Raw genomic sequence first — 57,671 nt, 5'->3', positions numbered from 1 at the left:
AGGGGCCGAATGCGGCCATCTATTCGGGGTTTATTGACTTCACCGGCTGCGGCTCACGACAAAAGCGGCAGGACATCAGCTGGGTGGCATCGCTGCAGCAGCTGATTGAATACGGCCGCGGACAAGAAAACATAAAAATGCTTTATCTTACAAAAGGGCTTGAATCCTTCAAAAATAAGGCGGCCGCTATGCATGGTATTGAAAAAGCGGGGCTTTATCGCATGCTGCGGCATGAATACAGCCATATTCTCACCTGTCACGCCGATATTGATCCTGAAGAGCCGCTGGAGCAGACAGCCGCTTTTATTAAACAAGAAATTGAATCAGACTTAACAGAATCTGCTGTTTGCTGCAGGGACGGCATGCGCTTCAGCTATGTTCTTCGGCAGACTGATCAGATTGAACCAGAAGCCGTGCAAACAGACCGGACTGCGTTTCCAAAAGACGCCGTCCTGATGATAACCGGAGGAACGCGCGGACTCGGCGCTTTATGCGCCAAGCATTTCGTTTCCGCATACGGTGTGAAGAAACTGCTTTTGACAGGCAGAAAGGAGCTGCCGCCGAAAACCGAGTGGGATCTTGAGCAAACAGACCCTGTCGTTTCGAAAAAAATACAGCTTATCCGGCAGCTGGAATCACAAGGCGTAAAAGTGTGCGTCTCAGCAGTTGATCTGACGGATAAGCAGGCAGTCGGACGGCTTATAAAAGAGGTAACCTCAACGCTCGGACCTGTCGGAGGCATTCTGCATTGCGCGGGAATTGCGGACCGTGAAAACCCTGCTTTTCTCCGCAAATCCAAAGACAGTATTGCGCGGGTGCTCGCCCCGAAAGCAGACGGCCTTCACAGTCTGTATGAGAGTGTAAAGGATGATGCGCCGGCATTTTTCGTCCTGTTTTCATCTGTCTCGGCAGCCGTCCCGATTCTTGCGGCGGGACAGAGCGATTATGCGATGGCTAATTCTTATATGGACTATTTTGCAGAAAACAATGAGAGCGGCATCATCAGCATACAATGGCCGGCATGGGATGAGACGGGCATGAGCAGGGATATAAAAAGCGGGATTTATGAGCAAACGGGATTGCTGCGGCACTCTGACGCGGAAGGTCTCAAGATGCTTGATTACATTTTAAGAGAAAGACCCGGAGCTGTCGTGCTGCCGTCACAAGTGAAACATGATTGGGACATCAAAGCGCTGGAAAATGCCAAGCCAGCCGCCCATAAAGAAATGAGAACAGCTTCCAAACCTCCTGAAACAAAAAAACGGGACCATAACCGGATTGATATTCAATCTTGGCTGAGGTCGCTTTTGGCAAAAGAGCTGAGTATCGATGAAACACATATGGATATCGATGTGCCTTTTCAGGAATACGGAATGGATTCTATCTTTCTGGCGCAAGTGCTGACAAAGATCGATCAAAAACTGCCGTCCGTTTCAATTGATCCGACTGTCCTTCTGGAACACCCTACCATAGAACAGCTCGCGGATTATTTAGCCGCACATTGTCCGGAAGCTTTTTCGGCAGATGCAGCGGTTCCCGCAGAGAAGTTCCCTTTGCAGAAGATGCCGAAACGGAGCAAAAAAACGGCAGATAAGCCCGGGAAACGGGGAAAGGTTGCGATCATCGGCATGGCCTGTCATTTTCCGAAAGCAGGGGATATAAAAGAATTTTGGAAGAATCTCCGCAGCGGAACGGATGCCGTCACTGAAGTTCCGCCGGACAGATGGGACACCGGGGAACACTATCAGCCGGGTGAATATCAAGAAGGAAAAAGCATCAGTAAATGGGGCGGTTTTATTCACGATATTGATCAATTTGACCCGGAGTATTTTAATATTTCAGAAACGCTGGCACCGATGATAGACCCGCTGCAAAGGCAGTGGCTCGAAGTGAGCGCGGAAGCTTTGGCCGATGCCGGTTATCAAAAAGAGGATCTCTGGGGCCGCCGTATCGGCGTTTTTGCCGGTGCAAGGGCAGGTGCGTTTCATCAGAAATTTCAATATTTGCAAAAAGACGCGATTATTGGCGCGGGGCAAAATTTTATTACCGCACATATGGCGCACATTTATAACTTTACAGGGCCCAACCTGGTCGTAGATACGGCCTGCTCCAGTTCGCTAACGGCAATTCATTTGGCCGTGCAGGCTATTCAAAATGGAGAAGCGGAAGCGGCCTTTGCGGGCGGGGTTGACATTTTGCTTGATGAAAAACCTTTTCTCACAATGAGCGCGGCGAGAATCTTATCGCCAAATGGCCGTTCAAAATCTTTCGATGCCGATGCGGACGGAACAGGAATCGGAGAGGGCTGCGGAGTGCTGATGCTGAAGCCGCTCGAAAAAGCGATAGAAGACGAAGATAAAATATACGGCGTTATTGACGGTTCTGCGATAAATAATGACGGCAGCACAATGGGCGTGACGACGCCGAATCCCCGGGCGCAGCAGGACTTGATTGAGCAGGCGGTTCAATCAGCGGAAATCGAGCCGGACACCATGACATACGTAGAGACGCACGGAACCGGTACATTGATCGGCGACCCGATTGAATTAAAGGGATTAACCAATGTCTTGTCTGCTTATTCCGATGAAAAACAATTTTGCGGTGTAGGAAGCGTCAAAAGCAATATCGGCCACTTGCTGAGTGCGGCGGGCGCGGCGGGAATCATCAAAGTTTTGCTGGCGATTGCCAATGAAGAACTGCCGCCGACTTTGCATTGCCATAAACCGAACCCCCGCTTTCAATTTAATGATTCGCCGCTTTATCCTGTGCTTGAGCTGAAGCGGTGGAACGGAAAAAAAGAGATACTCAGGGCCGGGGTCAGCGCGTTCGGTTTGGGCGGGAATAACGCCCATATCATTGTCAGCAACGAAGGAATTCCGAAAGAGCGAAAAGCGGCCATGGATCCGAAAGGCGGCCAGACAGTATACCGAAAACAACGGTATTGGCCTGAAAAAGCACAGTTGTCCGAAGCGGAAGAAAATGAGGCGGGCACAGAAGCAATGTTTGAAATAAGCGAGGTGTGATAGATTGGCAGTTGCCACCGATCAAGTCAAAACGTTCCTGCAGAAAATCAGCCATACGAATTATATCGTCCGGGATCATCGCGTTCATCAAATCCGCGTCCTCCCGGGCGTGACTTTAATAGATATGCTGTATCGGCTCGCCGCCGGGTATCTCGGTGAAAGGCCTATAGAATTAAGACAGATTATTTTTAAGCAGCCTGTTGTAACATCTGAAGAGTTTGATAAACACCTGTATGTGACTTTTACGCCGGCGCGTGACAGCTGGAAAGTTGAGATTACTAGCGAAAAAGCAAAAAACGGCACACCGCTTGGCGGAAACCGGGATGAGAATATGGAATGCCAGCTTTATTTGCAAGAAGACACGCCGCGGGCAAAAGAACTGAATATTGAAGCATTCATGAAAAACGCAAGCCGAAAATGGGACATGCATGACATTTACGGAATTGCAAGAAGAAGCCATATTGAGCATGGCGAGTTTATGAAAAATGAAGGGGCCGTTTATCAGCTTCAGGATAAAGAAGAATTAATGGAGCTTACTCTGAGTGATTTGGCTGAAGGATTCCGGGAGAAATTTAAGGCGCATCCGGCTTTTTTAGATGCGTCCACCCTTGCCGGCTCTTCCTTTGCATTGTCGGCCCAAAAGCAAAATGACACACCTTATATTCCTTTTATGATCAATCGTTTTTGCATGTATCAGCCGTTTCCGAAAACGATTTACACTTATTCTGCGAAAAACAGCCGCACTGAAAGCGGCGCATCAGACAGCGAACCTGATGTTTATTCGGCCGACTTCACGATTTACGACAGGGCAGGGAACGTATTGGCCGAATGTGAGAAACTGACAGTAAAAAGGGTCAGACAAGCGAATATGATTACCCATCTGATAGACAAAGAGAAGCCGCCTCAGCAGAACAGAAGCGGCCGTGGAGAGCCCGAAAGTCCTGTGGCCGCAGAAGACGTGTCTGAACAGCAAACGCCGGAACAAAACATGGCGACTTACATAAAGACGGAAATCGCCAGGCTGATCAATCGTCCGGCACAGGATATTGATGTGCGGAAAGGCTTTTATGATATGGGGCTTGACTCGGCGCATTTGCTGAAGCTTGTAAAGATATTAGAGCAGACTTTTCAGCAGCAGTTTTATCCGACACTGCTTTTTGAATATTCATCTGTCCGCCGCCTTGCGGATTACCTTATCAATGAAGCGGGCTGTGTGCTGAAAGATTCGGCCGAAGAACGGCATACATCAGATGCTGACATCGCTGATGAGGTTCTGTTTTTTGAACCCGCCTGGAAAGATCATCCGCTGGAAACGGCGGTGCAGAACGGGCAAAAACACACCCGTCATCTCATTATCGCTGCCGATGCAGGACCCCGTCTCACCGGTGAACTCGGCGCACATTGCCCGGAAGCGGAAGTGATAGAACTGAAAAGGGAGCATGAGGTTGCAGATGAGCAGTTTGGAGCAGATGCCGAGCGCATATTTCGTATGCTCAAACGGGAACTGACAGACCATCCGAAAGAACATACATTGATTCAGCTTGTATGCGCCGTCGAGAATGGAGCGGCATTGTCTTCCGCTCTCGGGGCTATGCTGAAAACGGCACATCTGGAAAATCCGGCTCTTCGCACTCAGGTGATCACCTTCTGTGACAAGAATGAGAGATTGCCAAGTGAGACGGCCGCAATCATTAGAACAGAAGCATACTGCTCTTATGCAGGCTGCACAGACATTCGGTATAAAGACAATATGCGGCAGATCAGATTGTTCGAACGTATTGAGAAACTGGACGGGCAGACACAGTCTCCTTGGAAACAAAACGGCGTATATGTCATTACAGGAGGTCTCGGCGGTCTTGGATTTCTGCTTGCCCGTCACCTTGCAGAAAAAGAAAAGGTGAAGCTCGCACTCATCGGCCGTTCGGCGGAACAGTCTGAGAAGATCAGCAGACTGAAAGCATTGGGCGCAGAAGTTCTTTACGTTCAAGCGGACATCGGCAATAAAACCGAAACAGAGCGGGCATTTGCTCAGATTACAGAAACCTTCGGCCGGCTGACGGGTATTTTTCATTGCGCCGGTGTTTTAAAAGATCAATTTATCATCCAAAAAGACAGTTCTGACTTGAAGCAGGTGTTTCTGCCGAAAATCAGCGGCCTGATTCATACGGACGAAGCTTCACGGCATGAACCGCTTGAATTTTTCGCCGTATTTTCCTCATTCTCGGCGTTGGCCGGAAATGCGGGCCAGACAGATTATGCCGCAGCGAACGCTTTTATGGATGAATATATGAAATATCGCGATTGCAAAGCGGAAAAAGGCGAACGGACCGGGGCTTCTATGACGATCAACTGGCCGCTTTGGGAAGATGGCGGCATGCAGGTTGACAGCTTGATGAAAGAGATCATGAATGATGCAACTGGCACCAGCCCGCTTCCGGCCGGGGAAGGGATGGCTTCACTTGAATATATGCTGCGTCTCGGCAAGCTGCAATCCGTTATTTTATACGGGAAGGAGCCCGCTGTAACTGAAAGCATGGGCCGATTGGGTCCAAAGGGAGACAAGAACGGATCTTCATTATCCAACGCAGCTGTCAAGAGAAGGAGCCGAAAACAAGAGAGACATACAGAAGAGCACGATATTGCGGTAATCGGATTGGCGGGAAGATATCCCCAGGCGGGAAGCATCGATGAATTTTACCAAAATCTGCGCTCAGGTAAAGACTGCATCACAACAATGCCGAAAGACAGATGGAAAGGTTATTCTTTCTCATATGAAGCAGATCAGTTCTACCGTTACGGAGGATTTTTAGATCGCATAGACAGCTTTGACCCGCTGTTTTTCAATCTGACTCCGCGTCAGGCTGAAATGATGGACCCGCAGGCGCGGCTGTTTTTAGAGACGGCTTGGGAAGCTTGTGAAGATGCCGGTTTTTATCAGGACAGAACGGCGCGCGGGCCATCTTCACAAAAGAGAAAACGCGTCGGGGTATTCGCAGGTGTGTTTTGGAGCCATTATGAGCTGTTCGGCGCTGAAATCACACAGCGGGGCACACCGCTGTCTATGGGCGTGACGCCTGCCTCTGTTCCGAATATCGTGTCTCACTGCCTGAACTTTACAGGGCCGTCAATGGCTGTTGATACGATGTGCTCTTCTTCGCTCACATCCATACATTTGGCATGTGAAAGCATTAAAAGGGGGGAGTGCGAATTCGCCATTGCCGGCGGTGTGAATGCGGTCACACATCCGCATAAATATGCGTTTTTGGCGAATGCCGGATTTCTGTCTTCAGAAGGCGTCTGCAAAAGCTTCGCCGACGGCGGTGACGGCTATGTGCCGGGAGAAGGCGTCGGCGCGGTGTTACTGACAACCGTTCAAGAAGCGGAAAGAATGGGCTGTCCGATATATGGCGTCATAAAAGGCTCCGCTTTAAACCATGTCGGAAAAACATCCGGTTTGACCGTGCCTGATCCGGCATCACAGGCGGAAGTCATTACAGATTCCTTTCAGAGTGCCGGTATTGATCCGGAGACTTTGAGCTATATTGAAGCCCACGGAACAGGCACGTCTCTGGGTGATCCGATTGAAATTGAAGGGCTGAGCCGCGCATTCCGCAAATGGACAAACAAGAAGCGGTTTTGCGCCATCGGCTCTGCCAAATCAAATATCGGCCATTTAGAAGGAGCCGCCGGGATCGCCGGATTAACAAAGGTGCTTTTGCAGCTGAAGCATGGAGAAATCTTTCCGTCATTGCACACGGACACGCTGAATCCCCATATTCCGTTTCCGGACACGCCGTTCTATGTGGCGGACCGGCTGGTAGAATGGGAACGGCCGTCACATTCTGACCAGCCGAGAAGAGCGGGTTTAAGTTCTTTTGGCGCCAGCGGGAGCAATGCCCATTTTGTCATAGAAGAATATCTGCCGCTGCAGGCTGAAAAGAAATCGGTGAATATACGGGAAGACGAGCCGGTTCTGTTTCTGCTTTCGGCAAAAAATGAAGAACGCCTATTAGAATATGTCAAACGGTATGACCGCTTTTTACGGGAAAAAGAAGTCAACCTTAAAGACCTGGCCTACACGCTTCAAGCTGGCAGAGAAGCGATGCCTGAACGGCTGGCATTGATCGTTACATCCGTTTGCGGCCTGCAAGCGAAACTGAAGGATGTGCTTGAACGGAAAACAGAAATTGAAGGATGTTTCCGGGGACGTGCTCAAGATGATATATCATCAGCAGGAATGGCCGGGCTGCTGAAAAACAAGCAATATTCCAGATTGCTCACTGAGTGGGCAAAAGGAGCCGCCGTTGACTGGAGCCTGTTATACGAAGGAGAGAAGCCGAAACGGGTCAGCCTTCCTGTATATCCGTTCGCGAAGGAGCGGTATTGGGTGCCTGTGCCCGCGGATATCCGGAAACAGACAGACGAACCGGCGGAAAACCAAAAGATCATTCTTCAAAAAGACTGGAAGCAGCAAGATCCGGCGGAATCTGAAGCATTATCAGGAACAGTAATGATACTTGCAACTGATAAGACGCGCCGATTGGCCGATGCTCTTTTTAAAGGAAACAGCCATATTGAAACGATCTGCTTCATCCATCAGGCAAAAGACGGCGCCGATTATTACGCCGCCGCATCGGGGCGAAACCTTTACGGCAGAGTGCGGGAGTCTCTTCAAAACAAACACATACTCGGGGTCGTCGACATAACCGCATATGACGCGGAATATGAACGGCAGGAAGAGATAGAACACGGAAAGCTTGCCTTTTTACAGCAGGCTCTTGAATCATTCCGTCATAGCGGCGCTGTGTTCAGCCAAGTGACACACCGCCTCCAGCCTTTCAAGGAAAGTAAACCTCTGATGCAAGGGGCGAAAACGGCGGGGCTGTACCGGATGCTGGGCGCTGAGTATGCCAACATTCATTCTTTTACGATAGATAGCGATTGTGAGATTGAGCATACAGAAGAATTAAGCAGACAGATTGAGACTGAATTTTTACAGCCGCGGGCCAAAAGCGTCAGTGAATGCTGCTACAGGCTGAATCGCCGTTATGTGCCGTTTCTGAAGCAGGGTATGAATGTTTCGGCGGCGCCTGAGCTTTCCTATTCGTCTGATGATGTGCTGTTAATAACGGGCGGATCGCGCGGGATCGGCGCAATTGCGGCGGAGCATGCCGTTTCACGCGGGTGCAGGAAACTGGTCATCATGGGGCGGGAGCCGCTTCCCGATTCCTCAAAGTGGGCAGACATGAAAAAGGACGGCATTCTCCCGGAAAAAGCCGAGCGGATGCAGAGATTAGCCGAGCGGGGCGCGGAGATCCGCTATTACAGCGTTTCTCTTACGGATCAAAAGGGGCTCCGGAACATGACGGACAGTATCCGCGGTACGATGGGACCGATTACCGGCATTTTTCATTGCGCGGGTGCAATGGGAGAACACCCCGCTTTTTATAACAAAACCGAAACTGAAATCGAAAGCGTTTGCACGCCGAAAGTAACAGGGCTTCGCGGTCTCTATGAAGCCGTTCAGAATGAGCCGCTGTCGTTTTTTATTTTGTTCTCATCCGTTTCGGGCCTGATCCCTTCGCTTGCTGCGGGGCAAAGTGACTACGCGATGGCTAATTCATTTATGGACTCTTTTGCAAATCATCAAGCAGGTAAAGGAAACGTGTTTGTTAAAGCCGTTCAATGGCCCGTCTGGAAAGAAACCGGCATGGCTGAAGGCCTGCCGGAAACACCTGCTTATCAAAAATCAGGACTTTCCAGGCTGTCTGCCAAAGACGGACTGAAGTTTTTAGATTACATCATTTTAAACGGACAAAGCTGCGGAATTCCTTGTGTTCCAGAAGACAGTGAGACTGATTTTGGTGATCTTCTGAAGGTGAAGAAATCTGAAGCTCCCGTGAAAAAAAGCACTGCCGGTGACCAAAAGGTGAAGGATATGATTCGTCAATGGGTGCGCACAGTCTTCAGTGAAGAACTGAAAATGACGGATGAGCAGATAAAAGATGATATGCCGTTTGATGAATACGGGATTGACTCAATACTCTTTGCGGAATTGGTTCAATCATTGCAAAAACGGATCAGCATAAAGTTAACACCGTCCTTAATGCTTCAATATCAAACGATTACAGAAATGGTTGACTATTTCGCAGCGCATCATGAAGCCGATTTTGTGACAAAAGAAAATGGTTTCGTTCAAGACAGGGACGTCCAGCCTGATTTAACCGCCGCCGCTGAAGAGAGAACATCCATGAAGCCGAAAGCGGATACCGAAGACGATATTGCCGTCGTCGGTATGTCCTGCCGTTTTCCGGGGGCGGGCGGAACGGATGCTTTTTGGGAGCTGCTGATGAAAGGAAACACCGCCATTCGGCCTGTCCCCGCATCGCGCTGGCATGCAACAGCAAATGCAAAAGATTATGCGGGGTGGATTGATGATATCGACATGTTTGATGCGGGCTTTTTCGGCATCTCTGAAAAAGACGCGGCAATTATGGACCCTCAGGCGCGGATCATATTAGAAGAAGCGGTTCATTCCGTTTATGATGCCGGGTACGGCCAAAAGGATTTATCGGGCCGGAAAGTCGGCGTGTACATCGGCGGCAGGGCGCAGCCTTCAGCCGGTATGGAACATATCCTGCAGGCGCCTAACCCGATTTTGGGGGCGGGGCAAAACTATTTGGCGGCCAACATTTCACGATTTTTGAATGTCACAGGGCCGAGCCTTGTCGTGGATACAGCATGTTCCTCAGGGCTGATCGGGCTGTCCTTTGCAAAAGACGCCCTTTTGGCCGGAAGGATTGACGCGGCCTTAGTCGGTTCGGTGAGTCTGCTCTTATCTCCGTCCGCGCACCGGTTATTCGGAGCGCGCCATATTTTAAATGAGAACGGCGTGTTTCATATATTCGACCGTGAATCAGCGGGAGAAGTGCTCGGAGAAGGAGCGGGGGCGGTTTTTATCAAACGATTGAGCGATGCGGTGCGGGACGGAGACCGTATTTACGGCGTCATAAAAGCCGTCTCGGTAAACAATGACGGCCGGACGCTCGGTCCCGGTTCACCGAATATAAGAGCGCAGAGAGAGGCCATTCAAAATGCGCTTGACATGGCGGAAAAGTCGCCCGAAGACATTGGATATATAGAAGTGAACGGAGGCGGTTCCCCAATCGTTGATTCGGTGGAAATCAAGGCGCTCTCAGATGTCTATCAGCTGAACCGGAAAACGCTTCTGCCCTGCCGGATCGGATCGGTGAAACCGAATGTAGGGCATTTGCTTCTGTCTTCAGGTCTTGCGGGCTTCATCCGATGTGTGCTGAGCGTCTATCATAGGCGGATTCCGCCTTTCTTATCAGCGCGTGAGCCATTTGAACATTATGACTTTGAAGCGTCGCGTATTCATTTTAATCGTGAACCCGTTGATTGGCATTCAGAGAAGAAACCCCGCGTCGCAGCTCAGAGTTCATTTCCTGACGGCGGGACAAATGCTCATATCCTCGTTGAGGAATACAGAGGTGAAAGGCAGCGGGAACATCACCGGGCGCCTCAGCCGCCGGAATTCAGAAAAAAACACTACCCGCTTTTGGGCGGCTGGAACAGCACGGAGAATGAAGCGGAAAAAACAAGTAATGAAAAAACAGACATTGCGGATCTTTTAAAGAAATATGAGAAAAAAGCAGAGACAAGCACTGCACCTGCAGACTCGTTTTGGCAGGTGACAATGTGACGTTTTTAAAAGGGGACTAACCATGAAAAAAACAGTGAATCTGCGCCTGACGGCAGAACATCCCATTATGAAAAACCATCTTGTTCACGGAGAATCTGTCATGCCCGGTCTGGCCTATATTGATATGCTGTATCAGCTGGCAAAGCAAAGCCTTGATCTTTCATTCCGTTCCATCTGTCTGAAACGGGTGACCATTTATCATCCTTTATCAGTGAAGCGGTCAGAGCGGCTTGATGTGAGTGTCATATTCAGTAAAGAAAAGGAGTTCTGGACAGCCTCGATTTGCGGGGCGGATTCCGGGACGGTTTTCTTATCAGCGGAGGTGCATGAAGGGGTTTTCTCATCAGCTAGGCGCCTTGACGCAGGGGAGAAAAAACAACAAGCCGCACTTCCATCAGTCTCTTTGCATACGGTTTACGAAGACGCGAGAAGCCGCGGACTGACGCATGACGGGCTGATGAAGCCGGAGGGAGAGATCTATGCAAATGAAGAGGAATGTTTCCTTGATATTCGGCAGTCTGATTCATGCCAGGAAAATCTCCCCGGCGCTCTCTTTCACCCCGCGCTGATGGACGGTGCCGCCATGGCCTCCGGCGTATTGCAGACAGCTGCAGGCGCCGGTTTGTTTTTACCGATTTATTATGATTCGTTTATTGCCGCTGAGACGGTTACGGAGCGCTGTTACGCGGTGATTTCGAAAAAGTCCGGCACGCCGTCTGAAATGGTGAAAATGGATATTGACTTTTACAACCCCAGCGGTGCGCATATTGCTTCACTGCTCGGCCTGACAGCCAAAAAGGTGCGGACAGACCGGCAGCTGTCACCAGGCGTTCAGCAGATGGAGGAAACCTTATACCGCATTTTCTCAACATACGTAGGCCGTCCTGTCACAAGAAATGATGCGCACACCGTGTTTTTTGAATTAGGTCTTGAATCGTCACAGCTTCTGGCCATTATTAAAGACATCGAAGAGGCGTTTGATCTGCGGCTGAATCCGACTCTTTTATTTGAATGCAGCAGTATATCCGAGCTGCTTGAAGACATAAAAACAAAAGGAACAGCTGAATCTTCCGGTCTTGTTGCGGATGCAGCACCGGTTTCTGAAACGCAATCAGGCAGTCAGACATTTACTTTCTATGAACATGAAGCATTCCTTCGGGATCATCTGGTTTTCGGCAAACCGGCACTGATGGGTGTAGTGTATCCGTGTCTGGTGCTTGAAGCATCCGGAACGTCTCATTCCGACACGTATCCCGCCGAGCTGAAAGATATCCGTTTTACGGGCGGGCCCGTCACGCTGGAGCCGGGAGAGGCCGCACATGTTGACATTTCATTTGCAGCAGAAAAGAGTGCCGAACGCTTTACCGCAAGCTGCTCTGTTTCCGGTAAAGAAAGCCGGAAGACATGTGCCGAAGGAGAAATAATCAGATATACAGAGGCACCCGTAAAAAAATCATATGACGTTGAACAAATGAAGGCGCATGCACAAAAGGTAGCGCCGGATGTTATTTCCCGTCTGTACGATTCGGTTGCCGACTTCACGATAGGCCCGATGCTGAAAACGGTAACGGCGGGATACAAAATGAGTGAGAGCTCCTTTTTATTGCAGCTGGACTTATCAGGAAAAAAAGAGAAAGGCGATCTGCATCACTTTGCATTTGACCCGCTTATATTGAATTCTTGTTATATGTCGCTCGGTGAAGAAGAATTGCAGCTGAAAAAGCGGATTCACGTCCCGCTCATGATTGAGAGGCTGACGCTTAACGGACCTGTCATGTCTGATACCGTCTATGTGGTGAATACAATCAAACATAAAAAAGACGGATTTCTCTCATTTGACGCCGCAGTCCTCAGCCATACCGGAGAACAGCTGGCGGAATTGAAAAACGCGTCTGTGAAAGAAGTGCTTCAGCCAAATCGGCTTGAAAATGCGTCTTTTGCCCCATCCGGGAATCAAAGCCGTCAGAAAACGAAAGGAAACCCGCTGGATATTGCCATTGTCGGAATTTCCGGCAAGTATCCGCAGGCCGATGATATCAATGCGTTTTGGGAAAATCTCAAACAAGGAAAGGATTGCATTACCGAAATTCCGAAAGACCGCTGGAAATGGGAACATTACTTTTCCGAGGACCGTACGGCGCCGGGAGCGATCTACAGCAAATGGGGCGGATTCATTGACAGGATCGCCGATTTTGATCCTGAGTTCTTTAAGATTTCCCCCCGTGAAGCGGAACACCTTGATCCTCAGGAACGGCTGTTTTTAATGCATGCGTGGATGGCGATGGAGGATGCGGGATATACGAGGACATCACCTGAACTGGGCCGTCAGGTAGGTGTGTATGCCGGTGTCATGTATCAGGAATACCCGCTATTCGCGGCTGAAGCGGGAGTGAAAGGACGGCATATCGGGCTCCCCGGCGGGATTGCATCAATTGCTAACCGTGTCTCCTATTTTTGTGATTTTCAAGGGCCGAGCATTTCGGTCGATACGATGTGTTCGGGTTCTCTGACTTCATTGTACATGGCGTGCCGGGATCTGCGGGATCATCGGATTCGCGCGGCGCTTGCCGGCGGAGTGAATCTCACCGTTCATCCTAACAAGTACTTCATGCTGAGCCAGGGGCAGTTCATCTCATCTAAAGGACACTGCGGGAGTTTCGGCGCCGGGGGTGACGGCTATATTCCGGCAGAAGGAGTCGGGGTGCTGCTTCTTAAACGTTTAGAAGACGCCGTACAAGACGGAGATCGGATTTACGGCGTCATTAAAGGAGCTGCCATTAATCACGGCGGAAGAGCGAGCGGTTACACCGTACCGAACCCCAAGGCGCAGAGCGAAGTCATTTCTCAAGCTTTACAGGAAGCGGGGGTATCTCCGGGCCAGATCAGCTATGTGGAAGCGCACGGGACAGGGACGAAATTAGGCGATCCGATTGAAATCCGGGCTTTAACCGATGCATTCGGTGATGTTCCTGAAACATGTCTCATCGGGTCTGTCAAATCAAATATCGGACATGGGGAATCGGCAGCAGGCATCGCCGCTGTCACAAAAGTGCTGCTGCAGATGAAGCACAAACAAATCGCCCCATCTTTGCATGCGGATGTTTTAAATCCGAATATCCAATTTGGTGAAGGACCGTTTTCCGTCTGCCGGGAATTAACAGATTGGAAACGGATTGCCGCAGACGGAGAAGAACAGCCGCTCAGGGCAGGGATCAGCAGCTTTGGTGCGGGCGGTTCTAACGCGCATATCATTATTGAAGAATATGAGGCTCCTGTCAAACAAGCAATCAGCAGCCAAGAGCCGGCTGTCATTCTGCTGTCTGCGAAAAATGGGGAGCGTCTGACAGAATATGCGGAGCGCCTTCTTGCTTTTCTTCAAAAGAAGCATACGGATAAGCCGGACTTATTTGATGTCGCGTACACTTTACAAGCGGGGCGGGAAGCGATGGATGAGCGGCTGGCTCTCATTGCGGACTCCCTTAAGGAGCTGGAGGACAAGCTCAGATCGTACTTGGAAAATGAAAACGCACCGCATCTTTACAGGGGGCGGGCGAAGCGAAATCATGAGACAGTTGCTGTGTTTGAATCTGATGAAGATTTGCAGGAAGCCATGGTCAAATGGCTGAAAAAGAGAAAGTACGGTCATTTGCTGAACATGTGGGTGCAGGGAGTCGATGTGGACTGGAACTTGTTATATTCGGGACAAAAACCCCGGAGAATCAGCCTTCCCGCCTATCCGTTTGCAAAGGTCAGATGCTGGATTCAAGATGAAGCCGAGGCGGTTTCAAAAAGGGATGACGGCAAAACGGTGATCCATCCGCTGCTTCATGAAAACACATCCGATCTGTGGGAGCTGAAATTCACATCCGTTTTTACCGGACGGGAATTCTTTTTCACTGACCACACAGTTAATGGGGAGAAGGTGCTCCCGGGAGCCGCCGTGATCGAAATGGTCAGGGCGGCCGTTGAGCGGGCGGCATACGCTTTGCCGGACGGACGTAAAGGACTGTATTTGAGAGATCTCATATGGATGAGGCCTGTCGTTCATAAGGGGACGGATGTAGAAGTCCATATCAGACTTATCCTTAAGGAAAATGAAGACATTGAATTTACGATTTACAGCCTATCGGAAGAACCCGGGGGAGAACGGATTTTATACAGTAAAGGAACCGCGGTATCAGGAGAGATAGCAGCGGTTCCGTCTGTTCACTTAGAGGGCTGGCTGTCCGGCTGCAGCCAATCGGTTATGACGTCTGATGAGGTTTATCAGGCTTTCCGGCATGCGGGTATGATATACGGGCCGAGCCATCAAGGAATTGATCAGCTGATGATCGGAGAGAGGGGCGCTGCAGCCCGGCTGTCGCTGCCGGAATCGGCAGACATTACCGCCGATCAGTTTGTCATCCACCCGAGTCTTCTAGATGCCGCGTTTCAGGCGTCACTGGGTGCCGGTTCAGATACTGCCGGAGACACTCCGATGCTGCCGTTTTCCCTGAGGCAGGCAGAAATATTTCAGCCGACTCAGAAAACGATGTGGGCGCTTGTCCGCAAACAGAGCGATCGGTCAGATAACGGAGCGCTGACGCTGGATATTGATTTATGTGATGAAAACGGCGCTGTTTGTATGAGATTAACAGGATTTTCCTGCCGGGCTGTCCGGCAGACAAACCAAACCGAAAGCAAACGGCAGGAAGTTCAGACGGCGATGCTTGCCCCTGTTTGGGACAAAACTTTCTTTTCTCTGGAAGAAAATCGAGCGGTTGATCAGGAACAATTGCTGATCATCGGAAAGCCGGGAAAGACCATAAAGGCTGCGGCAAAAATGTGGCCCCGCGCCCATCTGGCGGAGACGCCGGATCATTCAAGCGAGCAAACATTACGTGAATTGACAGCCGGATATCAGGATATCCGCCATTTCTTATGGATTGCGCCGGATCGTTTCGCACCCGCATCCGTCAGTCAGGAAATGCTTGATGAGCAGGAGAATGGGGTGATCCAATGTTTCCGTTTCATCAAAGCGCTGCTGTCACTCGGGTATGGAAATCGAAACATCAGCTTTACGGCGGTCACCCGGCAGACACAGTCCGTGTATCCGGGTGATCTGCCGCAGCCTGAGCATGCAGGCGTGCACGGTTTGATCGGTTCATTGGCAAAAGAATATCCGAACTGGGACATCAGGCTGATTGATACAGAACAAGGCAGTGATTCGTCTGAAATGAAAGACATCTGGCGCCTCCCTCCAGATCCGGACGGAAATGCTGCCGCGTACCGTAACGGAGCTTGGCACAAGCAAAAAACAGTCCGGATGCTGACAAGTTCCGCTCCGCGTATGTCGTACAGAGAAGGCGGCGTTTATGCTGTCATCGGCGGAGCGGGCGGCATCGGAGAAGCATGGAGCAAATACATGACCACCCGTTACAAGGCACGGATAATATGGATCGGCAGGCGGCCGAAGGATCAGGAGATTCAGAGCAAAATAGACAGGCTGGCGCTATCAGGCCCCGCGCCGCATTATATACAGGCTGATGCTCAAGATGCCGCAGCGCTTAAAGCGGCCGTCCGTTCCGTAAGAGAGCAATACGGCAATATAACGGGAGTCATCCATTCCGCGATAACGCTTGCCGACAAAAGTATGGCGAATATGGATGAAGCTTCTTTCAGAAATGCTTATTCAGCTAAGGTGAATACGAGCGTCCGAATGATCGAAGCTTTTAAGGAAGAACCGCTTGATTTTGTGCTGTTTTTCTCATCCGTTAATTCTTTCACAAAAAATGCCGGGCAAAGCAACTATGCGGCAGGGTGTACATTTCAAGACGCCTTTGCCCGCCATATCGCTTCCTTGCTTGATTGTGAAGTGAAAGTCATGAATTGGGGATATTGGGGCAGTCTGGGCGTTGTATCAGACCCGTCTTACAGAAAACGGATGGAGGCGTCAGGGATCGGTTCTATTGAACCCGATGAAGCAATGGAGGCGCTGGAAGTCTTACTATCAGAACCGTTCAGCCAAGCGGCATTCATCAAAGCTGCTCCGCACGGCTTAGCCGCACTGACGGATCAAGATGCAATATCGGTTGTATCCGGCCCGAAGCCTTCATTTATGGAAAGCGTCAAGCGGCAAAATCCGGATCGGAATGAACGGCTTGAGACTTTAAAACAAGAAATGGAGTTGCGCATATGAACAGCCTTCTTTGCAAACTGCTCTTTTACCAATTACAGTCAATCGGGTTTTTCAGCGAGCCTGTCACTACACCTGCAGCATCCATGCGGAGCGCCGGCGTGATCGGCACATACGGCAGATGGCTGGAAGAAAGCCTGAATCTATTAAAAGAAAACGGATATATCGCGTATGACGGATACACGATCACCCTCCTCACGGATCAGCGCCCGGACGGCCGCACAGTCTGGAATGAGTGGAATGCCCATAAACGCCTGCTTCCCAATGGGGAGCTTGCGCAAGCTGAATTGGCTGAGGCGACGATAAAAGCGATGCCTTCCATTTTAAAAGGGGAACGTCCGGCTACGGATATCGTATTTCCCGATTCATCAATGCGGCTCGTTGAAGGTGTTTATAAGCATAATCCTGTCGCGGATTATTTTAATGAAGTGTTAGCAGATTCCGCGGCCGCTTACCTGAAAGCCTATCTTACAGAACACCCCGATGCCCGCATCAGGCTGATAGAAGTAGGGGCCGGGACGGGCGGAACGAGCGCCATGCTGTTTACAAAACTGCAACCATTTGCAAAACAGATTGCGGAATATTGTTATACGGACGTCTCTAAAGCTTTTTTAATGCATGCCGAACAGGAATACGGAGCTGATGTGCCGTATTTGACAACGGCCTTGTTTAATGCGGAGGAGCCTTGCGAATCACAAAATATCAAAACGGGTGTTTACGATATTGTCATCGCCGCCAATGTGCTTCACGCCACAAAAAATATCGGTTTGACACTTCGCCGTCTGAAAGCGCTCCTGAAATACAACGGGATGATTCTGATAAACGAAATCAGCGATCGTTCTGTTTTTACCCATTTAACCTTCGGGCTGCTTGACGGGTGGTGGTCCTATGAGGATGCTGAGCTTCGGATTCCGGGAAGTCCCGGCTTATATCCAAAATCGTGGGAGTGTGTGCTGCATTCGGAAGGATACAGAGCGGTTTGTTTCCCTGCTGAAACGGCTCATGATTTAGGTCAGCAGATTATCGCAGCTGAGAGTGACGGACTCGTCCGGATGCAAGGGATCAGAGACGGCAGAAAGCCATACGCCGCCCCGGCCGAAGTTTTCCGAAAGCCCGCACAGCCTGTTTCCCGCAGCCGCGCGCCAGAGGAGCATCAAGCTGTTAAGGCTGATGGGGAATCGGTCGCTTCCCATGTCCGCTCAGTCATCAAAACAAGTATTGCCGATGTATTAAAAATGAAAGAAGAGGATATTCAGGAAGAACTGAATTTCTCTGATTACGGCATTGATTCCATTTTGGCCGTCAATGTGATTAACGAGATTAATAAGAGATTGAATCTTACACTGCAGACAACGATTTTATTTGATTACTATCATGTGAAACTGCTGACCGGTTATATCTCGGAAGAATACGAAACCATCATAGCCTCATCTCTGGAGACCGAAAGAGCGAAAATCCGCCCGGCGCTTCAGGAAGAACGGCCTGCTGAAAAACCTCTGCAGACGGAAAGAAAGGAAAACGGTTATCAGAAACCGAAACAAGAACGTATGCCGCCTTCTTTCGCAAAGTCCGATGACTCGGGAATGTTCCGGGTTGTGATTGACCGTCCGGGCGGCATTGAAGATCTGATGATTGCCCGCAGTGAAGTGCCCGAGCCAAAAGATGACGAAGTTCAAATAGCCGTCCGCGCCTTTTCTTTAAACTTCGGAGACTTGCTTTGTGTCAGAGGGCTGTACCCGACGATGCCGCCTTATCCGTTCACTCCGGGATTTGAAGCAAGCGGCGTCGTGATCAAGACAGGGAGGCATGTAACATCCGTCATTCCAGGTGATGAAGTGATTGTCGGTATGGGAGAGGAATTTGGATCTCAGGCGAATCTCATCACATGTAAAGAACATCAAGTCTATCATAAACCGGCCCGGCTGACCTTTGAAGAAGCATGCGCTCTTCCCACCGTGGCGGTGACAATGATAGACGCCTTCCGGAAAGCCGGACTTAAAAAAGGCGAAAAAATATTAATTCAGACCGCGACGGGAGGAACGGGGCTGATCGCAGTGCAAATGGCCCGGCATATCGGCGCGGAAATATATGCAACGGCCGGATCACAGAAAAAAATTGAGTATTTGCATTCGCTCGGGGTCCACAATACCATTTGCTATTTAGAAGAAGATTTTGAAACGGAAATCATGCGAATGACCGGCGGCCGTGGGGTGGATGTTGTCATTAATACCCTGGCCGGTGATGCCATGCAAAAAGGAATGAATTGCCTGGCACCGGGCGGAAGATATATCGAAATTGCCATGACTGCGCTGAAATCCGCTAAATCAGTCGACTTGTCCGTCCTTCATAACAATCAATCGTTTCACAGCGTGGATTTGCGGAAGCTGTCCCTTCAAAATCCGGATCAGGTCAAGGATTATCAATTGGAACTGCAGCGGCTGGCGGAAGAGGGAGTCATTCAGCCTGTCATCTCAAAAATCTTTTCCTTTGAAGACATAAAAGAAGCGTATCACTGTCTGGATGACCGCGGAAATATCGGGAAAATCGTCATCAGCGTTTCTGAGCCGTATCAAATGACGTACCGCCCCGAACAAAAGGATCCGGCCGATACAGTAAAATCAGCAGCTGTGTTACCTGAAAAAGAACCGATCGCGATTATCGGGATGAGCGGGCGGTTTGCTGAATCGGAGAATCTCCAAGAGTTTTGGGAACACTTAGCCGCCGGACGGGATCTGATTAAAAAAGCAGACAGATGGGATGTCTCTGACAGCCAATGCCAGTATGGCAGTTTTATAGAGGACATTGAATGTTTTGACCCCGTTTTCTTTCATATATCGGGACGTGAAGCGACCTATATGGACCCCCAGCAGAGGCTGTTTTTGGAAGAATCATGGAAAGCGCTTGAAGATGCGGGATATGCGGGAGACTCGGTAAGAGGCCGGGAATGCGGCGTGTATGCCGGCTCCTGCGGCGGAGATTACCAGGCCATTTTTAAACAGCAGGGGCCCGCGCAGGCTTTTTGGGGCAATCATAATTCCGTCACTCCGGCAAGGATCGCCTATCATCTTAATTTACAAGGTCCGGCGATCACTGTTGATACGGCATGTTCCAGTTCGTTGACAGCCATTCATTTGGCATGTCAGGGGCTTTGGACGAAAGAAACGGAAATGGCGGTGGCGGGCGGGGTTTTCATTCAATCCACTCCCGCTTTTTATCAGTCGTCAAATAAGGCGAATATGCTGTCACCGACCGGGCGCTGCCATACGTTTGATCAAAGCGCGGACGGGTTCGTGCCGGGGGAAGGCGTGGGAGCGGTGGTGCTGAAACGTCTTAGCGACGCCGTTAGTGACGGAGACCATGTGTACGGCGTCATAAAAGGCTCTGCACTGAATCAGGACGGCGCTACAAACGGAATCACCGCACCAAGCGCGCTTTCTCAAGAACGATTGGAACGGCATGTCTATGACAATTTTCACATTGATCCGGAAACCATTCAAATGGTGGAAGCTCACGGAACGGGCACTGCACTGGGCGACCCGATCGAATTCGGCGCCTTAACGCGCGCTTTCCGCCGCTATACGGATAAAAAAGGATATTGCGCCATCGGCTCTGTAAAAACCAACCTCGGACATGCCGCTGCGGCCGCGGGGATGGCCGGACTGTTTAAAATCCTGCTGTCGCTGAAGCACCGGCAGATTCCGGCTTCCCTGCATTTTCATCAAGCCAATCAGCATATTCAAGTTGAGGACAGCCCGTTTTTTGTGAATGAAAAACTGATACCGTGGGAACGGAATCCGGATGCACCGCGCAGAGCCGCCATCAGTTCATTCGGATTCAGCGGAACAAATGCCCATCTTGTGATTGAAGAGGCGCCGCAAACTGTGCGCCGCTCACCGGCAAAACCGGCCTGCCTCATTCCTTTATCTGCACGGACGGAGCGTCAGCTGGAAATTCAGGCAGAACGCCTGCTGGATTCACTCAGCAAGAACAAAGACAGCGATCTGGGAAATATAAGTTATACGCTCCTGCTCGGCAGAAAGCATCTACATCACCGGTTTGCCTGTATCGTAAGCAGTGCGGACGAACTGAAGCGGGTATTATCGGAGTGGCTTGTAAAAAGAGAGCTTCCGGGTGTGTTTGTGTCCAATTTGAAGGATCAGAAGCCGGCAGAAGAAGCCGGAATGAAAACATTCGGAATGGAATGCATTGAACAGTGCCGCTCGGCGGCTTCGCCCGCACAGTACAGAGAAAGCCTGGCACATATCGCTGACCTTTTTTGCAGAGGGTATGATCTTCCTTTTACACGGCTTTTTGACGGAGGGCAATATTATAAAACGCCGCTGCCTGCCTACCCGTTTTTAAAAGAAAGGTATTGGGCGGCTGATGTAAACAGTTCTTTACCAGGTCAAGCCATGAAAAAGTCTGAAACGCAAACCGTTCTCCCGTCTTCGCCGCAGCCTGAACATGAAGGGCTGATTTCTCTGACTCCTTTAACTGAGATCGAAATGAGAGCGTTTGAACCGGAGACATTGCAAAAACCGATCGTGTTACAGCCTTTGGATTGTACTGTTTCTGTCCAGCAGCCAGAAAAAGCCGTTTTCGAAGACAATAGAACATTGCTTGAAGAATTGAGGATAAGCCTGGCAGATATTTTATTTTTGTCACCGGAAGATATTGATGCTGATGAGCCTTTCATCGACATGGGGCTTGACTCCATTATCGGGGTTGAATGGATACAAACAGTAAATAAAACGCACCACACTGAGATTACTGCCAATAAGGTGTATGAACACCCGACGCTTAAGGAGCTTGCGGAATATATTGCGGGGCAAATAAAGAAACCCGAGTATGCTGAAGCGGAGGAAACAGCGGTACGTCCGCAAATCCCGGAAGCAAAAACGCCCCTTGCCGGCATCTCTGACGGCACTTTGCGCAAAGAGCTCAAAGAAAGCCTTGCGGACATCCTGTTTCTGAAGCCGGAAGATATTGATGAGCATGAGGCATTCATTGAGATGGGGCTGGATTCTATTATCGGTGTGGAATGGGTTCAGTCCATTAATAAAACCTATCAAGCGTCTATTACGGCAAATCTGGTCTATGAATATCCGACAATTGCAACATTAGCCGGGTATCTGACCGGTTCTGTCCAAAAAGACACTGAGGAAGTACATCGGGAACATACGAAACAAAACGATATATCAGAAGAGACAGATGATGAAGAACCGCCCGAGCTGATCTGTCTTAACCCGGGTGGAAAGGGAAGACCGATTTTCTGGTTTCATTCCGCGCTGGGGGCAGTGGAACTGTACCAGCCTGTTGCCGAATGGACCGGGCGTCCTTTTTACGGAATTCAGGCAAGAGGATGGATGACGGAACGGGAACCGATCCGCGGCATTAAAAACATGGCCGAGTATTACGTTAAGCTCATACGTACCGTGCAGCCCCGGGGTCCTTACGATGTAGGGGGCTATTCATTAGGGGGCATGCTCGCTTATGAAGTCACTCGGCAATTGCAGCTGGCTGGAGAAACCGTTGAATCAATCGTCATGCTCGACTCCTTTGACGCGGCGGGTGCGCGGGAAATAAACATTCCTGATGAATTATTTGATAAAAATATGATGCTGCAGACGGTGAACATGGCTTTATTTGCACCGATTTATCAACATCCGGAACGCATTTCTGAAACCTTGATTCATCGTGATGAACTGAATGCCGATCTTCATGAAGACATATTTTTAGAGCAATTAATCGCAAAAGCCAAACAGCGGGGGTTAACGAAGACGGACGCGTTGGTGAAAAATCTGATCAGGCAGAATATAAATGTTCAGGACGCTTACGAAATCACTGATTACGAACTCCTGCCGCTTCCGGATCCGAACGGAGTGACATGCTATTATTTCCGAAATAAAAACGGTATTTTCTTGGGTGAGCTTGATCCGTATTTTACAATCAGGGCTGATATTTTATCCGCTGATTTCGTCAACTATTGGAGCCAGTGGGAAGAGCGTATGACAAACATTGCCATCATGGATGTGGCGGTATCCAATCATATGACGTTATTGGCTGAAGACAGCGCAGCCGAAACGATTTCTGAATTTTGCGGCGTTTTATATTCGGCAGACGGAATGACAGAACACAGCTTCCTGCAGCTGCAGGAAAAGATACTGAATGTGCATGGTGAGATGCTGAAGCAGCCCGCCAAAACAAGACCGTAAATTCACACATATCCGCCCGCCGGATTTACTCGTAAGCTTCGGCGGGTCATTTCAAATCTTGATCACATCTTGGAGGAATGAAAATGACCAGTTTAACAAAAATCAGACAGCAGCAGCCGTACAAGTGGTACCAAACGATGAGAGAAACCTCTCCCGTTCATTACAATGAAAAGGAAGATTGCTGGGAAATCTTCACCTATGATGAAGTGAAGCGGGTGATTTCTGACTACAGTCATTTTTCTTCCGATCATAAATATTTAAGTGCGGACAAACAGGAAAAAATGATTCGGCATATTAACAAAGACAGCCTTTTGAAAATGGACCCGCCTGAACACACCGTCTTTAGAAAATTGGTCAATCAGCCGTTCATGCCGAAATCGGTTGAGTCTCTTGCACCGCGCATAGCCGCTATCGCTGATGACCTGCTTCAGGCCGTCCGTTCAAAAGGCAGGATGGACATTATTGAAGATTACGCATTTCCGCTTCCGATTATCGTGATCGCAGAGCTTTTAGGATTTCCTCCGAAAGACAGGGATATCTTTAAAAGCTGGGTCGACCAAAGCCAGAATGTAAAAGATGAAAAGAAAATGAATGAAGTGCAAAAGCAGATGATCGGATACTTCATGCAGTTTATTTTACAGCGGAGAAAACAGCCGCAAAATGATTTAATCAGCCATTTAATTTCAGCTGATTTAGACGGAGAGCCGCTGTCAGACAAGCAATTAATCGGTTTTTGCGGCTTGTTGATTGTCGCGGGGCACGTAACGACGGAAAATGTGATCGGAAATTCATTTCTCAGTCTCAAGGAGTTCCCGCACATTCTGCCCCGGCTGCTTGAAAATAAGGCGCTCCTTCCTGACTTTATTGAGGAAGTCATCCGCCTCAGACCTTCCATTCAGCGGGTAACCCGCTACACCGCGGTTGAGAGCGAGATTGGCGGAAAAACGATTCCGGCCGGAGAAAAAGTGTATGCGTGGATTGGATCGGCGAACAGAGATGAAAAGAAGTTTGAAAATGCCGATCAGATTGACTTGGGACGAAAGCCGAATCAGCATCTGTCATTCGGTCAGGGCAGCCATTATTGTTTAGGAGCGCCGCTGGCCCGGCTTGAAGCGAAAATCGCGCTTTCCCACTTTTTTGAACAGATGCCCGCATGGCGTTTTACTGAGGATCAAGAGCCGAATCTGGTTCCGAGCCCTGTATTTCACGGCGTTGACAGGCTGCTTGTTGAGTTTTGAACGGAAAAATAAAAGAGGCTTCCACAGGAAGCCTCTTTACTCTGGGGGCTTGGAGAAATGAATGTAGGAATCGAAGCAATGAACGTGTTTGGCGGAACCGCGTATGTAGACGTCATGGAGCTTGCGGAACATCGGAACTTGGATAAAAAAAGGTTTGAGAACCTGCTGATGAAAGAAAAAGTGGTGGCGCTTCCGTTTGAAGATCCGATTACGTTCGCCGTAAATGCAGCAAAACCGATTATCGACTCTCTGTCAGAAGAGGAACGGAATCAGATTGAAATGGTCATCACCTGTACGGAATCCGGGATTGATTTTGGCAAATCCATCAGTACATACGTCCATGATTATTTGCAGCTGAAGCGGAATTGCCGATTATTTGAGGTGAAACAGGCTTGCTATTCTTTAACGGCCGGGTTTCAAATGGGCGTGAATTTCATCTTATCGCAAACATCGCCGGGAGCGAAAGCGCTCATCATCGGAACGGATATTTCCCGCTTTTTAGTGGCTGAAGGCGGTGACGCGTTGACGGAGGAATGGTCCTATGCCGAACCGAGTGCGGGGGCGGGAGCTGTGGCGCTTTTAGTCAGCAGCACCCCTCATGTCTTTTTGCTTGATCAAGGCGCAAGCGGGTATTACGGGTATGAAGTCATGGATACCTGCCGCCCGATTCCGGATAGTGAAGCGGGGGATGCTGATCTGTCGCTCATGTCTTATTTGGACTGCTGTGAAAAATCATTTCAGGAATACGGAAAGCGTGTGAGCGGGGCGGATTATAAGAATACATTTCAATACCTTTCTTTTCATACTCCGTTTGGCGGAATGGTAAAAGGAGCGCATCGGACGATGATGAGAAAATTGGCAAAGGCTAAGCCGCAAGACATTGAAGCGGATTTTCAGCAACGCGTGCTGCCTGGGATTCAATACTGTCAGCGCGTCGGCAACATCATGGGGGCCACCGTATTTTTATCTCTTGCCAGCACGATTGATAACGGCTCTTTTGAAACGCCGAAACGCGTCGGCTGTTTTTCATACGGTTCGGGCTGCTGCTCTGAATTTTACAGCGGTGTCGTTATGCCGCAAAGCCGTACGCGGCAGAATCAATTTCAGATCAGCCGGCATTTGGATGAACGCGTCCGTTTATCGATGGCTGATTATGACCGGCTGCTCCAAGACAGCGGCATCGTAAAATTCGGCACAAGAAATGCCGCGCCCGCAGCAGACATCCCGAATGCGCATCAAGGAAAAACACGATTGGTGCTGACTGAAATAAAAGAGTTTCACAGAAAGTATGAATGGACGACTTAATATCAGAAACACTCAGAGCCGGAAAGGCTTGAGTATTTTTAAAGAAACGGAGAATAAACATGAATCCAATGATTGATGTACAGGAAACAGAACCGGGCATTGTGCAGGTCACAATGCAGGATACGGCCGGGAAAAACGGGCTGTCAGAAGAGTTTGTCAGAGAGCTGCACCGGGTATTCCAAGGCATCAATGCCCATCCCTCCTATAAAACCGTCCTTCTGACGGGTTACGGAAATTATTTCTGCACGGGAGGAACACAGGAGGGGCTTTTGACCATTCAGAGCGGGAAGCTCCAATTTACAGATTTAAAGCTTCACAGTCTTTTATTGGATTGCAGGATTCCCGTGATTTCCGTCATGCAGGGGCATGCGATCGGAGCCGGCTTTACGATCGGTCTGAGCTCGGATTTCGTGATTTTAAGCAGAGAGAGTTTTTATTCTTGTAATTATATGAAGTACGGATTTACACCGGGAATGGGCGCGACGTATATTGTGCCTGAAAAACTGGGAATTGTCCTCGGGGAAGAAATGCTGTTTACGGCCGCGAATTTCAGCGGCGCCGCTCTGGAAAAACGGGGAGTTCCGTTTGAAGTGCTGCCGAAAAAAGACGCCCTTCAAAGAGGCCGCGAATTAGCCCGGCTGCTGGCGGATAAACCGAGAGCCTCACTGGTTGCGCTGAAAACCAATGTGACCGCGCGAATCAAAAGAGAGCTGACAAAAGCGGTTGAGGAAGAGGTGAACATGCACGAAGCCACATTCCATCTTCCTGAAGTAAAAGAGAGAATCAGCCGCTTATACGGCAGTTAAACAGAATGAAAAAAGCATGGGAAGCCCCATGCTTTATCACTGGTCCGTCTTTTGCAGAACGGAGCTTGCGAATTGTTCTTTAATTTCGGCGCTCCGGGCTGCGGTTTCTGCGATGCAGTGCATGATGGCTTCTTCAAAGCGGCGCTCTTCTAATGCGCGAAGGCCTGCTTCAGTCGTGCCGCCCGGGCTTGTGATTTCCTTGCGCAGGCGTTCAGGCCGTTTGCTGCTTGTTCTGAGCATTTCTGTCGCCCCGGCCATGGTTTGTAAAATCAGCTCTTTTGCCGTTTCTTCCGGCAGGCCGGCTTGAAGGGCTGCCTTTTCCATTGCTTCGACATACCGGTACACATAGGCGGGACCGCTTCCGGCAATGGCTGTGACGGCATCAAGGTGTTTTTCTTCAAAGCGCGTCGCTTCTCCGATTGTTTCCAGAAGCTCTTTTGCCGTCCGGATTTCAGCTTCACTCGCCTCGGAGCTTGCGGAAAAACCGGTCGCCGATTGCTGAATGGCCGCGGATGTATTCGGCATCGCCCGGATGATGGTGAGCTTTCTGCCGAAATATTGCTGAATCGTGTGAATCGTCAGCCCTGCGATGACAGAAATCACAAGCTGATCTTTCACGTATTCGCGAATATTCTCAATGCTTTCTGCCGCATCTTTCGGTTTAAAGGCGAGAACGATAATGTCGGTATTGCTGAAAAATTCTTCTTTATCCCGGCACGGTTTCACTCCGTACGTTTTTTGGAGCTCTTCAAGCCGGCTGTCATTTGACCGGTTTGTCATATATATATGTCCGGGGGCTGTCATTCCGCTTTGCAGCAGTCCGTTCACCATTGCTTCCGCCATTGATCCGGCCCCGATAAAACCGATTTTCTTCATATAAATCCTCCTTCTTCTAAAAACACAAAAAAACCTTCCCGTCAAAAAGGACGAAAAGGTTTCGCGGTACCACCTTACATTAGCACGAATCAGCCGTGCTCAGCTCAAATCCCGTAACGAGGGGATACGTTTAGGTTTTCCTAACCGCTCTGAGGGCAGGTTCTGTAAACAAGAGGGCCGCAATGTCTTTCAGCCGGGGACATTGCTCTCTGCTGCCGTTGTTTATATACTAGTTCCTCGTCATCGCGTTCCGTGTTTTCTAGTTTGTTGTTCATTATGCTATGCGCAAGAGCGGGATGTCAATCTTTTTTTCCGATATGCGGCAATAATGACACAGTGAAAAGAAAACGCTAAAATATGATTATTCAGGAATGAAAAGAACGAAGGAGCGTAAACATGGCAGCGAGAAAGATCATTCCGATACGTGTGCCGACTCCGTTTGCAGTCGGCGACGTTATCGTTTATTTAGTAAAAGATGAAGCCTTAACCCTTATTGATTGCGGCCCGAATACAAAGGAAGCGGCTGAATCGCTCTCATTGCAGCTTAAGGAACACGGGGTTTCTGCGGCGGATATAGAACAGGTGGTGCTCACTCATCATCACGCAGATCATTCAGGTCTGCTGCACCTTTTTTCTGAGGATACGGAAGTGATCGGGCATCCGCTGAATGACAGGTACATTACTCAGGATCAGTCGTATATCGCCCGGCAGGAGGACTTTTTTCTGTCGCTTATGACTGAAATGGACGTTCCCCTGACGCCTGAAGACATACATAAAACAGTTCAGCTGTCATACTTATTTTCTGCAAACCGTCCGTTAACGAAAACAGTGAGGGAAGGCGGAAAAATTGACGGGCTTAACGGCTGGACGGTGCTCGAAATCCCGGGTCATGCCGCTTCTCACATTGCGCTCTACCATGAAAAAAGCGGTGAAATGTTCAGCGGTGATCTGCTTTTGTCCAACAGCTCCACCAATCCGATTCTGGAAGCTCCGGAAAAGGGGGGCGTGCGCGCGGCCCCGATGCTCGACTACTTGAACTCAATGAAGCGGCTGTATGACGTAAACCCGTCCTTTTTATATCCGGGACACGGCGATCTGCTGACAGACGTAAAGCCTGCTTTTGACAGGCGGCTTGAAAAACAGAGAAACCGGTCGGAATATGTGCTGCGCCTGTTGTCAGAGGAAACGCTGACGGCTTTCCAGGTATGCCGGCGGCTGTTTCCGGCTGTTTATGAAAATGAATTGTTTTTAACGATGTCAGAAACGATCGGCCATCTTGACGTGCTGGCCGCCGAAGGGAAGGCTGTATCCTTTCAGTCGGGGAACACTCTGAAGTTTAAAGCTGTGAAGGGGTGAAGGAAATGGGCAGATTAACGGATAAGCGGATTTGGATCACCGGAGCATCCGGCGGACTCGGAGAACGGCTTGCATATTCCTGCGCGGCAGAAGGGGCTCATGTTTTTTTATCCGCCAGGCGGGAGGACCGCTTGCAGGAAGTGAAAAAGACGATTACCGCGCGCGGCGGACAGTGTGATGTCATCCCGTTTGACGTCCGGCATGCAGAAGAGGCTGAAAACGTAAGGCGTTTGATCGGTCATGTTGACGTATTAATCAACAACGCTGGCTTCGGCATTTTTGAAACGGCCGCTGATTCATCTTTGGATGATATGAAGGCAATGTTTGAAGTCAACGTCTTCGGATTAATCGCCTGTACGAAGGCCTGTCTTCCTGTGATGCTTCATGCGAAAAGCGGCCATATTATCAATATCGCCTCACAGGCCGGCAAATTGGCGACGCCGAAATCAAGCCTTTATTCCGCAACGAAACACGCCGTGTTAGGGTATTCCAACGCGCTGCGGCTTGAGCTGGCCGGTACGGGTGTAGCCGTGACAACGGTTAATCCCGGTCCGATCAAAACAGACTTCTTTACAATTGCAGATAAAGAGGGCGGTTATGTGAAAAGCGTCGGCAGATGGATGCTTGATGCCGACCATGTGGCAGAGCGCATTACATCCGTGATTCTGACGGATAAACGGGAAATGAATCTTCCGCGATGGATGAGCCTCGGGACGAAGCTGTATCAGCTTTTCCCATCGTTTACAGAAAAACTGGCCGGCCGCGCATTAAAGAAAAAGTAACAAGGGGGAAAAAGGAATGTCCGACCGGGATATACACAAAGTATTGAATGCAGAGCCTTTAGTCAGGCAAATGGCGGAGGCGCGTGAAGTATTTTGGATCAATCCGCATAAAACCGATGATCCAGTAAAGCATGGCGCTGAATGGAAAAAGGAGATTGCCGAAGCAGAAGAAAGGCTGCGCCGGTTTGCGCCTTATATCGCGTCGGCTTTTCCGGAGACGGGAGCGGAGGGGGGCCTCATTGAATCTCCGCTTGTCTTGATTAATGAAATGAAGAAGCATCTGGAACACAGCGCCGCTCAGGCTTTCCCCGGGCGTCTGCTTTTGAAATGCGACGACGAACTTCCGATTTCCGGTTCCATTAAAGCGCGCGGCGGAATTTACGAAGTGCTGAAGCATGCCGAAGATCTCGCGGTAAAAGCGGGTATGCTCTCAGCAGACGACGATTACAGCATATTGACTGAAGAACGGTTTACCGCTTTTTTCTCAAAATACTCTATAGCCGTCGGCTCTACGGGCAATTTAGGTCTGAGTATCGGCATAATCGGCGCGAAGCTCGGCTTTTGTGTGACCGTTCATATGTCCAGTGACGCAAAGCAGTGGAAAAAGGAGCTGCTCCGGGAAAAGGGGGTTCGCGTCATCGAATATGAAGCAGACTACAGTCTGGCTGTCAAAGAGGGGCGCATGCAGGCGAAGCAGGACCCTTATTGTTATTTTATTGATGATGAGCATTCCCGGGATCTGTTTTTGGGGTATGCCGTTGCGGGAAGCCGTGTGAAAAAGCAGCTCGATCAAATGAACATAAAGCCTGATGCAGATGAACCGCTTTTCGTTTATTTGCCGTGCGGGGTCGGAGGAGGCCCGGGCGGCGTCGCGCTTGCGCTAAAGCTGATCTATGGCGAGCATGTCCATATTTTTTTCGGTGAGCCGACGCATTCACCGTGTATGCTGTTAGGACTGTTTTCCGGCTTGCATGACGGAATCAGCGTGCAGGATATCGGTCTTGATAATCAAACGGCCGCCGACGGACTCGCGGTGGGAAGGCCGTCCGGACTGGCCGGCCCTCTGATGGAACCTATACTCAGCGGCTGTTATACCGCCGATGACGGCACGCTTTTTTCGCTGCTTTATCAATTAAGGGCGGCCGAGAATAAGAGCCTTGAACCCTCTGCACTCGCCGGACTGGCCGGAGCCGTCAAGGTCGTTCAGACCGAAGCCGGAAACCGTTATATAAAAGAGTGGGGGCTTGAGATGGAAAATGCCGTGCACCTTGTGTGGAGCACCGGCGGAAGCATGGTTCCGGAGGAGGAAATGGAAGAGTACAGCCGGATCGGTTCCTCATTTTTGAAAAAAATGGGCAGACAGTGAAGCGGTTTTCCGTTACAATCTTTGTAAGCGTTTGTTTTTTTATCGGAAAGCCATACAGAGAGATTGGTGTGAATTGTGAAAAGTAAAGAATTGAACTTACATACATTGTATACGCAGCACAGCCGCGAGTCGTGGGCCGGATTCGGCGGCCATCTTTCCATTGCCGTTTCAGAGGAAGAAGCCAAGGCCGTAGAGGGGCTGAATGACTACCTGTCGGTGGAAGAAGTAGAAACAATTTACATTCCGCTTGTGCGCCTGCTCCATCTTCATGTCACGTCTGCCGCAAGACGGAATCAGCATGTCAATGTGTTTCTGAAGCATCCGCATTCAGCGAAAATCCCGTTTATCATCGGAATCGCGGGCAGCGTCGCCGTCGGCAAAAGCACGACGGCGAGAATTTTGCAAAAGCTTCTTTCCCGTCTGCCGGACAGGCCGAAGGTGAGCCTGGTGACAACCGACGGTTTTTTGTATCCGACGGCGGAATTAAAAAGGAAAAACCTTCTGTCCAGAAAGGGATTCCCGGAAAGCTACGACGTGAAAGCGCTGCTTGAATTTCTGAACGATATAAAGTCAGGGAAAGAGAGAGTGGAGGCGCCCGTATACTCCCATCTTACCTATGACAGGGAAGAGGGCGCCGTCGAGGTTGTCGAAGGTGCGGATATCGTTATTATCGAAGGAATCAATGTCCTGCAGTCGCCGACCTTAGAGGACGACAGGGAAGATCCGCGGATTTTTGTATCCGATTTCTTTGATTTTTCGATCTATGTGGATGCCGAAGAAAGCCGGATTTTCACGTGGTATTTGGAGCGTTTCCGCCTCTTAAGAGAAACCGCCTTTCAGGATCCGGCTTCTTATTTTCATAAATTTAAGGATTTGTCTGATGCAGAAGCGGATACCATGGCCGCCTCCATTTGGGAGAGCGTCAACCGGCCGAATCTGTATGAAAATATCCTGCCGACAAAATTCAGATCGGATTTGATTTTGAGAAAAGGTGACGGTCATAAAGTTGAAGAGGTGCTGGTAAGGCGGGTGTGATGTGAGGAGGAAGCGAATATTATGATACATCATATTGAGTTGTATGTATCTGACTTGAAAGCCTCCGCCCGGTTTTGGGGATGGTTTTTAGGTGAGCTCGGTTATAGGGAATTTCAAAATTGGGACTCCGGCATCAGCTGGAAAAACGCAGGATTTTATGTTGTGCTTGTACAGACAGAGGAGCGTTTTTTAACACCGGAGTACCACAGATGCCGGGTCGGGCTGAACCATCTGGCTTTTCATGCTGCATCAAGAGAGCAGGTTGACGAGATGACAGAAAAGCTGCTTGCCAGAGGATGCCCCGTGCTTTACAGGGACCGCCATCCATATGCAGGCGGAAGCACGCATTACGCCGTATACACGGAGGACCCGGACCGGATAAAAGTGGAGCTCGTTGCTCCTGCTTCTGAATGAACTATTCGTTTTTTTCTTCGCGCAGCGCGTCGAGTTTCTTTTCGATTCTGTCCAATTGTATGCGGCGCTGTTTCAAGCTTCTGAATACGTATATCACGGCAAATAGGGAAAATGCGGCTGCAATAAATGAAATCAATTGAAAAATGACATCACCGATGTTCATCTTTTTTACCTCCGTGTGCGGCGGGCTTCTTCAGCCCGCCGTTTTTTCATTTTGACCGATGTGAAGACATGGAGGATGAATCATTTCTCATTTCTCTCTTAGCTTTGTTTTTTTCTGAGAAAGAATAGTTTCTGCATGTGGCTTATGACCACTTTTGCGGCCGCATATCCCGGAATGGCCAGCAGCATCCCGGCAATTCCTGAGAATTTGCCGGCGGCAAGCAGAAGAAAAATAATGGTCAGCGGGTGAATGTCCAGCTTCCGTCCCATAATTTGCGGGGAAATCAGCTGGCTTTCAAGCTGCTGGACAATGACGACGACCGTAATCACCAGCACCGCCTCGGTCGGTGAATCGAACAATCCGACAATGACTCCGGGAAATGTGCCGATCCAAGGCCCGATAAACGGAATCAGGTTTGTCACCATGGCAAACGCGCCCAGAACGAGCGGATAATCGAGCCCGATTATAAAATAGCCGATTGTGACGAGTACGCCGACACAAAAACTGACGAGCAGCTGTCCTTGTATGTATGAACTGAGAGCTTCATCCATGTCCTGAAGGATTTGTTTTCCTTCTTTTTGATGTTTTTCCGGAAGAAGCCGCAGCAGTCGCCGGGGGGCTTTGTTTCCTTCTTTTAACATGTAATACAGCGCAAACGGAATAATGGCGGCGGTGATGGCGGCATTGGCAGCCGTACCGGCCAGGCTGCTGAGAGAATCAGCGATTGAACCGGAATAATTTGCGGCTTTGTCCGCTAATTTTTTAAAGGAATCCCCATGCTGAAGCCGGGAAAACCATTTGCTGTCCTGAAGATGCCCGATCCAATTTTCAGCTTTTGCGGAAAGCTCCGGAATATGATCTGTGAAGGCTGTAAACTGTTTTTGAACGGCAGGGCCCGCCGTATAAAGGAAGAGGACAAAAAGGCCGGCTGTTCCCGCATAAATCGTTAAAATCGCGATTCCTTCGGGCAGCTTTAATTTCGCATGCAGCAGTCTGACGAGCGGGCGGCACAAATAGTAGAGGACGCCCGATAATACAATAGGCGGAAACAAGGTTTTAACCGTAATCACAACAGGCTGGAACAAAAAGTCTATTAATGTTCCGAGATAAATGATGAGAAATAACAGAAGAACGGCATAGCCGATCCTGAAATAAGGCCCGATAGGCATATCCTGCACCACGCAATCTTTAAGGGTTTACTCTCGGACGTTTCCCTTATCGCCCGGTGCATAAACGTCCGTGTCAGGAAAACTGCCCCTGATTGGTGACGTAATCGTAGATAATATCTTCTACATGGGCATGGAGATCCTCATCGGGTTCTTCATTCCTTCTTTCTTCTAAAGCTTTTTTTAAACTCTGTTTTTCATAGGGGCTCAGCGGATCTGTCGACACATTCCGTCCATACTGGCGGAGGGCTTGTCCCAGCATTTTTTCTATAAATTGATCCATCGTATATTCTCCTATTCTTGTCATTCATCTTTATTCTACTAAATATCATGTGATCCTCCCACTCTTCTATCATATTTTCTGTCAGGCCGGGATAGGATTTTTATTCCAATTCAGCTGAGAGAATACGATGAAACGGCAGCGTTAACGCATCTTCATCGTTTATGATTTTTAAACGCTTTTCGTCATGCCTCACTTGTTTTACCCAGCCCCAAAAGCGGCGGGGGCCGTGTGCGGAAGCGTAGGTGACCGAAATGGCCCTGTCTTCTTCAATTGACGCCGCAATGATGCGGTTCATGTCGTTCAGTTGCTCTTCGCTCAGTTCCGGAGGCCGGAATTCCCGTTCTTTTCGTTTTTTCGCAAGCAGCTGCTCCCGATGTTCGGGCAGCATCATCCGGCTTGATTCCCACATGACATTATACCCGGGTGTTAATTTGTTCGGATTCATGTATATCACCTCAAATTATTTGTAATGCCCGCCGATTTTTTCAGCCCGGTGAAAGGCTTGGCCGGCCTCTGTCAGTGAAGCGGCATGGAGGAGCGACGCAGGGCCGTACCGCTCATGAATATCATCCAATACTTTGCCGAGACTGATCTTTTTTTCCTGGGCATCGAACAGGCTCAGCTGAACATAATCACAAGGCTCCAGCTGGGAAAGGGAGACGCCGGCGCTGCGGACGGGCTCACCGTTCCAATGCTCTTTGAAGAGCTTGACCGCCGCTTTAAAAATATCCATTCCGAAATTAGTCGGAGACACCAGCTTTCTCTGTCTGTGAAAACCTGAAGGGAATTCAAAATCAGCGCCTCTGATGCTGACCGAAACCGTATGGCCAATGTATTGTTTGAAACGGGCGCGGCGGGCCACTTCTTCGCTTAACTCCAGCAGCACGACTTTAATATCCTCAAAGCGGCTGTAGTCTCTCGGGAGGGTCATGTTATGGCCGATCGCTTTTTGCCGGCTGTGCGTGTTGACGGTGACCGGAGAGGGATCGATGCCGCGGGCTGTCCGCTGAAGCAATTCGCCGTTAATGCCCCAGCGTTTTTTCAGCAGTTCGGCTGGGTGCCCGGCAAGCCCGCCGATTGTGCTGATGCCCATCCGTCTTAAATGATGCTCCATCCGTTTTCCGATGCCGAATAATTTTCCGACCGGCAGCGGCCACAGATCCTGCCTGATATTTGACATATCCAATCTGTGGATGCCGGATGCGTTTTTTTTGGCAAAATGGTCGCAAGCCATTTTCGCGAGCGCCTTATTCGGCCCGATGCCGACACGGGCATAAATTCCGAATTCACGCATAATCGCTTGCTGAATGCTTTTGGCAATTGTAAAAGGATCACCGAACAGCCGCCTGCTTCCGGTCACGTCGAGAAACTGCTCATCGATGGAGTAGGGTTCTACAAGATCGGTATACCGTTCAAACAGTTCGGTAATCATGACGGATACATCAATATACCGCTGCATCTGCGGACGGACAATAACGGCATCGGGACATTTGGCCTGCGCTTCCCACAGCCGTTCGGCATTTTTTACGCCGTATCGTTTGGCGAGCGGACAAGCCGCAAGCACGACGCCGCTGCGTCTTTCGGGATCTCCCGAGACAATCACGGGCCGGCTTTTGAGATGAGGCGCTTCCGCTTTTTCCACAGACGCATAAAACGATTGCATATCAACAAGAAGAATATAAGCCATAAAAAAACCTCCGGGAACGTTTGTTCTCTTTTTCATTGTACCCGAACAATGATCACGTTTATACTGGTAAATCATTCCCCGGCTGGAAGACGTGCTGATTCGTTTGCTTGAAAAGAAATCATTTACAATTGCAAACAACCCACATATAATTTTTTATATTCCAATGAGAAGAGCTGACATTCATTTTGCCGGACGAAAAGGAGAGTCAATCGATAATGGATATTCGAACAATTACCTCTGAAGACTATGAAATGGTTACGTCTGTTTTGAATGAATGGTGGGGCGGCAGGCAGATGAAAGACAAACTGCCGCGCTTGTTTTTTGAACATTTTCAGGACACAAGCTTTATCACGTACGGGCCGGAGGGAATGACCGGTTTTTTAATCGGTTTTCAGTCACAATCAGACCCTGAGACAGCCTACATTCATTTTTCGGGTGTGCATCCGGATTTCAGAAAAATGCAAATTGGAAAACAGCTCTACGACCGATTTATGGAGACGGTGAAGAAAAGGGGCTGCACAAAAGTCAATTGCGTGACGGCGCCTGTCAATAAAGTATCAATCGCTTATCATACAAAATTAGGCTTTGAAGTTGAAAAAGGAACCAAAACCGTAAACGGAATCCCTGTTTTTGCGAATTATGACGGTCCGGGAGAAGACCGGATTCTGTTTGTGAAATACATATGAGGGGGATGAATATATGGGTTTTTTAGCTGACACGCCCAAACCGCCCTATTATGCGGTCATTTTTTCATCAATAAAGGGCAAATATGATGAGGAATATGAACATACGGCAGAGCGCATGATGAATTTGGCAGGCGGACAGCCGGGCTTTTTAGGCGCGGAAAGCGTTCGGGAGGAAAACGGCTGCGGCATCACGGTTTCCTACTGGGACAGCCTGGAGGCGATTAAAAGGTGGAAAGATCATACTGACCACCAGGCGGCAAAACAAAAAGGAAAAAGCGCCTGGTATGAAGCGTACGCGGTCCGCATTACGAAGACGGAGTCACAGCGGATGTTTGCGTCAAAAGGGGCGGAAGATTGATTACATTTTTACAGCATACACAAGAACAGACCGCGCGGGAAATTGCGGCGGTTCAGCGCTGCTCTTATCAAAAAGAAGCCGAGCTGATCGGCTTTTTCGGCATTCCCGCCCTGCATGAAACACCCGATGATATACAGCGGTCGCGGGAGACGTTTGCCGGTTTCAAGGAAAAAGATCAGCTTGCAGGCGTCATTTCGTATGAAAAAAAGGGATATGACCTTGTCATATGCAGGCTGACGGTGCATCCTTCAGGCTTTCGGAAAGGAATCGGACGGGCGCTTATTCAATTTGTGATAGACGAGAACCGGGACGCCCAAAAAATAGAGGCGGCTACCGCCAGCCAAAACGTTCCGGCAGTCTCTCTCTATTTAAAAACCGGGTTCACAGAAGCCGGACAGATAGAGACGCCGGAAGGGCTGACCCTCTCATTTTTTCATCTTTATCCGAAGAGGAAAGCGGAAGTTGTTCCGTACAAGCCGGAATGGAAAGAAATGTTTGAAAGAGAGAAGACGGACTTGATCCGAATCTTCGGCCCAGCACTTCATTCTGTCAGCCACATCGGCAGCACCTCCATCCCGCAGATGGCCGGCAAACCCGTCATCGATATACTGGCGGAGGTCAAAGATATTTCGGACGCTGACCGATTCAGTCCGCAGCTGGAAGCACTCGGCTATGAGGCGAAAGGGGAAAACGGGATAGAGGGCCGGCGTTTCTTTCAAAAAGGCGGCAACAAGCGCACACACCACGTCCACATATACAAAACAGGCCATCCGGACGTGAAGCGTCATCTGCTGTTCCGGGATTACCTCACCGCAAAGCCTGAAAAAGCGGCTCGATACATGGAACTGAAACGGCACCTCGCTGAGACATACCCATACGATATGGCAAAGTATAGTGAAGGGAAAAATGACTGGATCAAGGCGGCTGAACAAGAGGCAAAGGACTGGGAGAGCGGGCTGCTGTAAAGAAAGCAGAAACAATGCATACAGCGGCTCGGTATGCTACAATGGCGAAAATGAAAAACGGAGGATCATCTATGCAAATACATGTGACGGATGCGGCGAAACAAACATTTCAGCAGGCGATGGACGCCAACCCGGGGAAAAAAGCGCAGCTCCGCTATGACGCAGAAGGCTGCGGGTGCGCGGTGAGCGGCGTGCCGGCCATCTGGCTGGCGGACGAATTAACGGGACAATGCGAAGCCATTGAAACCAACGGACTTCCGCTTTACATCCAGACCTCACAAAAAGTGTTTTTTGACGAGGAAATGACAATCGATTACAATGAAAAGGCAAAAACGCTCGTCTTAAAAAGCCCGGCAGAGATGCTGAGCCCGAGAATGAGCATATTAGTAAAGCAGGGAGAAACGGAAAGTGAATCAAAAGCTGAAAGCCATTAAACAGACGGCACAGCATAAAACGTGGGTATCCTTTCTGAACAACAACCACCCGTACAGTCTGCTGCACTGGTCTATCGGAGGCGCTGAATCCGTTCAGAAGGATGTCTGGCTGCTTCAGGATGAGATGACCTTCAAAGCGCAGGAGTTTACGACAATCGACCTCGCCATTGACTGGATCGGAGAAAATATGGACGGGATTACCGACGTTTTATGACGGGAAAGCGAAAGAACCAGCATACGTTCTTTCGCTTTTTTACGTTTGCGTCATGGTATCTAAAAAGGTTTGAACGGCTTTACGGTAGCTCTCCGGATTTTTGGTGTACGACATGGCATGCCCGCCCGATTCGGCCAGATAGAGCATCTTAGGGCCGCGTTTTCTGCGGTGCAGCAATTCGGAAGAAGCGGAAGGTATATAATCATCTTCCTTACTGTGAATAAACAGCACGGGCTGCCGGATGCGGCTGATAACCGATAGAGGCGATACATCACGGATACGGTATCCTTCTCTCATCCGCAAAAAGAAATCAGCCAAAGGCAGAAGCGGCCACGGAGGCAGCCGGAACTCCCGCTTCAGTCTGTAGGCGAGCTGATCGCGAAAGCTTGCGAACGGACAGTCCGCAATATAAAAATCAGCGCCGTTTTCATCCTGATGCCCGCCCGCGTATAATAAGGCCGTCACCGCTCCCATCGACTCCCCGTGTATGCCGATTTGACCGCCGTCTCCGGTTTTGTGTCTCGCCCAATTCACGGCTTCTTCCAAATCATCTTTTTCAAAATAGCCGTAGCTCGTCGTTCTGCCGCCGCTTTTTCCGTGCCCGCGGTGGTCATATACGAGCACATTCCAGCCTAAATCTAAAAATAAATCCATGTATTTCAATGAATTGAACGAATTTACGGTAACGCCGTGACAAATAATCATGGTGTTTGCCGTATGATGCGGGGCGATGTAAAAGCCTTTGATCTCATACCCGTGGCGCGACAGGATGACGGCATCTTCTTTTTCCATGGCCTGAAAGGAATCAAATCTATCATGCCCGTCCGCCGTTTCTTTTTTCATGATTTCTTCATCCGTCTTTTTCTTCATAAACATAATCAGATTCGTAAAAGCGAATCCGGCAGCCAAAAAGACTGCGCAAGCCGAACCGAACACCGCCAGCCATTTTTTCACACAGGTGCCCTCCTTTAATATGAAAAATCCTTCCTCCGGCTTTTCAGACCGTGAACGTTGCCGGCCTCCGGCGCTCCGTGGTACACTTGCCTCACCATATTCAGATACGGGGGGCGTAATGATGAAAAAGCAGCTGCCTAAAGAAAAACACAGCTTAAAAGACGATCTGGAGGAAGATCTGAAGGCCAGGCTTTTGCAAATGAAAAGTGAGCTGAAGGAAGAAGACGAGAAAAAACAGGCGCAGCAAAAGGCGGAACAAATCAGAAAACGAAAAGAAAAAGAAAAACATAAAAGCTTTGAAGAGCTGCTGAATGAAAGCAGTCTCGATTGGCATAAATATAAATAAACCGGCATCTGAAAAGGTGCCGGTTTTATTGTTTAAGAACGATGGGCTTCGTATATGTCCCGTTTTGTATGGTATTGCAGGGCTTTGATTTCCTGGCTGCTTAAACGACGGGCCTCTGCAGCCGAACAGTTTTCTCTCAGCTGCTCAAGTGAGCTGGCTCCGGTGATGACAGAAGCGACGGCCGGCTGTGACAGCAAGTATTGAAGAGAAAGCTCCGTCATGCTCAAGTCAGGTGCGGCAGCGCTGATCGCTTTTTTGGTTTCTGCCAGTTCTGCAAAAGAATATGTTAAATAGCCGTTCTCTTTTACGTTTGCGGCCGCCTGATCAAGCGGTTTTTCCGTAAGAAGCCCTTTAGCGACAGGCCCTCTTGCGACTACGCTGATTCCGTTCTCTTCTAAAAGGGGAAGCCACTCCTCGGGACGCCGGTCCAGCAGGCTGTATTGCATCATCACGCTGGTGATATTTGATTTTTTTACATATTCTTTAATAACATTCGGACGAATCGAGGAAATGCCGTAATACCGGATGACACCTTCCTGTTTTAAGTCCTCAAATGCTTCGATCGTTTCGTCAATATGATCTTCCATCGTGCCGCCATGCAGCTGATAAAGATCGATATAGTCCGTTTTCAGCCGGCGCAGGCTGTTTTTGACCGCTTCTTTTATGTATCCTTTGGAAGCGTCCCAATGCCAGCCGTCTTTATCATCATTCCAGCGGTTTCCGGCTTTCGTGGCTAAAATGATGTCGTGCCTGCGGTTTTTGACGGCCTCCCCGACAATTTCCTCATTTCTGCCGAAATCATAAAGGTCAGCGGTATCTAAATAATTGATTCCAAGCTCGATCGCTTCATCCAAAACAGACAGCGCTTTAGCTTTATCCGTGCCCAGCGACATACAGCCGAGCCCGATTTCGCTTATTTCTAAATCAGAATGTCCCAGTGTGCGTTTTCTCATCGTTTCGCTCCTTTTTATAGTCTTTTATTGACCGTAATATAAAGGCGCGAAGTTTTCAACTGTTAAGGCCCGGTGATCCAATCTCCGACATAGCGGAATGTCCGTCCGTATTCTTTCAGTTTAGCCCGCACTTCCCACGCCTTTCCGACCAATACGATACTCTTATCCTTCCGGTACACCTTCAATCGAAAAGCACCTCCCTCTCATGCATGTATGATAAAATATATGAGGCATAATAGAGAGACAGAACGGGAGATGACATGATGAAACATTTAGAAGAAAAAACACTTGCGAAAAAAAAGCTGTATGACGGGAAAGTCATAGATCTTTACTTAGAGGATGTAGAGCTCCCGAACGGAAAAACAAGCAAGCGGGAAATCGTCAAACATCCGGGAGCGGTGGCCGTACTTGCGGTGACTGAGGAAGGAAAAATCATTTTGGTGAACCAGTTCAGAAAGCCGCTGGAACGGACAATCGTTGAAATTCCGGCCGGGAAGCTTGAAAAGGGGGAAGAGCCGGAACATACGGCGTTAAGAGAGCTCGAGGAAGAAACGGGATATACGGCGGAAACCTTGACGAAAATCACCGCTTTTTATACATCACCCGGGTTTGCTGATGAAATCGTGCATCTCTTTCTTGCGGAAGGGCTTTCGCCGCTGGAAGAAAAACGAGAGCTGGATGAGGATGAATTTGTCGAAGTCATGCAGGTCACGCTTGAAGAGGCCGTGAAGCTGATTGAATCCCGCAGGGTGTATGACGCAAAAACGGCGTACGCGATTCAGTATCTCCAGCTGAAAGAAGCGCTGAAGGAAAAATGATGAAAACCATCTATGCGGATCTGCATATTCATATCGGCCGCACCTATACGGGAAAACCGGTCAAAATCACCGGGGCCAAAACGTTGACGCTGCACCGGATTTTAGAAGAAGCCAGTGAGGGGAAGGGAATTGAACTATTGGGCATCATCGACTGCCATTCCCCGGAAGTCATAGAAGAAATCGAGCGCGGAATTGATGAAGGCAGATACCGTGAGCTGAAAGAAGGCGGCATCCGGTATCGGAATACGACGCTTCTGTTGGGCAGTGAGCTTGAAATCTATGATCACACATGCCGCGGGCCGATTCACGTTCTCGTCTTTATGCCGGCTCTTGCCGAAATGAAGATGTTTTCTGAGTGGCTCGCAAAAAGGCTTAAAAATATCCATCTCAGTTCCCAGCGCATTTATGAAACCGGTTTGAATCTTCAAAGGAAAACAAAGGAATTGGGCGGGCTGTTTATTCCCGCCCATATGTTCACCCCGCATAAAAGCCTGTACGGAAAAGGGGTCAGATCTTCTTTGACAGAAGTTTTCGACCCGGCGCTCATTGATGCGGCGGAACTCGGGTTAAGCTGCGACACCGACATGGCTTCGCGGGTAACAGAACTTGATCCGTATACATTTTTAACAAATTCTGATGCGCATTCCTTAGGAAAAATCGGCAGAGAATATAATGAAATGCTTCTTAAAGAAGCGAATTTCACGGAATTTTCGCTGGCTTTAAAAGGGAAGGGCGGAAGAAAAATCACGGCGAATTACGGGCTGAACCCGAAGCTCGGGAAGTATTACCGGACGGCTTGCGACCGTTGCGGCAGCCCGGTTGAAAAAGGAGCTTCCGCCTGTCCGGAGTGCGGGGGGAAAACAATGACAAAAGGGGTCAGTGAACGGCTGGAGGAACTGAGCGGACCGAAAAAAAGCCGCATGCCGCGGCCGCCGTATATTCATCAAATCCCGCTGCAGTTCATTCCCGGGGTCGGGCCGAAAACGTTAGAAAAACTGAAGCGGGCTTTCGGAACGGAGATGGCGATTCTTCATCAGGCGCAAGAAGAGGAATTGGCGCGTGTCGTCCAGCCTAAAATAGCGGCTGTCATTCATAAAGCGCGCACCGGGCAGCTCGTCCTTGAGGCTGGGGGCGGAGGGACGTACGGCAGAATCAAGCCGTAAAAGCCGGTTTTTTAGCGGAGCTCCTCCTGCACCTTCTTTTTCGTGCGGACAAACGCAATCAATTCGATGATTTCATCCTGATTAAGCGGCTGTCCGTCAACGGTCAGTGTGCCGCGGCCTTGTGCGGCGTTTGTTAATTCGATGGTCTGTGCAAACGGCTCCGCTTTTTTTTCAGTGCGCCCCAGTAAATCGTCGCACGTCGTGTCAAACAGATCGGCAAGCGTGCCCAGCGCCTCGAATGACGGACGCCGGTATCCTGATTCATACCCGGCGTACGTGCTTTTGGCGATGCCGAGACGATCAGCCGTATATTGAAGAGACCAATTTTTCTTTTTTCTCAGTTCAGTTAAACGATCTAAATTCATATTCAAAACCGCTCCTTTTCACTTGAGCAAATTATATCATATCGATATGCAAAAGTGTACGCGAATTGAATAATAATCACTTGATTAATTTCATTCGTCTGTCTATAATTTGATTAAAAGTATGCGAAAAGCGAATGCTTAACACATCTTGAGAAATGGATGAAGAGGTGCAGGGTATGAAAAAATTATTGCTGTTAACAACCGGAGGAACAATCGCCTCAGTCGAAGGAGAAAACGGGCTTGCACCCGGGGTGAAAGCAGACGAATTGTTAACCTACGTATCAAAACTTGATAACGATTACACGATGGAAACCCATTCGTTAATGAACATCGACAGCACAAATATGCAGCCTGAATACTGGGCCGAAATCGCAAATGCTGTCAAAGAAAAATATGACGCATATGACGGGTTCGTCATTACGCACGGGACAGACACAATGGCTTATACATCAGCGGCACTGTCTTATATGCTTCAGCATGCTGATAAACCGATCGTCATTACGGGTTCGCAAATCCCGATTACATTTCAAAAAACCGATGCCAAAAAAAATATCACGGACGCGATCCGCTTCGCATGTGAAGGGGTGGGCGGCGTATACGTCGTATTTGACGGCAGAGTCATTCAAGGCACACGCGCCATTAAATTGAGAACGAAAAGCTATGATGCATTTGAGAGCATTAACTATCCGTATATCGCGTTTATTACCGAAAACGGAATTGAATACAACAAACAAGTGCACATGCCAAAAGACGATGCTTTTACGGTCAATACTTCACTTTGCACGGACGTGTGCCTTCTCAAGCTCCACCCGGGGCTGAAACCGGAAATGTTTGACGCATTAAAGGGCATGTACAAAGGAATCGTCATTGAAAGCTACGGCAGCGGCGGCGTGCCGTTTGAAGGAAGAGACATTCTCGCCAAAGTCAATGAAATGATTGAAAGCGGCATTGTCGTCGTCATTACGACACAATGTCTTGAAGAAGGAGAGGACATGAGCGTCTATGAAGTCGGCCGAAGAGTCAATCAAGATCTCATTATCCGCTCCAGAAATATGAACACGGAAGCCATCGTGCCGAAATTAATGTGGGCGCTCGGCCAGTCTCACAACTTGGCTGAAGTCAAAAACATTATGGAGACACCGATCGCAGACGACGTTGTACTGTAAAAACATGACTACCACAAAGAGAAAGTAGGGTTTTAGCATGACAAACGCGCAAAAAGAATATCGTCAGGAAAAAGATTTCCTCGGAGAAAAACAAATTGAAGCTGATGTGTATTACGGAATACAAACGCTGCGCGCGAAAGAAAACTTTCCGATTACCGGCTACCGCATCCACGAAGAAATGATTAATGCGCTCGCCATCGTCAAAAAAGCGGCGGCGCTTGCCAACATGGATGTAAAACGGCTGTATGAAGGAATCGGAAATGCGATTGTACAGGCCGCAGATGAAATTCTTGAGGGAAAATGGCATGACCAATTTATCGTCGATCCGATCCAAGGGGGAGCCGGAACGTCCATGAACATGAATGCCAACGAAGTAATCGGCAACAGGGCTCTTGAAATCATGGGCCATAAAAAAGGTGAATACATTCACCTCAGCCCGAACACACACGTCAACATGTCACAATCGACGAACGACGTGTTCCCGACGGCAATCCATATTTCAACCTTGAAACTTTTGGATAAGCTCCTTGATACGATGGCGCATATGCTCAGTGTCTTTAAAGATAAAGCGAAACAATTTGATTCTGTCATTAAAATGGGGCGCACACACCTTCAGGACGCTGTGCCGATCCGTCTCGGACAGGAATTTGAAGCATACAGCCGCGTGCTTGAGCGTGACATAAAGCGAATTAAACAATCCCGCCAGCATCTGTATGAAGTAAACATGGGGGCAACGGCCGTAGGTACGGGACTTAACGCCGATCCGCGCTACATAGAACAGGTTGTGAAGCACCTGGCTGACATCAGCGGACTGCCGCTTGTCGGCGCCGGCCATTTGGTTGACGCCACACAAAACACTGATGCGTATACGGAAGTTTCAGCCGCGTTGAAAGTATGCATGATGAACATGTCTAAAATCGCCAACGATCTGCGCTTAATGGCTTCAGGTCCGCGCGCGGGACTTGCGGAAATTTCACTGCCCGCCCGTCAGCCGGGATCATCCATTATGCCTGGGAAAGTCAACCCTGTAATGGCAGAGCTGATCAACCAAATCGCCTTCCAGGTCATCGGGAATGACAATACGATCTGCCTCGCTTCAGAAGCGGGCCAGCTGGAGCTTAACGTAATGGAGCCGGTACTCGTATTTAACCTGCTTCAATCCATCAGCATCATGAATAACGGGTTCCGTTCATTTACCGATCATTGTCTGGCGGGAATTGAAGCCAACGAAAAACGTCTGAAGCAATACGTGGAAAAAAGCGTCGGCGTCATTACAGCGGTCAATCCGCACCTCGGGTATGAAGCGGCTGCGCGAATTGCCCGTGAAGCAATCATGACGGGGCAATCTGTAAGAGATCTTTGCCTTCAAAATGATGTACTGACAGAAGAAGAATTGGATATCATTTTGAATCCGTATGAAATGACAAAACCGGGGATTGCCGGAAAAGATCTATTAGAAAAATAAATTTTAAAGCAACAACAGCCGCCTTTTCACGTTTTTTAGTGAATAGGCGGTTGCCATACAAAGGGATGAGGCAGTATAGTATAATTTGTTATATCATTTGATGAAAGCGTTTTAGCTTTTTCTTCTAGGGGGATTTTCTTATGAAAGAGGTCAGATTGCCGAATTTATTGGAAATTATTATCTTATTATTCGGGTTTTTAGCGCTTGTCTTATCATTTACAGTATTTTTAGACCTGCCGATCCAGCTTGCTCTATTTATATCCTGGTTTATCGCTATTATTCTCGGAGTCAGACTGGGATATTCCTATAAAGACTTGCAGGCTTCGATTGTCACCGGGATATCAAACGGTCTTGAAGCGGTGTTGATTCTTGTTTCGGTCGGTGCGCTCGTCGGGACATGGATTGCCGGCGGTGTTGTGCCGACGTTAATTTATTATGGTTTAGAGTTTATTAATCCTCATGTTTTCCTGCTTGCTACACTGATTATTTGTTCCGTTATGTCCATTGCGACCGGAACGTCCTGGGGAACAGTGGGTACAGCGGGGATCGCCATGATTGCCATCGGAGAGGGAATGGGTATACCGCTCCCGATCGTAGCGGGAGCCGTTTTGTCCGGCGCTTACTTCGGAGACAAGCTTTCACCGCTGTCTGACAGTACGGTGCTTGCCTCCACGCTTTCTAAGGTGGACGTGCTGTCACACGTCAGAGCGATGATGTATCTGTCAATTCCGTCCTATATTATTACGGCCATTCTATTTACCGTAACGGGATTTATATACGGCGGAAAAAATATTGATCTCGACAAAGTGGAATTTTTAAAATCTTCATTACAGAAAACGTTTGACATTCATATATGGATGCTCATTCCGGCTGTTGTCGTCGTGGTCCTTCTGATTTTGAAAAAGCCGTCTATGCCCGTTATCGTCATCGGTGCTTTGCTTGGGGCAATCTGGGCTTCCGTCTTTCAGGGAATGAATTTTGCCAGTGCCATCGCGACTGCTTATAATGGTTTTTCCATAAAAACGGACGTCGAATTTTTAAATGGCCTGTTAAACCGCGGAGGCATTACCGGTATGCTGGATACGTTAGTCGTTATCCTGTTCGGTCTTGGTTTTGGAGGAATTCTTGAGAAGCTCGGTGTATTAAAAGTGATTGTCTCAACTTTTGAGAAAAAGCTGACCACACCGGGAAATGTAACGCTTTCGACATTGGTCGTCGCCCTTTTAGGGAACATTTTCGGCTGTGCGATGTACGTGTCATTGATTCTGACGCCGAAAATCATGGAGAACAGTTATGATAAACTGAAACTTGACAGAAGAGTTTTATCCCGGAACGCAGAGGTGGGCGGAACGCTTACTTCAGGGATGGTGCCGTGGTCTGATAACGGCATCTATATGGCCGGCATTCTCGGCGTATCCACATTTTCTTATCTGCCGTTCATGTGGCTCAGTTTTGTATCTATCGGACTGGCAATATTGTACGGATACACGGGGAAATTCATTTGGTACACGAAAGAAAAATCCTTACAATCTCAAAAATTGGGTTAGGAGGTTCATTTCATGATTACAAAGCATATGATTCGGACGTTAATGATTGAAACGCCGACTGTTCCCGGAAATCTCGGAAAAGTGGCAACCGCCATCGGAGTGATGGGCGGAGATATCGGGGAAGTTGAAACCGTTAAAGTCGGCCCGAACTACACAATGCGCAACATTACGGTGCAGGCTGAAAATGAAGAGCAGCTGCAGGAAATCATTCAAGCCATTGAAGCTCTCGGTGAAGGCATCCGTCTTCATACAGTCTCAGATGAAGTGCTCTCTGCTCATGAAGGCGGCAAAATTCAGATGAAAAGCAAAATGCCGATCCGGACATTGGCTGAGCTTGGCCGTGTTTATACGCCGGGTGTCGCCGATGTGTGCAGACTGATTGAAAACGAGCCTGAAAAAGCGTCCATCTATACGACAATCAGCAATTCTGTCGCCATTGTCACCGACGGCACGGCGATTCTCGGCCTCGGCAATATCGGCTCTGTCGCCGGAATGCCCGTAATGGAAGGGAAAGCCGCGCTTTTTGACCAGCTGGCGGGTATCAGCGGAATTCCGATTTTGCTCGATACCTCTGATCCGGAAGAAATCATTCGCACGGTAAAACATATTTCTCCGGGGTTCAGCGGAATTCTGCTTGAAGATATCGGTTCGCCTCACTGCTTTGACATTGAAGACCGCCTGAAAGAAGAACTGGACATTCCGGTTATGCACGATGACCAGCACGGCACGGCGGTCGTCACGCTCGCCGCCGCCATTTCCGCTTGTAAAAGCGCCGGTCTTGATTTAAAAGAAGCGAAGGTCGGTCAGATCGGTCTCGGCGCGGCAGGCGTCGCCATCTGCCGCATGTTTATGGCATACGGAGTCAAAGCGGTCTGCGGAACGGACAAGTCAGAAGACGCAATGAACCGCCTCGCTCAGTACGGAGGTCAGCCGCTTGGAAGCATCAAAGAATTAATGGACACGTGTGACATTGTGATCAGCACCACAGGAGTTCCGGGCCTCATTAAAAAAGAGGATGTCAGAAAAGGACACGTCATTCTGGCCTTATCTAATCCGAAGCCGGAGATTGAACCGGAAGAGGCATTACAAGCCGGAGCCGCTTATGCAGCTGACGGCCGTTCGGTCAATAATGTTCTCGGCTTCCCGGGGATTTTCCGCGGCGCGCTGAACGCCAAAAGCAAGAAAATCGACCATGAAATGCTTGTGGCGGCCGCAGAAGCCATCGCCTCTTGCACAAAACACGGCGATCTCGTGCCTCAGCCTTTGGATGCGGACGTGCATCAGGCCGTATCAGCAGCCGTAGAACGGGCCGCGGCAGGAAAATAAACAACTCTTACAGTACCGGACATGTGCCGGTGCTGTTTTTTTATCATGAATAGGAAGCGGAATTCTTAGGCAGGCTAACGATAGCAAAAGACGGAATAAAGAGGTGTCGATGTGGATTATTTTCCGCTGATCCATACAAATATTTGGGATGCTGTGATCGGCGTGCCGGTCGTCTTATGCGTCACACAGCTGATCAAAGTGTTCTGCCGGGTTCCGGGCATATTCGTTCCCACGATTGCCCTTGCTGCCGGAAATGTTGTGTCTATCGTTTTCGGTCACCATGAACACGTGTATGCGGGGATTTTTATGGGATTTTTTTACGGATACGCCGCAATGGGGAGCTATTCATCTGCGAAAACGTCTCTGCGCGCTTACCGGTCGAAACATGAGCCGTATTCATGAACACATCTGGATTTTTTTGTTATGATAAAGAAAAGGGAAAAGGAGCGATTGGCACATGGCGAAGAGCAAAACGAAAAAAATGCGGGAGCATCTCAAAAGAAACGGGATGCGTGACGCAGTCCTGTCAAGGGGGACGGCGCCGTCTTTCAGCACCCATGAAAGAGTGACGAAAACCAAAAAAGACAGGCTTGAAAGAATAAAGCATAAAAAAAGGAACCCCTATGATCACCGGAGTGATGACGGGGGTTCTTTTTTTATGCCCGAATCTCGCGCCTTTCTATGATTTCTCTGTCATGTTTTCTCTTTTCTTTCATACAATCTACTAAATCAAGTCAATAGATTAGCGGGAGGAAAGCGGTATGAGAAAACAATCGTACAAAGAACTGTTTTTTCGCCATGTAAAGGATCATCTGTCACTTTATATATTTGTGTTCGTCTTGTTTTTGATGGGGGTCATTTTCGGGGCGATCATCGTCAACAGCATGACCATCACGCAGAAAGAAGATTTGTATTACTATTTAAGCAAATTTTTCGGACAGCTGTCTGACGGAAAACATGCCAGCGCTTCAGAAATGTTTTGGCAGGCCGTCTTTCATGATGTGAAATATTTGGGGCTGATGTGGATCCTCGGTATTTCCGTGATCGGTCTTCCGGTTATTTTCATTATGGTGTTTTTGAAAGGAATCGTGGTCGGCTTCACGGTCGGTTTTTTAGTGAATCAAATGGGGATGAACGGGTTTTTCCTGTCATTTATTTCGGTTCTGCCGCAAAACATCGTTCTCATTCCGGCATATCTTGTCATGGGGACATGCTCCATCGCTTTTTCACTGAAACTGATCCGGCAGCTGTTTGTCAAACGCAGCCTTCATGACGCGCCGATCCAATGGTTCGGACGCTATGCCTTCGTGCTGATTCTCATCGTTTTCTTCTCGGTTATCGCTTCGCTGCTCGAGGCGTACGTGTCTCCGCTGTTTATGGAAAAGCTGTCATCACGCATGTTTTAGAATGATTATCATAAAATAATACTTTTATTTATCAGTTTATAATAATTATAGTTGGAACTCTGCGCGTATTTTGTTATAATGAGTCATGGAATGCGGCGTAGGAGGGAAAGACATGGAAAACCGTATTGATCGAATTAAAAAGCAGCTGCACTCGTCAAGCTACAAGCTTACGCCACAGCGGGAAGCAACGGTAAGAGTGCTGCTTGAAAACGAAGAAGACCATTTAAGCGCAGAAGATGTATACCTCCTCGTAAAAGAGAAATCTCCTGAAATTGGTCTCGCTACAGTATACCGTACATTAGAATTATTAACAGAATTAAAAGTCGTTGATAAAATTAACTTCGGGGACGGCGTATCCCGCTACGACCTTCGCAAAGAAGGCGCGGCTCACTTTCATCACCATTTGGTGTGCATGGAGTGCGGAGCCGTCGATGAAATTGAAGAAGATCTGCTTGAAGACGTTGAAGAAGTGATTGAACGTGATTGGAAATTTAAAATTAAAGATCATAGATTGACTTTTCACGGAATCTGCCACCGCTGCCGCGGGGATGAAACAGAGTAAAAGCCTACGAACCTTTTCTGCCAGGAAAGGGTTTTTTGCTGTTTTTATGTATAAAAGCCTTTGAAATTGGCATAAGGTGTACTAACAGCCGCCAAAAGAAAGGGTCGATCGAAAGATGGGCAGATTCCTAAAAACAGCCGCGGATACGATCAAAGTGTTTATTCTGTTCACAGGTTTTACCGCGCTGTTCTATTATGCTATGATATGGGTGAATTCAGAGTATGAAAACTATCATCGGTACGATAAACCGGAAGGCTCCGCCGTCAAAGTGGCCAAAACGGAACATGAGGAGAAAGACGGCTGGTTCGGCCGATTGATCTTTTTTTACCAAAACGGGGAGTAGATCAAGAGTGAAGGATCAAATTAAGGATTTCATCCATTATGTGAGGGTTGAAAGAGGGCTGTCCCAAAATACGATGATGTCCTATGAGCGTGATCTGAAAAGTTATTCTCTCTTCTTAACTGAAACCCTTCAGATCACTTCATGGAATGATGTGACCCGTCTTCATATTATTCAATATTTAAAGCATATAAAGGACTCCGGGAAATCCGGCAAGACGTCTGCGAGGCACTTGGCGTCGATCCGGTCTTTTCATCAATTTCTGTTAAGGGAAAAAGCCGCGGATAAAGATCCTTCGGTACATATTGAAACACAAAAAACAGAGCGGACGCTTCCGAAAGTATTGGCGCTTCACGAAGTTGAGCGGTTATTGGACACGCCTAAGCTTGACAGCCCGTTCGGTCTCAGGGATAAAGCCATGCTTGAACTGCTGTACGCAACCGGCATCAGGGTCAGCGAGATGATCGAGCTGAAATTATCCGACGTCCATTTGACGATGGGATTCGTCCGCTGCTTCGGAAAAGGGCGGAAAGAGCGGATTGTGCCGATTGGTGAAGCCGCTTCTCATGCGATAGAAGCATACATTGAAAAAGCCAGAGGGAAATTATTAAAGAAAAACGTAACCGAAGCGCTTTTTCTGAATCATCACGGCAGGCAGATCAGCCGTCAGGGATTCTGGAAAAACCTGAAAAAAATCGCCCTTGAAGCGGGGATTAAAAAAGAGCTGACACCGCACACGCTTCGGCACTCTTTTGCAACGCACCTGCTCGAAAACGGCGCGGATCTGCGCGCCGTGCAGGAGATGCTCGGACATGCCGATATTTCCACGACGCAAATTTATACGCATGTGACGAAAACAAGGCTGAAGGACGTGTACAAACAGTATCATCCGCGCGCTTAGGAGCCGCTGCCAGAGGGGCCGCGGCTTTTTTTGCCGGATTGGCGGAATACAGAGAAGGTTCTAATTATTTGAATCGGCATTGTCAACAAGAATGTAAACGGTTTATACTTGAGTTGTCTGACCTCTGTAAGCTACAATGGACAGATGGAAGAAAAGGAGGTTTTTATGATGTCTGAATACAAATATAACCGGGTATTTTTGATCGTAATGGATTCTGTCGGAATCGGTGAAGCGCCGGACGCCGCCGATTTTAATGATATAGGCGCAAATACGCTCGGACACATCGCAGAGCACATGAACGGCTTACATATGCCCCATATGGCGCAGCTCGGTCTCGGACTGATCGGAGACATTAAGGGCGTGGAAAAAACGGAGCACCCTCTTGCGTACTACGGAAAAATGCAGGAGGCGTCAAACGGGAAAGATACGATGACGGGGCACTGGGAGATTATGGGCCTCTACATTGAAAAACCGTTTAAAGTGTTCCCGGAAGGATTTCCGGATGAACTTCTTCAGGAACTTGAGCGGCGTTCAGGACGGAAAATCATCGGAAATAAGCCGGCTTCAGGCACGGCGATTCTGGACGAGCTCGGAAAAGAACATATGGAAACGGGTGCGCTGATCGTTTATACATCAGCAGATTCCGTCCTGCAGATTGCGGCTCACGAAGATGTCGTTCCGCTTGACGAACTGTACAGCATCTGTGAAACGGCCAGAGAACTGACGCTTGATCCGAAGTACATGGTCGGCCGGATTATCGCAAGACCGTTCGTCGGAGAACCGGGCAGCTTCAAACGCACGCCGAACCGTCATGATTATGCGCTCAAACCGTTCGGCCGCACGGTAATGAACGGAATGAAAGACAGCGGATTAGACGTCATTTCCATCGGCAAAATTTCTGATATTTATGACGGAGAAGGCATTACATCTTCCCGCCGCACGGTATCTAATATGGATGGCATGGACAAAGTGATTGAAACGCTCGGTGAAGAGTTCACGGGCCTGAGCTTTGCCAACCTCGTTGATTTTGACGCGCTGTACGGACACCGCCGCGATCCGGAAGGGTACGGAAAAGCGCTCGAGGAATTCGACGCGAGGCTTCCGGAAGTGTTTGAGAAAATGAAAGAAGACGATCTGCTTATCATCACTGCGGATCACGGCAATGATCCTGTCCATCACGGCACGGATCACACGAGGGAGTATGTGCCGCTTCTTGTGTACAGCAAAAAGCACAAGCACACTGAACAGCTGCCGCTTGCGGATACATTTGCCGATATCGGGGCAACCATTGCGGATAATTTCAAAACGGAAAAGCCGAAATACGGAAAAAGCTTTTTATCAAGATTACAGTAGGGGGACTTTTTTTGAAACAAAAAATCGAACGTGCTGCTGCATTTATTAAAGAACACGTGAAAGAAACACCAAAGATCGGTCTGATTTTAGGGTCAGGGCTCGGCGTATTGGCCGATGAAATTGAAGGAGCTGTCAAGCTTACATATGAAACGATCCCTGATTTTCCGGTCTCAACGGTAGAAGGCCATGCCGGCCAGCTTGTGATGGGAACGCTTGAAGGTGTGCAGGTCATCGCGATGCAGGGCCGCTTTCATTACTATGAAGGCTACTCAATGGATCAGGTCACATTTCCCGTCCGCGTGATGAAGGCGCTCGGCGTTGAATCCCTTGTCGTGACGAACGCAGCCGGCGGTATCAACACTGAATTCCGCGCCGGCGATCTGATGATTATTACAGACCACATCAACTTTACGGGCACCAACCCGTTAATCGGGCCGAACGAAGCTGAATTCGGACCGAGATTCCCGGACATGTCAGAAGCCTATGACAAAGAGCTGTCAGGCTTGGCTGAAAAAACGGCCGATGAGCTGGGCATTCCTGTTCAAAAAGGGGTGTATACAGCTGTTACGGGGCCGTCTTACGAAACGCCTGCAGAAGTTCGGTTTTTAAGAACGATGGGTTCTGACGCTGTCGGCATGTCGACCGTGCCGGAAGTCATCGTCGCCAACCACGCGGGGATGCGCGTGCTCGGCATCTCATGCATTTCCAACGCGGCGGCAGGTATTCTTGACCAGCCGTTATCACATGAAGAAGTAATGGAAATGACGGAAAAAGTAAAAGGCGGCTTTTTGAAGCTTGTAAAAGCCGTAGTCGCACGTTCTCAAAAATAAGTCAGCATCAGTCAGCTGTTTCTTCGGAAGCAGCTGTTTTTTTGTGCCCTCAACACGAAACATTTTCCAGATGAGGCGTATAAAACCACCGGATTTGGAAAAAATAAAAAGGATTATGAAATGGAGGGCTTTGGAGATGAAACGTCTTATATCCACTTTGTTGATTGGCATTTTATTAACGGCATCAGCACCGTCCGCTTTTGCAAAGCCGGACGGAAAACATACATCGGAGCTCGCTCATGAAGCCAAAAGCGCCGTGCTGATTGAACGCGATACGGGAAGCATTCTTTATAACAAGAACAGCCGGGAGCGTCTGGCGCCGGCAAGCATGACAAAAATCATGACCATGCTTTTAATCATGGAAGCGCTTGACAAAGGGAAAATAAAGATGAGCGATAAAGTCAGGACGAGTGAACATGCCGCGTCCATGGGCGGATCACAGATTTTCCTTGAACCCGGAGAAGAAATGACGGTAAAAGAAATGCTCAAAGGAATTGCGATAGCTTCCGGAAATGACGCATCTGTCGCAATGGCGGAGTATATCGCCGGTTCAGAAGAGGATTTCGTCAGCCGGATGAACAAAAAAGCAAAAGAATTGGGATTGAAAGATACCTCCTTCAAAAACCCGACGGGACTGCCCGAAAAAGACCATTACAGCTCTGCTTATGACATGGCGAAAATGGCGAAGGAATTATTAAAGTATGATAAAATCACTCAATTTACGGGAACGTATGAGGATTATTTAAGAGAAAATACAGACAAAAAGTTCTGGCTCGTCAATACAAACCGGCTGATCAAATTTTATCCGGGTGTAGACGGCGTGAAGACGGGCTTTACAGGCGAAGCGAAGTATTGTTTAACCGCCACCGCTAAAAAAGGAAATATGAGGGTCATTGCTGTCGTTTTCGGAGCCAGCACTCCGAAAGAAAGAAATGCCCAAGTGACCAAAATGCTTGATTACGCCTTCAGCCAGTTCAAAACACACCCGCTGTACAAACGGGATCAAATCGTCGGAACGGTAAAAGTGAAAAAAGGAAAAAAGAAACTGATCAAGCTGACCACATCTGAGCCGATTTCTCTTCTGGCCAAAAAGGGAGAGAACATGGACAAAGTAAAAAAAGAAGTGAAAATCAAAGGCAATGTAACGGCTCCGGTTAAAAAAGGAGAGGTGCTCGGCAGCCTCGTTCTGAAAAAAGACGGAAAGTTGCTCGTTGAAAGCCCGGTCACGGCAAAAGACGACATGGAAAAAGCGGGTTTTCTCACTTTTCTGAAGCGGACGATGGGAGATTGGACAAAATTTAAATAATCGTGGCGAACGGGCACTAGTTTTGTCATAGTGAAGGAATTGCTTTCCCGAAAATCGAAACACTCATTATCCGATCATATCAAGGAGGAATGAGCATGAGCCTTGGAATTGACTTTCATGTCAAAGAATCCGTGCTTTGTATTCGATTAACAGGTGAACTCGACCATCATACGGCAGAATCATTAAAACAAAAGGTTACTGAATCGCTGGAGGCTGACGGCATCCGTCACATCGTGCTGAACCTTGAAGATCTTACCTTCATGGACAGCTCCGGCCTCGGCGTGATTTTAGGGCGTTATAAACAAATTAAACAGCTCGGCGGAGAAATGGTCGTGTGCGCGATTTCGCCCGCGGTGAGACGTCTGTTTGACATGTCCGGCCTGTTTAAAATCATCAGGTTCGAACAATCAGAACAAAAAGCGCTTTTAACGTTGGGGGTGGCATCATGAAAAACGAGATGCATCTTGAATTTTCAGCCCTCAGTCAGAACGAATCGTTTGCGCGCGTAACAGTTGCTTCTTTTATCGCACAGCTCGACCCGACGATGGATGAGCTGACGGAAATCAAGACCGTCGTATCAGAAGCGGTAACAAACGCAATCATCCACGGCTATGAAGAAAACTGTGACGGAAAGGTGTACATCTCCGTTACGCTGGAGGATCATGTCGTCTATCTGACCATACGTGATGAAGGCCTCGGGATCACGGATCTTGAGGAAGCGCGCCAGCCGCTCTTTACGACAAAACCCGAGCTTGAGCGCTCCGGAATGGGCTTTACCATTATGGAAAACTTCATGGATGATGTCACGATTGATTCCTCGCCGGAGATGGGAACGACAATACGCTTAACAAAACACCTATCAAAAAGCAAAGCGCTTTGTAATTAAGGAGATTTGTTATGGATGTGGAGGTTAAGAAAAACAGCAAAAACGCGCAGCTCAAGGACCATGAAGTCAAAGAATTAATCAAAAAGAGCCAAGAGGGCGACCAGCAGGCAAGAGACCTCCTCATAGAAAAAAACATGCGTCTTGTGTGGTCCGTCGTTCAAAGGTTCTTAAACAGAGGCTATGAGCCGGACGATCTGTTTCAGATCGGCTGTATCGGATTGTTAAAATCCGTTGATAAATTCGATTTGTCCTATGATGTCCGTTTTTCAACTTATGCCGTGCCGATGATTATCGGAGAAATCCAGCGCTTCATCCGCGATGACGGAACCGTCAAAGTATCAAGATCTTTAAAAGAGCTCGGCAATAAAATACGCCGGGCGAAAGATGAACTGTCAAAAACATACGGAAGAGTGCCGACCGTCCAGGAAATCGCGGACCATTTAGAAATTGATGCGGAGGATGTGGTGCTTGCGCAGGAAGCGGTGCGGGCGCCTTCATCCATTCATGAGACCGTGTATGAAAATGACGGAGACCCGATCACCCTGCTTGATCAGATCGCCGATCATTCAGAAGAGAAGTGGTTTGACAAAATCGCCCTCAAGGAAGCGATCAGTGATTTGGAAGAACGGGAAAAACTCATTGTCTATCTGAGATATTATAAAGATCAGACACAGTCGGAAGTAGCCGAACGGCTCGGGATTTCCCAAGTCCAGGTATCGAGGCTGGAGAAAAAAATATTAAAGCAGATTAAAGTGCAGATGGATCATACGGAAAGCTGACCTTTTACGGGCCGGCTTTTTTTATTTGTGTATCGGTGGTAATTTATGGTCTTTTGCCGCTGATGAATGAGAACAAAAGTGAACCACATACTACATATATAACCACCCGAAAGATGGTGATGCAAGATGGAAAGACGAATATTTCTCAGACTTCGCCACCGCGTGAAGGCTCATACCGGAGATATCATCACAATCGGCGACGCCGCGCAGATCGCGGGACAGCAAAAGCTGAAAAAAAAACTGTCGGCACTGCCGCTGTATAAGGTCACGAAAAAAGACAAAAATATCGTCGTGCTGGACATCATAAAAGTGCTGAAAACCATTCATACCGCTTTTCCCGCTCTTGATGTACAGACCGTCGGCGGCGCTGAAACGATAGTGGAAATCCATTACCAAAAAAAGCAGCTGTCAGCCGTTTTATTCGTCGGTGTCTGGCTCCTGCTTTTTATCGGTTCATGTCTTGCCATTATGAATTTTCATGAAGATGTCAGTATGAGAGAAGTTCATATCGCCTTATATGAAATCATAACGGGCGAACGGAATGAATATCCGTATCTGCTTCAGATTCCATACAGCATCGGCCTCGGTCTCGGTATGATCGTCTTTTTTAATCACATCTTCAAAAAACGCCTGAATGAAGAGCCAAGCCCGCTGGAAGTCGAGATGTTTAATTATCAGCTTGATCTCGATCACTATGTCGCAATGCACGAAAATGAAGAGACGATGAAAGATCTGCATGATCGTTAGCATTCTTTTCGTTATATTTGTCGGGCTTGGCGGAGGGCTGACCGTGGGTGCGGGCTTTGTGGCTTTTTTAACCGTTATGGGAATCGTCCCCCGCCTTATGCAGCTGACAAAAACAATGCGCTTTGTACAGGCCTACGAAGGAGCTGTTATTTCAGGAGCTGTGTTCGGCGGCTGGGAAACCTTAAATA

Annotated in this window: 48 protein-coding genes (2 of these 48 running past the window's edge); 38 read left to right on the top strand and 10 right to left on the bottom strand. The window is 48.8% G+C overall.

What is annotated here, in order from left to right; translation table 11 throughout:
- The 7 genes from SB724_RS06730 to SB724_RS06700 form a co-directional block, all read left to right on the top strand.
- Positions 1 to 3,023, top strand: part of the annotated coding region (locus tag SB724_RS06730) for a beta-ketoacyl synthase N-terminal-like domain-containing protein (RefSeq protein WP_410570520.1) (this coding region is incomplete at its 5' end). 2,977 nt of the annotated region lie to the left of the window's left edge; 3,023 of its 6,000 annotated nt are in view.
- Between the two features lie 4 nt (positions 3,024 to 3,027).
- Positions 3,028 to 10,746, top strand: coding sequence for a type I polyketide synthase (locus SB724_RS06725; RefSeq protein ID WP_410570518.1), 7,719 nt, complete (start codon positions 3,028 to 3,030; stop codon positions 10,744 to 10,746).
- A 22-nt stretch (positions 10,747 to 10,768) separates the two neighbouring features.
- Positions 10,769 to 16,924, top strand: a complete 6,156-nt coding sequence (locus SB724_RS06720; RefSeq protein ID WP_410570516.1) for a type I polyketide synthase — start codon at positions 10,769 to 10,771, stop codon at positions 16,922 to 16,924.
- On the top strand, positions 16,921 to 23,136 hold the full coding sequence (locus SB724_RS06715; RefSeq protein WP_410570514.1) for a beta-ketoacyl synthase N-terminal-like domain-containing protein: 6,216 nt from the start codon (positions 16,921 to 16,923) through the stop codon (positions 23,134 to 23,136). The genes SB724_RS06720 and SB724_RS06715 overlap by 4 nt, the downstream gene beginning before the upstream one ends.
- 83 nt (positions 23,137 to 23,219) lie before the next feature.
- Positions 23,220 to 24,374, top strand: a complete 1,155-nt coding sequence (locus SB724_RS06710; protein ID WP_003153276.1) for a cytochrome P450 — start codon at positions 23,220 to 23,222, stop codon at positions 24,372 to 24,374.
- A gap of 57 nt (positions 24,375 to 24,431) precedes the next feature.
- Positions 24,432 to 25,679 (top strand): hydroxymethylglutaryl-CoA synthase family protein, encoded by a 1,248-nt coding sequence (locus SB724_RS06705; protein ID WP_044802111.1) that lies wholly within the window; start codon positions 24,432 to 24,434, stop codon positions 25,677 to 25,679.
- Between the two features lie 59 nt (positions 25,680 to 25,738).
- Positions 25,739 to 26,485 (top strand): polyketide synthase, encoded by a 747-nt coding sequence (locus tag SB724_RS06700; protein ID WP_410570512.1) that lies wholly within the window; start codon positions 25,739 to 25,741, stop codon positions 26,483 to 26,485.
- A 36-nt stretch (positions 26,486 to 26,521) separates the two neighbouring features.
- Here SB724_RS06700 and proC read toward each other — a convergent pair whose 3' ends face one another.
- Complete coding sequence (gene proC / locus SB724_RS06695) at positions 26,522 to 27,361, bottom strand: pyrroline-5-carboxylate reductase (RefSeq protein WP_088461086.1); 840 nt, start codon at positions 27,359 to 27,361, stop codon at positions 26,522 to 26,524.
- Between the two features lie 396 nt (positions 27,362 to 27,757).
- Between proC and SB724_RS06690 the strand changes: the two genes are divergently transcribed.
- The 5 genes from SB724_RS06690 (at position 27,758) to SB724_RS06670 (ending at position 32,314) form a co-directional block, all read left to right on the top strand.
- Positions 27,758 to 28,717: an MBL fold metallo-hydrolase gene (locus tag SB724_RS06690; RefSeq protein WP_265971367.1), complete on the top strand. Its 960-nt coding sequence runs from the start codon at positions 27,758 to 27,760 to the stop codon at positions 28,715 to 28,717.
- 5 nt (positions 28,718 to 28,722) lie between these two features.
- Positions 28,723 to 29,499, top strand: a complete 777-nt coding sequence (locus SB724_RS06685; RefSeq protein ID WP_017418085.1) for an SDR family NAD(P)-dependent oxidoreductase — start codon at positions 28,723 to 28,725, stop codon at positions 29,497 to 29,499.
- A gap of 16 nt (positions 29,500 to 29,515) precedes the next feature.
- Positions 29,516 to 30,865 carry a D-serine ammonia-lyase gene (gene dsdA / locus SB724_RS06680; protein ID WP_410570509.1) on the top strand — a complete coding sequence of 450 codons (1,350 nt, stop codon included), beginning with the start codon at positions 29,516 to 29,518 and terminating at the stop codon, positions 30,863 to 30,865.
- A 75-nt stretch (positions 30,866 to 30,940) separates the two neighbouring features.
- Entirely contained in the window at positions 30,941 to 31,900 is a 960-nt protein-coding gene (gene coaA, locus SB724_RS06675) for a type I pantothenate kinase (protein ID WP_003153290.1), read from the top strand.
- Between the two features lie 24 nt (positions 31,901 to 31,924).
- On the top strand, positions 31,925 to 32,314 hold the full coding sequence (locus tag SB724_RS06670; RefSeq protein WP_029973629.1) for a VOC family protein: 390 nt from the start codon (positions 31,925 to 31,927) through the stop codon (positions 32,312 to 32,314).
- A gap of 1 nt (position 32,315) precedes the next feature.
- On the opposite strand, the gene SB724_RS06665 is transcribed toward SB724_RS06670, so the two are convergent.
- From SB724_RS06665 to SB724_RS06645, 5 genes are all read right to left on the bottom strand, one after another.
- Positions 32,316 to 32,477, bottom strand: a complete 162-nt coding sequence (locus SB724_RS06665) for a DUF4083 domain-containing protein (protein ID WP_265971369.1) — start codon at positions 32,475 to 32,477, stop codon at positions 32,316 to 32,318.
- 98 nt (positions 32,478 to 32,575) lie between these two features.
- Positions 32,576 to 33,646 (bottom strand): AI-2E family transporter, encoded by a 1,071-nt coding sequence (locus tag SB724_RS06660; protein WP_265971370.1) that lies wholly within the window; start codon positions 33,644 to 33,646, stop codon positions 32,576 to 32,578.
- 73 nt (positions 33,647 to 33,719) lie between these two features.
- On the bottom strand, positions 33,720 to 33,926 hold the full coding sequence (locus SB724_RS06655) for a YqzH family protein (protein WP_003153294.1): 207 nt from the start codon (positions 33,924 to 33,926) through the stop codon (positions 33,720 to 33,722).
- A 100-nt stretch (positions 33,927 to 34,026) separates the two neighbouring features.
- The gene (locus tag SB724_RS06650; RefSeq protein WP_007409390.1) at positions 34,027 to 34,371 is read right to left on the bottom strand and encodes a YolD-like family protein; all 345 of its coding nucleotides are present in this window, start codon (positions 34,369 to 34,371) and stop codon (positions 34,027 to 34,029) included.
- Positions 34,372 to 34,386: 15 nt separating this feature from the next.
- Positions 34,387 to 35,613, bottom strand: a complete 1,227-nt coding sequence (locus tag SB724_RS06645) for a DNA polymerase IV (RefSeq protein WP_410570506.1) — start codon at positions 35,611 to 35,613, stop codon at positions 34,387 to 34,389.
- Positions 35,614 to 35,828: 215 nt separating this feature from the next.
- On the opposite strand from SB724_RS06645, the gene SB724_RS06640 reads away from it, so the two are divergent.
- The 5 genes from SB724_RS06640 to SB724_RS06620 all read left to right on the top strand — a co-directional run bounded on the left by SB724_RS06640 (position 35,829) and on the right by SB724_RS06620 (position 38,270).
- Entirely contained in the window at positions 35,829 to 36,299 is a 471-nt protein-coding gene (locus tag SB724_RS06640; RefSeq protein ID WP_007612374.1) for a GNAT family N-acetyltransferase, read from the top strand.
- A gap of 13 nt (positions 36,300 to 36,312) precedes the next feature.
- Positions 36,313 to 36,657: an antibiotic biosynthesis monooxygenase family protein gene (locus SB724_RS06635; protein ID WP_007409393.1), complete on the top strand. Its 345-nt coding sequence runs from the start codon at positions 36,313 to 36,315 to the stop codon at positions 36,655 to 36,657.
- Positions 36,654 to 37,622 carry a GNAT family N-acetyltransferase gene (locus tag SB724_RS06630; RefSeq protein WP_265971372.1) on the top strand — a complete coding sequence of 323 codons (969 nt, stop codon included), beginning with the start codon at positions 36,654 to 36,656 and terminating at the stop codon, positions 37,620 to 37,622. The genes SB724_RS06635 and SB724_RS06630 overlap by 4 nt, the downstream gene beginning before the upstream one ends.
- 71 nt (positions 37,623 to 37,693) lie before the next feature.
- Complete coding sequence (locus tag SB724_RS06625; RefSeq protein WP_265971374.1) at positions 37,694 to 38,056, top strand: iron-sulfur cluster biosynthesis family protein; 363 nt, start codon at positions 37,694 to 37,696, stop codon at positions 38,054 to 38,056.
- The gene (locus SB724_RS06620; RefSeq protein WP_003153307.1) at positions 38,031 to 38,270 is read left to right on the top strand and encodes a DUF2552 family protein; all 240 of its coding nucleotides are present in this window, start codon (positions 38,031 to 38,033) and stop codon (positions 38,268 to 38,270) included. Before SB724_RS06625 ends, SB724_RS06620 begins: the two co-directional genes overlap by 26 nt.
- Positions 38,271 to 38,309: 39 nt before the next feature.
- Here SB724_RS06620 and SB724_RS06615 read toward each other — a convergent pair whose 3' ends face one another.
- The gene (locus tag SB724_RS06615) at positions 38,310 to 39,224 is read right to left on the bottom strand and encodes an alpha/beta hydrolase (RefSeq protein ID WP_410570502.1); all 915 of its coding nucleotides are present in this window, start codon (positions 39,222 to 39,224) and stop codon (positions 38,310 to 38,312) included.
- A 121-nt stretch (positions 39,225 to 39,345) separates the two neighbouring features.
- On the opposite strand from SB724_RS06615, the gene SB724_RS06610 reads away from it, so the two are divergent.
- Positions 39,346 to 39,570, top strand: a complete 225-nt coding sequence (locus SB724_RS06610; protein WP_007409396.1) for a YqkE family protein — start codon at positions 39,346 to 39,348, stop codon at positions 39,568 to 39,570.
- A gap of 32 nt (positions 39,571 to 39,602) precedes the next feature.
- On the opposite strand, the gene SB724_RS06605 is transcribed toward SB724_RS06610, so the two are convergent.
- Complete coding sequence (locus tag SB724_RS06605; protein ID WP_265971378.1) at positions 39,603 to 40,523, bottom strand: aldo/keto reductase; 921 nt, start codon at positions 40,521 to 40,523, stop codon at positions 39,603 to 39,605.
- Between the two features lie 62 nt (positions 40,524 to 40,585).
- The gene (gene mciZ, locus SB724_RS06600) at positions 40,586 to 40,708 is read right to left on the bottom strand and encodes a Z-ring formation inhibitor MciZ (RefSeq protein WP_003153315.1); all 123 of its coding nucleotides are present in this window, start codon (positions 40,706 to 40,708) and stop codon (positions 40,586 to 40,588) included.
- Positions 40,709 to 40,786: 78 nt separating this feature from the next.
- Here mciZ and SB724_RS06595 point away from each other — a divergent pair, with 78 nt between their 5' ends.
- Positions 40,787 to 41,341, top strand: coding sequence for an NUDIX hydrolase (locus SB724_RS06595; RefSeq protein WP_003153317.1), 555 nt, complete (start codon positions 40,787 to 40,789; stop codon positions 41,339 to 41,341).
- Complete coding sequence (locus SB724_RS06590) at positions 41,341 to 42,504, top strand: TIGR00375 family protein (protein ID WP_410570498.1); 1,164 nt, start codon at positions 41,341 to 41,343, stop codon at positions 42,502 to 42,504. The genes SB724_RS06595 and SB724_RS06590 overlap by 1 nt, the downstream gene beginning before the upstream one ends.
- An 11-nt stretch (positions 42,505 to 42,515) precedes the next feature.
- Here the strand turns inward: SB724_RS06590 and SB724_RS06585 are convergent, their stop codons facing one another.
- The gene (locus tag SB724_RS06585) at positions 42,516 to 42,869 is read right to left on the bottom strand and encodes a helix-turn-helix domain-containing protein (RefSeq protein WP_007409399.1); all 354 of its coding nucleotides are present in this window, start codon (positions 42,867 to 42,869) and stop codon (positions 42,516 to 42,518) included.
- Positions 42,870 to 43,045: 176 nt separating this feature from the next.
- On the opposite strand from SB724_RS06585, the gene SB724_RS06580 reads away from it, so the two are divergent.
- The 18 genes from SB724_RS06580 to SB724_RS06495 form a co-directional block, all read left to right on the top strand.
- On the top strand, positions 43,046 to 44,035 hold the full coding sequence (locus SB724_RS06580; protein ID WP_003153321.1) for a type I asparaginase: 990 nt from the start codon (positions 43,046 to 43,048) through the stop codon (positions 44,033 to 44,035).
- Between the two features lie 37 nt (positions 44,036 to 44,072).
- A complete protein-coding gene (gene aspA / locus SB724_RS06575) occupies positions 44,073 to 45,500 on the top strand; it encodes an aspartate ammonia-lyase (protein WP_003153322.1) in 1,428 nt (475 codons plus the stop codon).
- 140 nt (positions 45,501 to 45,640) lie between these two features.
- A complete protein-coding gene (nhaC, locus tag SB724_RS06570; RefSeq protein ID WP_265971381.1) occupies positions 45,641 to 47,047 on the top strand; it encodes a Na+/H+ antiporter NhaC in 1,407 nt (468 codons plus the stop codon).
- Between the two features lie 12 nt (positions 47,048 to 47,059).
- On the top strand, positions 47,060 to 48,373 hold the full coding sequence (locus SB724_RS06565) for an NAD-dependent malic enzyme (RefSeq protein WP_007409402.1): 1,314 nt from the start codon (positions 47,060 to 47,062) through the stop codon (positions 48,371 to 48,373).
- Positions 48,374 to 48,484: 111 nt separating this feature from the next.
- A complete protein-coding gene (locus SB724_RS06560) occupies positions 48,485 to 48,775 on the top strand; it encodes a hypothetical protein (RefSeq protein WP_003153325.1) in 291 nt (96 codons plus the stop codon).
- Positions 48,776 to 48,830: 55 nt separating this feature from the next.
- Positions 48,831 to 49,058 carry a hypothetical protein gene (locus tag SB724_RS06555; RefSeq protein ID WP_012117898.1) on the top strand — a complete coding sequence of 76 codons (228 nt, stop codon included), beginning with the start codon at positions 48,831 to 48,833 and terminating at the stop codon, positions 49,056 to 49,058.
- 76 nt (positions 49,059 to 49,134) lie between these two features.
- Positions 49,135 to 49,779 carry a stage II sporulation protein M gene (gene spoIIM, locus SB724_RS06550; RefSeq protein WP_410570495.1) on the top strand — a complete coding sequence of 215 codons (645 nt, stop codon included), beginning with the start codon at positions 49,135 to 49,137 and terminating at the stop codon, positions 49,777 to 49,779.
- A gap of 112 nt (positions 49,780 to 49,891) precedes the next feature.
- Positions 49,892 to 50,341 carry a ferric iron uptake transcriptional regulator gene (gene fur / locus SB724_RS06545; RefSeq protein WP_003153330.1) on the top strand — a complete coding sequence of 150 codons (450 nt, stop codon included), beginning with the start codon at positions 49,892 to 49,894 and terminating at the stop codon, positions 50,339 to 50,341.
- Positions 50,342 to 50,456: 115 nt separating this feature from the next.
- Positions 50,457 to 50,684, top strand: coding sequence for a YqzK family protein (locus tag SB724_RS06540; RefSeq protein ID WP_003153331.1), 228 nt, complete (start codon positions 50,457 to 50,459; stop codon positions 50,682 to 50,684).
- A 7-nt stretch (positions 50,685 to 50,691) separates the two neighbouring features.
- Positions 50,692 to 51,582, top strand: coding sequence for a site-specific tyrosine recombinase XerD (xerD, locus tag SB724_RS06535; protein ID WP_012117897.1), 891 nt, complete (start codon positions 50,692 to 50,694; stop codon positions 51,580 to 51,582).
- A 168-nt stretch (positions 51,583 to 51,750) separates the two neighbouring features.
- A complete protein-coding gene (deoB, locus tag SB724_RS06530) occupies positions 51,751 to 52,935 on the top strand; it encodes a phosphopentomutase (RefSeq protein ID WP_015240135.1) in 1,185 nt (394 codons plus the stop codon).
- A gap of 11 nt (positions 52,936 to 52,946) precedes the next feature.
- A complete protein-coding gene (locus SB724_RS06525; protein ID WP_007409407.1) occupies positions 52,947 to 53,765 on the top strand; it encodes a purine-nucleoside phosphorylase in 819 nt (272 codons plus the stop codon).
- 136 nt (positions 53,766 to 53,901) lie between these two features.
- Positions 53,902 to 55,071 (top strand): D-alanyl-D-alanine carboxypeptidase family protein, encoded by a 1,170-nt coding sequence (locus SB724_RS06520; RefSeq protein ID WP_410570492.1) that lies wholly within the window; start codon positions 53,902 to 53,904, stop codon positions 55,069 to 55,071.
- Between the two features lie 95 nt (positions 55,072 to 55,166).
- Positions 55,167 to 55,520 (top strand): anti-sigma F factor antagonist, encoded by a 354-nt coding sequence (spoIIAA, locus tag SB724_RS06515; protein ID WP_007409411.1) that lies wholly within the window; start codon positions 55,167 to 55,169, stop codon positions 55,518 to 55,520.
- The gene (spoIIAB, locus tag SB724_RS06510; RefSeq protein WP_003153347.1) at positions 55,517 to 55,957 is read left to right on the top strand and encodes an anti-sigma F factor; all 441 of its coding nucleotides are present in this window, start codon (positions 55,517 to 55,519) and stop codon (positions 55,955 to 55,957) included. Before spoIIAA ends, spoIIAB begins: the two co-directional genes overlap by 4 nt.
- A gap of 11 nt (positions 55,958 to 55,968) precedes the next feature.
- On the top strand, positions 55,969 to 56,736 hold the full coding sequence (sigF, locus tag SB724_RS06505; RefSeq protein ID WP_003153348.1) for an RNA polymerase sporulation sigma factor SigF: 768 nt from the start codon (positions 55,969 to 55,971) through the stop codon (positions 56,734 to 56,736).
- A 126-nt stretch (positions 56,737 to 56,862) separates the two neighbouring features.
- On the top strand, positions 56,863 to 57,483 hold the full coding sequence (locus tag SB724_RS06500; protein WP_007409412.1) for a stage V sporulation protein AA: 621 nt from the start codon (positions 56,863 to 56,865) through the stop codon (positions 57,481 to 57,483).
- Positions 57,473 to 57,671, top strand: the 5' portion of a protein-coding gene (locus tag SB724_RS06495; protein WP_029326122.1) for a stage V sporulation protein AB. The gene runs 227 nt beyond the window's last position; the window shows 199 of its 426 coding nt (coding positions 1-199); its start codon is at positions 57,473 to 57,475; its stop codon lies beyond the right edge, outside the window. The genes SB724_RS06500 and SB724_RS06495 overlap by 11 nt, the downstream gene beginning before the upstream one ends.

The sequence above is a fragment of the Bacillus sp. SIMBA_031 genome (assembly GCF_046535225.1).
Taxonomy (GTDB): Bacteria; Bacillota; Bacilli; order Bacillales; family Bacillaceae; genus Bacillus; species Bacillus velezensis.
This window is presented reverse-complemented; position numbering and strand designations above follow the sequence as displayed.

Bases quoted from the DNA above. Each gene is read 5' to 3' on its own strand.
- SB724_RS06720 (WP_410570516.1), top strand. From the start codon at position 10,769: ATGAAAAAAACAGTGAATCTGCGCCTGACGGCAGAACATCCCATTATG.
- SB724_RS06715 (WP_410570514.1), top strand. From the start codon at position 16,921: ATGAACAGCCTTCTTTGCAAACTGCTCTTTTACCAATTACAGTCAATC.
- SB724_RS06710 (WP_003153276.1), top strand. From the start codon at position 23,220: ATGACCAGTTTAACAAAAATCAGACAGCAGCAGCCGTACAAGTGGTAC.
- SB724_RS06705 (WP_044802111.1), top strand. From the start codon at position 24,432: ATGAATGTAGGAATCGAAGCAATGAACGTGTTTGGCGGAACCGCGTAT.
- SB724_RS06700 (WP_410570512.1), top strand. From the start codon at position 25,739: ATGAATCCAATGATTGATGTACAGGAAACAGAACCGGGCATTGTGCAG.
- proC (WP_088461086.1), bottom strand. From the start codon at position 27,361: ATGAAGAAAATCGGTTTTATCGGGGCCGGATCAATGGCGGAAGCAATG.
- SB724_RS06690 (WP_265971367.1), top strand. From the start codon at position 27,758: ATGGCAGCGAGAAAGATCATTCCGATACGTGTGCCGACTCCGTTTGCA.
- SB724_RS06685 (WP_017418085.1), top strand. From the start codon at position 28,723: ATGGGCAGATTAACGGATAAGCGGATTTGGATCACCGGAGCATCCGGC.
- dsdA (WP_410570509.1), top strand. From the start codon at position 29,516: ATGTCCGACCGGGATATACACAAAGTATTGAATGCAGAGCCTTTAGTC.
- SB724_RS06665 (WP_265971369.1), bottom strand. From the start codon at position 32,477: ATGAACATCGGTGATGTCATTTTTCAATTGATTTCATTTATTGCAGCC.
- SB724_RS06660 (WP_265971370.1), bottom strand. From the start codon at position 33,646: ATGCCTATCGGGCCTTATTTCAGGATCGGCTATGCCGTTCTTCTGTTA.
- SB724_RS06655 (WP_003153294.1), bottom strand. From the start codon at position 33,926: ATGGATCAATTTATAGAAAAAATGCTGGGACAAGCCCTCCGCCAGTAT.
- SB724_RS06650 (WP_007409390.1), bottom strand. From the start codon at position 34,371: ATGAATCCGAACAAATTAACACCCGGGTATAATGTCATGTGGGAATCA.
- SB724_RS06645 (WP_410570506.1), bottom strand. From the start codon at position 35,613: ATGGCTTATATTCTTCTTGTTGATATGCAATCGTTTTATGCGTCTGTG.
- SB724_RS06640 (WP_007612374.1), top strand. From the start codon at position 35,829: ATGGATATTCGAACAATTACCTCTGAAGACTATGAAATGGTTACGTCT.
- SB724_RS06635 (WP_007409393.1), top strand. From the start codon at position 36,313: ATGGGTTTTTTAGCTGACACGCCCAAACCGCCCTATTATGCGGTCATT.
- SB724_RS06625 (WP_265971374.1), top strand. From the start codon at position 37,694: ATGCAAATACATGTGACGGATGCGGCGAAACAAACATTTCAGCAGGCG.
- SB724_RS06610 (WP_007409396.1), top strand. From the start codon at position 39,346: ATGAAAAAGCAGCTGCCTAAAGAAAAACACAGCTTAAAAGACGATCTG.
- SB724_RS06605 (WP_265971378.1), bottom strand. From the start codon at position 40,523: ATGAGAAAACGCACACTGGGACATTCTGATTTAGAAATAAGCGAAATC.
- SB724_RS06595 (WP_003153317.1), top strand. From the start codon at position 40,787: ATGAAACATTTAGAAGAAAAAACACTTGCGAAAAAAAAGCTGTATGAC.
- SB724_RS06590 (WP_410570498.1), top strand. From the start codon at position 41,341: ATGAAAACCATCTATGCGGATCTGCATATTCATATCGGCCGCACCTAT.
- SB724_RS06585 (WP_007409399.1), bottom strand. From the start codon at position 42,869: ATGAATTTAGATCGTTTAACTGAACTGAGAAAAAAGAAAAATTGGTCT.
- SB724_RS06580 (WP_003153321.1), top strand. From the start codon at position 43,046: ATGAAAAAATTATTGCTGTTAACAACCGGAGGAACAATCGCCTCAGTC.
- aspA (WP_003153322.1), top strand. From the start codon at position 44,073: ATGACAAACGCGCAAAAAGAATATCGTCAGGAAAAAGATTTCCTCGGA.
- nhaC (WP_265971381.1), top strand. From the start codon at position 45,641: ATGAAAGAGGTCAGATTGCCGAATTTATTGGAAATTATTATCTTATTA.
- SB724_RS06565 (WP_007409402.1), top strand. From the start codon at position 47,060: ATGATTACAAAGCATATGATTCGGACGTTAATGATTGAAACGCCGACT.
- SB724_RS06555 (WP_012117898.1), top strand. From the start codon at position 48,831: ATGGCGAAGAGCAAAACGAAAAAAATGCGGGAGCATCTCAAAAGAAAC.
- spoIIM (WP_410570495.1), top strand. From the start codon at position 49,135: ATGAGAAAACAATCGTACAAAGAACTGTTTTTTCGCCATGTAAAGGAT.
- fur (WP_003153330.1), top strand. From the start codon at position 49,892: ATGGAAAACCGTATTGATCGAATTAAAAAGCAGCTGCACTCGTCAAGC.
- SB724_RS06540 (WP_003153331.1), top strand. From the start codon at position 50,457: ATGGGCAGATTCCTAAAAACAGCCGCGGATACGATCAAAGTGTTTATT.
- deoB (WP_015240135.1), top strand. From the start codon at position 51,751: ATGTCTGAATACAAATATAACCGGGTATTTTTGATCGTAATGGATTCT.
- SB724_RS06520 (WP_410570492.1), top strand. From the start codon at position 53,902: ATGAAACGTCTTATATCCACTTTGTTGATTGGCATTTTATTAACGGCA.
- spoIIAA (WP_007409411.1), top strand. From the start codon at position 55,167: ATGAGCCTTGGAATTGACTTTCATGTCAAAGAATCCGTGCTTTGTATT.
- spoIIAB (WP_003153347.1), top strand. From the start codon at position 55,517: ATGAAAAACGAGATGCATCTTGAATTTTCAGCCCTCAGTCAGAACGAA.
- sigF (WP_003153348.1), top strand. From the start codon at position 55,969: ATGGATGTGGAGGTTAAGAAAAACAGCAAAAACGCGCAGCTCAAGGAC.
- SB724_RS06500 (WP_007409412.1), top strand. From the start codon at position 56,863: ATGGAAAGACGAATATTTCTCAGACTTCGCCACCGCGTGAAGGCTCAT.